The 56,139-nt window shown below is 60.0% G+C and carries 57 protein-coding genes and 1 tRNA gene (3 of these 58 cut by a window edge); 21 read left to right on the top strand and 37 right to left on the bottom strand.

Going from position 1 to position 56,139, the window contains the following annotated elements:
* Both mutY and mutM read right to left on the bottom strand, forming a co-directional pair.
* Window positions 1–103: the beginning of an A/G-specific adenine glycosylase gene (gene mutY / locus GSQ93_RS18930; protein WP_158937182.1), read on the bottom strand. It extends 956 nt beyond the left edge of the window; the window shows 103 of its 1,059 coding nt (coding positions 1–103); its start codon is at window positions 101–103; its stop codon lies beyond the left edge, outside the window.
* Between the two features lie 4 nt (window positions 104–107).
* Window positions 108–938: a bifunctional DNA-formamidopyrimidine glycosylase/DNA-(apurinic or apyrimidinic site) lyase gene (gene mutM, locus GSQ93_RS18925; RefSeq protein ID WP_158937181.1), complete on the bottom strand. Its 831-nt coding sequence runs from the start codon at window positions 936–938 to the stop codon at window positions 108–110.
* An 85-nt stretch (window positions 939–1,023) separates the two neighbouring features.
* Here mutM and GSQ93_RS18920 point away from each other — a divergent pair, with 85 nt between their 5' ends.
* The 8 genes from GSQ93_RS18920 to hisC all read left to right on the top strand — a co-directional run bounded on the left by GSQ93_RS18920 (window position 1,024) and on the right by hisC (window position 8,251).
* Window positions 1,024–2,892: a tetratricopeptide repeat protein gene (locus GSQ93_RS18920; RefSeq protein WP_158937180.1), complete on the top strand. Its 1,869-nt coding sequence runs from the start codon at window positions 1,024–1,026 to the stop codon at window positions 2,890–2,892.
* A 59-nt stretch (window positions 2,893–2,951) separates the two neighbouring features.
* On the top strand, window positions 2,952–3,524 hold the full coding sequence (lolB, locus tag GSQ93_RS18915) for a lipoprotein insertase outer membrane protein LolB (protein ID WP_216857636.1): 573 nt from the start codon (window positions 2,952–2,954) through the stop codon (window positions 3,522–3,524).
* A 16-nt stretch (window positions 3,525–3,540) separates the two neighbouring features.
* Window positions 3,541–4,461, top strand: coding sequence for a 4-(cytidine 5'-diphospho)-2-C-methyl-D-erythritol kinase (ispE, locus tag GSQ93_RS18910; RefSeq protein ID WP_158937178.1), 921 nt, complete (start codon window positions 3,541–3,543; stop codon window positions 4,459–4,461).
* 55 nt (window positions 4,462–4,516) lie between these two features.
* Window positions 4,517–4,593, top strand: a tRNA-Gln gene (locus tag GSQ93_RS18905).
* Between the two features lie 48 nt (window positions 4,594–4,641).
* Window positions 4,642–5,595: a ribose-phosphate pyrophosphokinase gene (locus tag GSQ93_RS18900; protein WP_158937177.1), complete on the top strand. Its 954-nt coding sequence runs from the start codon at window positions 4,642–4,644 to the stop codon at window positions 5,593–5,595.
* Between the two features lie 156 nt (window positions 5,596–5,751).
* On the top strand, window positions 5,752–6,384 hold the full coding sequence (locus tag GSQ93_RS18895; protein WP_158937176.1) for a 50S ribosomal protein L25/general stress protein Ctc: 633 nt from the start codon (window positions 5,752–5,754) through the stop codon (window positions 6,382–6,384).
* 138 nt (window positions 6,385–6,522) lie between these two features.
* Window positions 6,523–7,128 (top strand): aminoacyl-tRNA hydrolase, encoded by a 606-nt coding sequence (pth, locus tag GSQ93_RS18890; RefSeq protein ID WP_158937175.1) that lies wholly within the window; start codon window positions 6,523–6,525, stop codon window positions 7,126–7,128.
* Window positions 7,129–7,186: 58 nt separating this feature from the next.
* A complete protein-coding gene (hisC, locus tag GSQ93_RS18885; RefSeq protein ID WP_158937174.1) occupies window positions 7,187–8,251 on the top strand; it encodes a histidinol-phosphate transaminase in 1,065 nt (354 codons plus the stop codon).
* Between the two features lie 51 nt (window positions 8,252–8,302).
* Here the strand turns inward: hisC and GSQ93_RS18880 are convergent, their stop codons facing one another.
* The 3 genes from GSQ93_RS18880 to rsmD all read right to left on the bottom strand — a co-directional run bounded on the left by GSQ93_RS18880 (window position 8,303) and on the right by rsmD (window position 10,016).
* Complete coding sequence (locus GSQ93_RS18880) at window positions 8,303–8,560, bottom strand: YfhL family 4Fe-4S dicluster ferredoxin (protein WP_089165255.1); 258 nt, start codon at window positions 8,558–8,560, stop codon at window positions 8,303–8,305.
* A 91-nt stretch (window positions 8,561–8,651) separates the two neighbouring features.
* The gene (coaD, locus tag GSQ93_RS18875; RefSeq protein WP_158937173.1) at window positions 8,652–9,155 is read right to left on the bottom strand and encodes a pantetheine-phosphate adenylyltransferase; all 504 of its coding nucleotides are present in this window, start codon (window positions 9,153–9,155) and stop codon (window positions 8,652–8,654) included.
* Window positions 9,156–9,326: 171 nt separating this feature from the next.
* A complete protein-coding gene (gene rsmD / locus GSQ93_RS18870) occupies window positions 9,327–10,016 on the bottom strand; it encodes a 16S rRNA (guanine(966)-N(2))-methyltransferase RsmD (RefSeq protein ID WP_158937172.1) in 690 nt (229 codons plus the stop codon).
* Window positions 10,017–10,636: 620 nt separating this feature from the next.
* Between rsmD and ftsY the strand changes: the two genes are divergently transcribed.
* Window positions 10,637–11,950: a signal recognition particle-docking protein FtsY gene (gene ftsY / locus GSQ93_RS18865; protein ID WP_254073940.1), complete on the top strand. Its 1,314-nt coding sequence runs from the start codon at window positions 10,637–10,639 to the stop codon at window positions 11,948–11,950.
* A 61-nt stretch (window positions 11,951–12,011) separates the two neighbouring features.
* On the opposite strand, the gene GSQ93_RS18860 is transcribed toward ftsY, so the two are convergent.
* From GSQ93_RS18860 to GSQ93_RS18850, 3 genes are read right to left on the bottom strand one after another with little or no spacing between them, the layout of a single operon-like run.
* A complete protein-coding gene (locus GSQ93_RS18860; protein WP_158937171.1) occupies window positions 12,012–12,623 on the bottom strand; it encodes a LysE/ArgO family amino acid transporter in 612 nt (203 codons plus the stop codon).
* A complete protein-coding gene (maiA, locus tag GSQ93_RS18855) occupies window positions 12,620–13,264 on the bottom strand; it encodes a maleylacetoacetate isomerase (RefSeq protein ID WP_158937170.1) in 645 nt (214 codons plus the stop codon). Before maiA ends, GSQ93_RS18860 begins: the two co-directional genes overlap by 4 nt.
* 21 nt (window positions 13,265–13,285) lie before the next feature.
* The gene (locus tag GSQ93_RS18850; RefSeq protein ID WP_158937169.1) at window positions 13,286–13,984 is read right to left on the bottom strand and encodes a fumarylacetoacetate hydrolase family protein; all 699 of its coding nucleotides are present in this window, start codon (window positions 13,982–13,984) and stop codon (window positions 13,286–13,288) included.
* Between the two features lie 364 nt (window positions 13,985–14,348).
* Between GSQ93_RS18850 and ybiB the strand changes: the two genes are divergently transcribed.
* Together ybiB and leuA are read left to right on the top strand one after the other, a co-directional pair.
* Complete coding sequence (ybiB, locus tag GSQ93_RS18845) at window positions 14,349–15,317, top strand: DNA-binding protein YbiB (RefSeq protein ID WP_158937168.1); 969 nt, start codon at window positions 14,349–14,351, stop codon at window positions 15,315–15,317.
* A 456-nt stretch (window positions 15,318–15,773) separates the two neighbouring features.
* Window positions 15,774–17,432 carry a 2-isopropylmalate synthase gene (gene leuA / locus GSQ93_RS18840; protein ID WP_158937286.1) on the top strand — a complete coding sequence of 553 codons (1,659 nt, stop codon included), beginning with the start codon at window positions 15,774–15,776 and terminating at the stop codon, window positions 17,430–17,432.
* 214 nt (window positions 17,433–17,646) lie between these two features.
* Here the strand turns inward: leuA and GSQ93_RS18835 are convergent, their stop codons facing one another.
* Window positions 17,647–18,042 carry a nuclear transport factor 2 family protein gene (locus GSQ93_RS18835; protein ID WP_031357622.1) on the bottom strand — a complete coding sequence of 132 codons (396 nt, stop codon included), beginning with the start codon at window positions 18,040–18,042 and terminating at the stop codon, window positions 17,647–17,649.
* Between the two features lie 46 nt (window positions 18,043–18,088).
* A complete protein-coding gene (locus GSQ93_RS18830) occupies window positions 18,089–18,655 on the bottom strand; it encodes an acyloxyacyl hydrolase (RefSeq protein WP_158937167.1) in 567 nt (188 codons plus the stop codon).
* Between the two features lie 384 nt (window positions 18,656–19,039).
* Between GSQ93_RS18830 and rpoH the strand changes: the two genes are divergently transcribed.
* Complete coding sequence (rpoH, locus tag GSQ93_RS18825; protein ID WP_158937166.1) at window positions 19,040–19,975, top strand: RNA polymerase sigma factor RpoH; 936 nt, start codon at window positions 19,040–19,042, stop codon at window positions 19,973–19,975.
* Between the two features lie 206 nt (window positions 19,976–20,181).
* Here the strand turns inward: rpoH and cyoD are convergent, their stop codons facing one another.
* From cyoD to nagA, 9 genes are all read right to left on the bottom strand, one after another.
* Window positions 20,182–20,514 (bottom strand): cytochrome o ubiquinol oxidase subunit IV, encoded by a 333-nt coding sequence (gene cyoD / locus GSQ93_RS18820; protein WP_158937165.1) that lies wholly within the window; start codon window positions 20,512–20,514, stop codon window positions 20,182–20,184.
* The gene (gene cyoC / locus GSQ93_RS18815; RefSeq protein ID WP_158937164.1) at window positions 20,515–21,123 is read right to left on the bottom strand and encodes a cytochrome o ubiquinol oxidase subunit III; all 609 of its coding nucleotides are present in this window, start codon (window positions 21,121–21,123) and stop codon (window positions 20,515–20,517) included. It abuts the gene before it with no gap.
* A complete protein-coding gene (cyoB, locus tag GSQ93_RS18810) occupies window positions 21,123–23,114 on the bottom strand; it encodes a cytochrome o ubiquinol oxidase subunit I (RefSeq protein WP_158937285.1) in 1,992 nt (663 codons plus the stop codon). Before cyoB ends, cyoC begins: the two co-directional genes overlap by 1 nt.
* 15 nt (window positions 23,115–23,129) lie before the next feature.
* Entirely contained in the window at window positions 23,130–24,020 is an 891-nt protein-coding gene (gene cyoA, locus GSQ93_RS18805) for a ubiquinol oxidase subunit II (protein WP_158937163.1), read from the bottom strand.
* A 301-nt stretch (window positions 24,021–24,321) separates the two neighbouring features.
* The gene (locus GSQ93_RS18800) at window positions 24,322–25,701 is read right to left on the bottom strand and encodes a DUF1996 domain-containing protein (protein ID WP_158937162.1); all 1,380 of its coding nucleotides are present in this window, start codon (window positions 25,699–25,701) and stop codon (window positions 24,322–24,324) included.
* 318 nt (window positions 25,702–26,019) lie between these two features.
* A complete protein-coding gene (nagE, locus tag GSQ93_RS18795) occupies window positions 26,020–27,792 on the bottom strand; it encodes an N-acetylglucosamine-specific PTS transporter subunit IIBC (protein WP_158937161.1) in 1,773 nt (590 codons plus the stop codon).
* A 109-nt stretch (window positions 27,793–27,901) separates the two neighbouring features.
* Window positions 27,902–30,493 (bottom strand): phosphoenolpyruvate--protein phosphotransferase, encoded by a 2,592-nt coding sequence (ptsP, locus tag GSQ93_RS18790; RefSeq protein WP_158937160.1) that lies wholly within the window; start codon window positions 30,491–30,493, stop codon window positions 27,902–27,904.
* Between the two features lie 14 nt (window positions 30,494–30,507).
* On the bottom strand, window positions 30,508–31,515 hold the full coding sequence (locus GSQ93_RS18785) for an SIS domain-containing protein (protein ID WP_158937284.1): 1,008 nt from the start codon (window positions 31,513–31,515) through the stop codon (window positions 30,508–30,510).
* Window positions 31,508–32,611 carry an N-acetylglucosamine-6-phosphate deacetylase gene (gene nagA, locus GSQ93_RS18780; RefSeq protein WP_158937159.1) on the bottom strand — a complete coding sequence of 368 codons (1,104 nt, stop codon included), beginning with the start codon at window positions 32,609–32,611 and terminating at the stop codon, window positions 31,508–31,510. Before nagA ends, GSQ93_RS18785 begins: the two co-directional genes overlap by 8 nt.
* 670 nt (window positions 32,612–33,281) lie before the next feature.
* On the opposite strand from nagA, the gene GSQ93_RS18775 reads away from it, so the two are divergent.
* Both GSQ93_RS18775 and GSQ93_RS18770 read left to right on the top strand, forming a co-directional pair.
* Window positions 33,282–34,193 (top strand): bifunctional helix-turn-helix transcriptional regulator/GNAT family N-acetyltransferase, encoded by a 912-nt coding sequence (locus tag GSQ93_RS18775; protein WP_158937158.1) that lies wholly within the window; start codon window positions 33,282–33,284, stop codon window positions 34,191–34,193.
* 68 nt (window positions 34,194–34,261) lie between these two features.
* A complete protein-coding gene (locus GSQ93_RS18770) occupies window positions 34,262–34,552 on the top strand; it encodes a YciI family protein (RefSeq protein ID WP_158937157.1) in 291 nt (96 codons plus the stop codon).
* 74 nt (window positions 34,553–34,626) lie between these two features.
* On the opposite strand, the gene GSQ93_RS18765 is transcribed toward GSQ93_RS18770, so the two are convergent.
* From GSQ93_RS18765 to GSQ93_RS18745, 5 genes are all read right to left on the bottom strand, one after another.
* The gene (locus GSQ93_RS18765; protein WP_158937156.1) at window positions 34,627–35,226 is read right to left on the bottom strand and encodes an SCO family protein; all 600 of its coding nucleotides are present in this window, start codon (window positions 35,224–35,226) and stop codon (window positions 34,627–34,629) included.
* Window positions 35,223–36,128, bottom strand: a complete 906-nt coding sequence (cyoE, locus tag GSQ93_RS18760; protein ID WP_158937155.1) for a heme o synthase — start codon at window positions 36,126–36,128, stop codon at window positions 35,223–35,225. The genes GSQ93_RS18765 and cyoE overlap by 4 nt, the downstream gene beginning before the upstream one ends.
* Before the next feature lie 6 nt (window positions 36,129–36,134).
* Window positions 36,135–37,280 carry a heme A synthase gene (locus GSQ93_RS18755; protein ID WP_158937154.1) on the bottom strand — a complete coding sequence of 382 codons (1,146 nt, stop codon included), beginning with the start codon at window positions 37,278–37,280 and terminating at the stop codon, window positions 36,135–36,137.
* Window positions 37,281–37,304: 24 nt separating this feature from the next.
* Window positions 37,305–37,961, bottom strand: coding sequence for a cytochrome C oxidase subunit I (locus tag GSQ93_RS18750; RefSeq protein ID WP_158937153.1), 657 nt, complete (start codon window positions 37,959–37,961; stop codon window positions 37,305–37,307).
* 201 nt (window positions 37,962–38,162) lie between these two features.
* Window positions 38,163–38,918, bottom strand: coding sequence for an SURF1 family protein (locus GSQ93_RS18745; protein ID WP_158937152.1), 756 nt, complete (start codon window positions 38,916–38,918; stop codon window positions 38,163–38,165).
* 99 nt (window positions 38,919–39,017) lie between these two features.
* Between GSQ93_RS18745 and GSQ93_RS18740 the strand changes: the two genes are divergently transcribed.
* Complete coding sequence (locus GSQ93_RS18740) at window positions 39,018–39,227, top strand: twin transmembrane helix small protein (RefSeq protein ID WP_047895574.1); 210 nt, start codon at window positions 39,018–39,020, stop codon at window positions 39,225–39,227.
* A gap of 317 nt (window positions 39,228–39,544) precedes the next feature.
* Here the strand turns inward: GSQ93_RS18740 and GSQ93_RS18735 are convergent, their stop codons facing one another.
* The 8 genes from GSQ93_RS18735 to GSQ93_RS18700 all read right to left on the bottom strand — a co-directional run bounded on the left by GSQ93_RS18735 (window position 39,545) and on the right by GSQ93_RS18700 (window position 46,912).
* The gene (locus tag GSQ93_RS18735) at window positions 39,545–40,402 is read right to left on the bottom strand and encodes a cytochrome c oxidase subunit 3 (RefSeq protein WP_158937151.1); all 858 of its coding nucleotides are present in this window, start codon (window positions 40,400–40,402) and stop codon (window positions 39,545–39,547) included.
* 85 nt (window positions 40,403–40,487) lie between these two features.
* Window positions 40,488–40,694: a DUF2970 domain-containing protein gene (locus GSQ93_RS18730; RefSeq protein WP_158937150.1), complete on the bottom strand. Its 207-nt coding sequence runs from the start codon at window positions 40,692–40,694 to the stop codon at window positions 40,488–40,490.
* A gap of 69 nt (window positions 40,695–40,763) precedes the next feature.
* On the bottom strand, window positions 40,764–41,336 hold the full coding sequence (locus tag GSQ93_RS18725; protein ID WP_158937149.1) for a cytochrome c oxidase assembly protein: 573 nt from the start codon (window positions 41,334–41,336) through the stop codon (window positions 40,764–40,766).
* A 5-nt stretch (window positions 41,337–41,341) separates the two neighbouring features.
* Window positions 41,342–41,482, bottom strand: coding sequence for a cytochrome oxidase small assembly protein (locus GSQ93_RS18720; RefSeq protein ID WP_216857635.1), 141 nt, complete (start codon window positions 41,480–41,482; stop codon window positions 41,342–41,344).
* A 116-nt stretch (window positions 41,483–41,598) separates the two neighbouring features.
* Window positions 41,599–43,236, bottom strand: a complete 1,638-nt coding sequence (gene ctaD, locus GSQ93_RS18715; protein ID WP_158937147.1) for a cytochrome c oxidase subunit I — start codon at window positions 43,234–43,236, stop codon at window positions 41,599–41,601.
* A gap of 90 nt (window positions 43,237–43,326) precedes the next feature.
* Entirely contained in the window at window positions 43,327–44,976 is a 1,650-nt protein-coding gene (coxB, locus tag GSQ93_RS18710) for a cytochrome c oxidase subunit II (RefSeq protein WP_158937146.1), read from the bottom strand.
* A 183-nt stretch (window positions 44,977–45,159) separates the two neighbouring features.
* The gene (locus tag GSQ93_RS18705; protein WP_158937145.1) at window positions 45,160–45,636 is read right to left on the bottom strand and encodes a DUF2244 domain-containing protein; all 477 of its coding nucleotides are present in this window, start codon (window positions 45,634–45,636) and stop codon (window positions 45,160–45,162) included.
* A 304-nt stretch (window positions 45,637–45,940) separates the two neighbouring features.
* Window positions 45,941–46,912: a methyltransferase domain-containing protein gene (locus GSQ93_RS18700; protein WP_158937144.1), complete on the bottom strand. Its 972-nt coding sequence runs from the start codon at window positions 46,910–46,912 to the stop codon at window positions 45,941–45,943.
* Between the two features lie 251 nt (window positions 46,913–47,163).
* On the opposite strand from GSQ93_RS18700, the gene GSQ93_RS18695 reads away from it, so the two are divergent.
* Entirely contained in the window at window positions 47,164–47,883 is a 720-nt protein-coding gene (locus tag GSQ93_RS18695) for a ComF family protein (protein ID WP_254073938.1), read from the top strand.
* 20 nt (window positions 47,884–47,903) lie between these two features.
* On the top strand, window positions 47,904–48,374 hold the full coding sequence (trmL, locus tag GSQ93_RS18690; protein WP_158937142.1) for a tRNA (uridine(34)/cytosine(34)/5-carboxymethylaminomethyluridine(34)-2'-O)-methyltransferase TrmL: 471 nt from the start codon (window positions 47,904–47,906) through the stop codon (window positions 48,372–48,374).
* Between the two features lie 43 nt (window positions 48,375–48,417).
* On the opposite strand, the gene GSQ93_RS18685 is transcribed toward trmL, so the two are convergent.
* From GSQ93_RS18685 to GSQ93_RS18670, 4 genes are all read right to left on the bottom strand, one after another.
* The gene (locus GSQ93_RS18685; protein WP_158937141.1) at window positions 48,418–49,416 is read right to left on the bottom strand and encodes an NAD(P)H-dependent glycerol-3-phosphate dehydrogenase; all 999 of its coding nucleotides are present in this window, start codon (window positions 49,414–49,416) and stop codon (window positions 48,418–48,420) included.
* Window positions 49,417–49,440: 24 nt separating this feature from the next.
* Window positions 49,441–49,914 (bottom strand): protein-export chaperone SecB, encoded by a 474-nt coding sequence (gene secB, locus GSQ93_RS18680; RefSeq protein WP_089165294.1) that lies wholly within the window; start codon window positions 49,912–49,914, stop codon window positions 49,441–49,443.
* A 142-nt stretch (window positions 49,915–50,056) separates the two neighbouring features.
* Window positions 50,057–50,317, bottom strand: coding sequence for a glutaredoxin 3 (grxC, locus tag GSQ93_RS18675; protein WP_158937140.1), 261 nt, complete (start codon window positions 50,315–50,317; stop codon window positions 50,057–50,059).
* On the bottom strand, window positions 50,314–50,739 hold the full coding sequence (locus GSQ93_RS18670; protein ID WP_158937139.1) for a rhodanese-like domain-containing protein: 426 nt from the start codon (window positions 50,737–50,739) through the stop codon (window positions 50,314–50,316). The genes grxC and GSQ93_RS18670 overlap by 4 nt, the downstream gene beginning before the upstream one ends.
* 201 nt (window positions 50,740–50,940) lie before the next feature.
* On the opposite strand from GSQ93_RS18670, the gene gpmA reads away from it, so the two are divergent.
* The 4 genes from gpmA to GSQ93_RS18650 form a co-directional block, all read left to right on the top strand.
* The gene (gene gpmA, locus GSQ93_RS18665) at window positions 50,941–51,687 is read left to right on the top strand and encodes a 2,3-diphosphoglycerate-dependent phosphoglycerate mutase (protein ID WP_158937138.1); all 747 of its coding nucleotides are present in this window, start codon (window positions 50,941–50,943) and stop codon (window positions 51,685–51,687) included.
* Between the two features lie 418 nt (window positions 51,688–52,105).
* Window positions 52,106–53,719, top strand: coding sequence for a S41 family peptidase (locus GSQ93_RS18660; RefSeq protein ID WP_158937137.1), 1,614 nt, complete (start codon window positions 52,106–52,108; stop codon window positions 53,717–53,719).
* Window positions 53,720–54,007: 288 nt separating this feature from the next.
* Window positions 54,008–54,766 (top strand): molybdopterin-synthase adenylyltransferase MoeB, encoded by a 759-nt coding sequence (locus GSQ93_RS18655; RefSeq protein ID WP_158937136.1) that lies wholly within the window; start codon window positions 54,008–54,010, stop codon window positions 54,764–54,766.
* A gap of 160 nt (window positions 54,767–54,926) precedes the next feature.
* Window positions 54,927–56,139 carry the 5' portion of an autotransporter strand-loop-strand O-heptosyltransferase gene (locus GSQ93_RS18650; RefSeq protein ID WP_158937135.1) on the top strand. It continues 11 nt past the right edge of the window, so the window shows 1,213 of its 1,224 coding nt (coding positions 1–1,213); it begins with the start codon at window positions 54,927–54,929; its stop codon lies beyond the right edge, outside the window.
* Window positions 56,138–56,139 carry a 2-nt sliver of a phosphoenolpyruvate--protein phosphotransferase gene (ptsP, locus tag GSQ93_RS18645; RefSeq protein ID WP_174254647.1) on the bottom strand. The gene runs 1,759 nt beyond the window's last position, so a 2-nt sliver of its 1,761-nt coding sequence is all that appears in the window; its start codon lies beyond the right edge, outside the window; the stop codon is cut by the window's right edge — 2 of its three bases fall inside, at window positions 56,138–56,139. The two genes, GSQ93_RS18650 and ptsP (GSQ93_RS18645), sit on opposite strands and share 13 nt — an antisense overlap.

Genomic DNA, 56,139 nt, shown 5'->3' with positions numbered 1-56,139 from the left:
AGATCCGGTAGGCATCGCGCGTGTTTTGCCACGGCAGGTCGTGGCGGCCGTGAACACGTTGCCACGCGATCAGGCGCGTGGAGAAGTCGGTAAGCTGGAGCATGGAGCTAGCGCTGGCAGCGCGGGCAGAAGTACGTGGATCGTTGGCCTTGCACGATTTGTTTGATGGCCGTTCCGCAAACATGGCATGGCAATCCGGCGCGATCATAGACGAAATAATCGAGCTGGAAATAGCCTGACTCGCCATTGCTGCCCACGAAATCGCGCAACGTGCTGCCGCCCTTTTCGATGGCCGCGGCAAGCGTCGTACGCACGGCGTCGGCGAGGAGATCGTAGCGCACGAGCGAGACGCGCCCGGCGGCGACCGTCGGCCGGATACCCGCACGAAACAGGCTCTCGGACGCATAGATGTTGCCCACGCCGACCACCATCGTGCCCGCGAGCAAGGCCTGCTTGACGGACACCTTGCGCCCGCGCGTCTGCCGGTACATCAACGCGCCGGAAAATTCGGCAGTGAATGGCTCTACGCCCAGACCCGCCAGCAGCGGATGGTCGAGCACGTCGCCGTCCGCGCGCGCATGCCAGAGCACCGCGCCAAAGCGCCGCGGATCGCGAAAGCGCAAAATGAATTCATCGAAGATCAAGTCGATATGATCATGCTTCGCCGCATCTGGCGGACGTGGCACGTTACGGAGAACGCGCAGCGTCCCTGTCATGCCCAGATGCACAATCAGCCAGCCTTCGGCGGTTTCGAACAACAGGTACTTGCCGCGTCGCTCGACCTTGTCGATTTTCAGCGCTTTCATCGTCTTCGCGAGATGCGGCGGAATCGGCCAGCGCAGCGCCGGCGTACGGACATCGACACGCTCAACCCGGCGTCCGGTAACGAACGGTTCGATCCCGCGTCGGGTTACTTCGACTTCCGGCAACTCTGGCATGTTTTACTGGTCTGTAACTTGCTGTGGGATGTGCGCGTATTGTAGCGAGCGCGTTACAATCGACTGAAACATTGATCGGATTTCCATGAACTTGTCCTTCGTAAAGTTGTTTTCGAAGCAGCGTGCAGCGACCGCTCAAACGAGCGCCGCACGCGGTAAGCCGGTCTACTCAAGCAAGCTCGCGGCCGCAGTGGCGCTCGCGGTGGCCGCGTTTGCGCTTGCGCCTGCCTATGCGCAAAGCCCCGCGCAAGCTCCCTCGCCTGACGACGATCAATCCGCCATCAGTGCCGCGGACCTGATCACCGCGCCGCCCACGGGCAAGGAAGTACAGGACTTGCCGAATGTGGCCGCGTCCAGCCAGATTGTGTTCCAGGTGCTCGCGGCCGAAGTCGCGTTGCAACGCAATCAGGCAGCGCCCGCCTATCAGACGTATCTCGCCCTCGCGCGCGATACGCACGATCCACGCTTCGCGCAGCGTGCGACCGAGATTGCAATTGCCGCACAAAGTCCCAACGACGCGCTGACGGCCGTCCAGCTTTGGCAGCAGTTTTCACCGAATTCGGAACGCGCGGCGCAGTTGAGCGCGTCGCTGCTGATCCTCTCCGGCAAACCTGACGACGCCAAGCCGATCCTCACCACCGAGCTCGCGAAAGTACCGGCGGAGCAGCGTGGCGACGCGATCCTTTCGCTGCAGATCCTGCTCTCTCGCGGACCGAATCGCGTAGGCGGGTTGAATGTGTTGAAGGATCTGGTCAAGAACGATCTGGACCGGCCGGAAACGCAACTGGCGCTTGCCCGGCAGGAAATTGCCGCCGACGACCAGCCGGGCGCGAAGGCATCGCTTGAACAAGCGCTGAAATTGAAGCCCGACTACTTGCCTGCCGCGTTGACGCTTGCGCGCATGGGGCCGAACGAACGCAATGAAGGTATTGCTTCGTTCGAGAAATACCTTGAGAAGGATCCGAAGTCGCACGACGCACGGCTTGCGCTGGCGCAACTGTATTTGTCGGCGGATCGTCTCGACGACGCCCAGAAGCAGTTCGAAATCATGCGCAAGAACGACGCGAAAGATTTGACGCCGCTGATGGCGCTCGCGCTGATCAACATTCAGAAGAAACAGCCGGACAAGGCGCAGGATTACCTGAAACAGTACGCGGCGGCGGCTGAAAGCACGCCGGGCGCTGATCCGGGACAGGCTTATATCTACCTCGCGCAGTTGTCGCTGGAGAAGAAAGACGACGTGGCCGCGAACCAGTGGCTCGACAAGATTCCGCGCGCGAGCCAGCAGTATCTGCCGGCACAGGTCACGCGCGCGCAGATCCTCGCCTCGCACGGCAAGGTCGACGAAGCGCGCCAGTTGCTGGGCAGCCTGCAGACATCGGATCCCCGCGACCTGGCGCTGCTCGCGCGCACGGACGCCGCCATGCTGTTCCAGGCGCAGCGTTATCCGGAGGCGGAAGCGGCGTTAGCGAAGGCATCGGCGGCGTTCCCCGATGACCCGGACATTTCCTACGACTACGCCATGGCAGCCGAGAAGAACGGCCATTACGACACCATGGAAACGCAGTTGCGCAACCTGATGAAAGAGCAGCCGGACAATGCGCAGGCGTATAACGCGCTCGGCTATTCGCTCGTCGATCGCAACGAGCGGCTGGACGAAGCGGAAAAGCTGATCGAGAAGGCGGTGTCGCTTGCGCCAAACGACGCGTTCATCATGGACAGCCTCGGCTGGGCGAAGTATCGGATGGGCAATTCCATGGAAGCGGCCAGCATCCTGAAGAAAGCCTATGACCTGCAGCCGAACGCTGAAATTGGCGCTCATCTTGGCGAAGTGCAGTGGAAGTCAGGGCAGCAGGACCAGGCGCGTAATACATGGCGCCAGGCGCAAAAGCTCGAACCCGGCAACGACACATTGTTGAAAACGCTCAAACGATTCCAGGTGAACGACCTTTGAACTTGATTGCAACGAATTTCCTGACCGGTCAGCGCGCACGTCGCGGCGCACTGGCGCTGATGGCAGCGGGTGTGGTGGTGGTGTCGGGGTGCGCGATCAAACCGCGCGTGCCGACAACCTCAAATGCAGCAACCGCGGTGACCGCACAGACCAGCCGCGCTTATCACGGCCGGTTCGCGGTGCAGTACAACGACCAGAACGGCCAGCAGCGCAACGCGTACGGCAACTTCGACTGGCAGGAAACCGGCGACACCGTCACCCTGCAATTGCGCAATCCGCTTGGGCAAACGCTGGCTATCGTGACGTCGTCGCCGTCTTCGGCCACGCTCGAACTACCGAACCGCGATCCGCAGACCGCCGATAACGTCTCCGACCTCATGGGCACCACGCTCGGCTTCGCGCTGCCTGTGGAAGGCTTGCGGTACTGGCTGCAGCCATCGCCCGCGCCAACGTCGCGAGCACGCACGACCATGGATTCGTCGTCGGAAAACGGCCGCCTGAAGGAAATCAAGCAGGACGGCTGGACCATCGACTACGTGGCCTACGCCGACGCGCCTGCAACCGGCGTGAAACGCCTGAATCTGTCGCGTGCCGAACCTCCGCTCGACATCAAGCTCGTCCTCGACCAGTAACGCTTAGTTCAATCGCATGCAGTCATCTTTATCGCGTTCGTCGCCGGGTCAAGCGGGTCCGCTGGCCGATGTTTCCCTTCGCGACTGTCTCGCGCCGGCCAAGCTCAATCTGTTTTTGCACATCACCGGGCGCCGCCCGGACGGCTATCACGCGTTGCAGACGGTGTTCCAGTTACTCGACTGGGGCGACCGGCTGCACTTCACCCGTCGTGACGACGGCGTGATCGCGCGTAAAACCGATGTTCCGCGCGTGCCGGAAGCGGATGACCTTGTTGTCCGTGCTGCGCGTCTGCTGCAGTCGACAACGGGCAGTCCCCTTGGCGTCGACATAGAAATTGATAAAATACTGCCCATGGGCGCCGGTCTCGGCGGTGGCAGCTCTGACGCCGCGACCACGCTGCTGGCCCTGAATCGATTGTGGGGCGTGGATTTGTCGCGACAAGCGTTGCAGGACCTGGCGTTGAAACTTGGCGCCGATGTGCCGTTTTTCGTCTTTGGGCGCAATGCTTTTGCCGAAGGCGTGGGCGAGGCGCTGCAGGTGGTCGATTTACCGACGCGCTTCTTCCTGGTGGTGACTCCTGCGGTGCATGTTCCAACTGCTGCGATTTTCTCGGAGAAAGCGTTGACAAGGGACTCAAAAGTCCTCACAATTACGGACTTCCTTGCACAACATAGTTCTGACGCAGATTGGCCTGACAGCTTCGGCCGAAATGATATGCAGGCAGTTGTGGTTGAGAAGTACGCGGAAGTAGCTAAGGTGATTGAGTGGTTTTCGAATCTTTCACCTGCGCGAATGACCGGATCTGGAGCGAGCGTGTTTGCCGCTTTTCGTAGCAAAGCCGAAGCTGAGATGGCGCAAGCCAAACTCCCGGCAAGCTGGAAAAGTACAGTGACCGAAAGTCTGGATTCGCATCCTCTCTTTGCTTTCGCGTCGTAAAGTTTTGTTTCGCCGGGTTTGTCCTACACTACCCGGCAGGACTCAAAGTTAGTGTAGGGGAGTCGCCAAGTTGGTTAAGGCACTGGATTTTGATTCCAGCATGCGAAGGTTCGAATCCTTCTTCCCCTGCCATAATTTCTCGCGTTTTTCCTCTCGCCCCAGCCAAGAAACAGGTGCACGATGAGCAGTGACGGCCTGATGGTATTCACTGGCAACGCGAATCCCGCGCTTGCACAGGAAGTCGTCAAAATCCTTGGAATTCCTCTTGGCAAAGCAATGGTCAGCCGTTTTTCCGACGGCGAAATCATGGTCGAGATCCAGGAAAACGTGCGCGGCAAAGACGTGTTCGTGCTGCAGTCAACCTGCGCGCCGACCAACGATACGCTGATGGAACTCATGATCATGGTCGATGCGCTCAAGCGCGCATCTGCTGGCCGGATCACTGCAGCCATCCCGTACTTCGGTTATGCCCGTCAGGATCGCCGGCCACGTTCGGCTCGCGTTGCCATCTCGGCGAAAGTCGTGGCGAACATGCTGGAAATTGCCGGTGTGGACCGTGTCATCACCATGGACCTCCACGCCGACCAGATTCAAGGTTTCTTCGACATCCCGGTCGACAACATCTACGCCACCCCCGTGCTGCTCGGCGATCTGCGCAAGCAGAACTACGAGAACTTGCTGGTGGTGTCGCCGGATGTGGGCGGTGTGATCCGCGCCCGGGCGTTGGCGAAGCAACTGAACACCGATCTCGCGATCATCGACAAGCGTCGCCCGAAGGCGAACGTCGCTGAAGTGATGAACATCATTGGTGAAGTGGAAGGCCGCACGTGCGTGATCATGGACGACATGGTCGACACCGCCGGCACGCTCTGCAAAGCAGCACAGGTTTTGAAGGAACGCGGCGCGACGCGAGTGTTCGCGTATGCCACGCACCCGGTTTTGTCGGGCGGCGCAGGCGAGCGGATCGCAGCGTCGGAACTCGACGAACTCGTCGTGACCGACACCATCCCCCTCTCCGAAGAAGCGCGTGCCTGTACCAAGGTTCGTATTCTGTCGAGCGCGGGATTGCTGGCTGAAACGTTCTCGCGGATCCGTCGCGGCGACTCGGTGATGTCGCTGTTCGCGGAAGGTTAAAAAGTATTTGCGGTTTAGCGGAGGGTCAAAACTCTGCTGAATCGCGTAATCGGTTCAGGCGAACGAAGGCCTGAACCGTTGCTCTGGGGCTGAACGCGAACACGCGGACAGCCCCGTTTTCACTGCCTGGTCGCGGGCAGATTATGGAGTTGAATCATGAAAGTAGTCGCTTTTGAGCGCAATCTGCAAGGTACGGGTGCGAGCCGCCGCCTGCGTAACTCGGGCAAGACCCCGGGTATCGTATATGGCGCAAATGCTGAAGCTCAAGCTGTTGAGCTCGATCACAACGCACTTTGGCACGCGCTGAAGAAAGAAGTGTTCCATTCGTCGATTCTTGACCTGGAAATCGCTGGCAAGTCGCAACAGGTTCTGCTGCGCGACGTGCAATACCATCCGTTCAAGCAAATGGTTCTGCACGTTGACTTCCAACGTGTTGATTCGACGAAGAAGCTGCACACCAAGGTACCGGTGCACTTCTTGAATCAAGAAACGAATCCTGCTGTGAAGATCGGCGGCGCGGTTATCTCGCACGTTCTGAATGAAGTCGAAATCGAATGTCTTCCGGCTGACCTGCCGGAATTCGTCGAACTCGATCTGGCGAAGATTGAAGCCGGTCACACGCTGCACGTGAAGGACATCGTTTTGCCGAAGGGCGTGGCGCTGGTCGCTCACCTCGACGCAGAAAACCCGGTGATCGCTTCGGCGACTATCCCGGCTGCTGTCGTGTCCGACGAAGCTGCTTCGGGTGGCGCTGCTGCTCCGGCTGCAGGCGACAAGCCGGCTGCATAAGTCTGGCTGAAACCTCCGCTTGAGTCCGCCTAGGGTCCGCCCAAAGCGGACGAAGTGACCCGCCGTTGCTCTGCTCCGGCGGGTTTTTTTTGGCCTTTTTCTGGTGCGGTTGACGTTGCTACGCCGCCAAGATTGAACATGATCAAACTGATCGTCGGGCTCGGTAATCCGGGCGCCGAATACACCGCGACCCGCCACAACGCCGGCTTCTGGTTCGTCGATCAACTGGCGCGCGACGCCGGTGCATCGCTGCGTGACGAGCGCCGGTTTCACGGTCACTATGGTCGCGGCCGGCTGAATGGCCAGGAGATTCATCTGCTCGAGCCGCAGACCTTCATGAACCGGTCAGGGCAATCGGTCGTGGCCGTGGCGCAATTCTTCAAGATCCTGCCGGACGAGATTCTTGTTGCACACGATGAACTGGACTTGCCGCCCGGTACCGTGAAGCTGAAGCTTGGCGGCGGCAGTGGTGGGCACAATGGTCTGAAGGACATTTCCGCGCATTTGTCGGTGCAGCACTATTGGCGGTTGAGGATTGGCATCGGGCATCCGCGTGATCTCATTCCCGAAGCCTCGCGTGCCGGTGCGAAACCGGATGTGGCAAATTTTGTGCTGAAACCGCCGCGCCGTGAAGAACAGGACGTGATCGATGCATCGATTGAACGCGCCCTCGCCGTCATGCCGTTCGCGATCAACGACGAGATGGAGCGTGCAATGATGAACCTGCATCGCAACGCGCCATAGAGAACTCGTAGCACCCCGTCCCGAAAGGACAAGTAAGGGACAAATTAAGGAGCGAACCTTGAGCCGTTTCTGGAGCGATATCGTCAATAAGCTGACGCCGTATGTGCCGGGCGAACAACCCGCGCTAGCGCGTCCCGTGAAGCTCAACACGAACGAGAACCCCTATCCGCCCTCACCGCGCGTGATCGAGGCGATCCGGCGCGAACTCGGCGAGGACGGTGACTCGCTCCGCAAATATCCCGATTCCACAGCGCATGCGTTGCGCGCGGCCCTCGCGCAGCATCACGGCCTGCGCGAGAGCCAGGTGTTTGTCGGCAATGGCTCGGACGAGGTTCTCGCACACACGTTCCAGGCGCTCCTCAAGCACGACAAGCCCATCCGTTTTCCGGACGTCACGTACAGCTTTTATCCTGTGTACGCGCAGTTATACGGCGTAGCGGTCGACGTAGTGCCGCTCAACGCGGATTTCGGTATTGATGTGGACGACTATCGCGCGCCCAATGGTGGCGTGCTGCTCCCCAATCCGAACGCGCCGACTGGGCGCGCGCTGCCGCTCGCCGAGATCAAGGTGCTGCTCGCGGCGAATCCTGATTCGGTTGTCGTCATCGACGAGGCGTATGTGGATTTCGGCGCGGAATCGGCGGTGACGCTTATCGATGAAAATCCGAATTTGCTGGTCGTGCAGACGTTATCGAAGGCGCGTTCGCTCGCCGGTATGCGGGTGGGATTTGCGCTCGGACACGAAGCGTTGATCGAGGCACTGACGCGCGTGAAGGACAGTTTCAACTCGTATCCGCTCGACCGGTTGGCGCAAGCCGCAGCGATCGCGGCTGTTGAAGACGACGACTGGTTTCGCGAAACTTGCGCGAAGGTGATCGCCAGCCGCGATCGGCTGACGGCGGACTTGCAGGCGTTAGGATTCGATGTGGTGCCGTCGGCTGCGAACTTCGTATTGGCGCGTCATCCGGAACACGATGCCGCCATGCTGGCCGCGCGCTTGAAGGAGAAAGAAATTTTCGTGCGGCATTTCAAGCTGCCGCGAATCGATCAGCATTTACGCATCACGATCGGCACCGATGCCGACTGCGACACGTTGCTGGCAGGACTGCGCGCGCTGCTCTGAGGGCACGCACGCCAAGGGCGCTGGAGGCTTAACCTGACGCTTGGCGTTAAATCAAGCGCCCTTCGCTTTCATCAACACGTGATATTTCGCCATCAGCTGGATGGCGTTTTCCTCGTGCGCCGGGTCGCGTGGAATGCAATCCACCGGACACACTTGCTGGCATTGCGGTTCGTCGTAGTGGCCGACGCATTCGGTGCACTTATTCGGGTCGATCACGTAGATGTCGACACCCATCGAGATGGCGTCGTTCGGGCACTCGGGCTCGCACACGTCGCAGTTGATGCACTCGTCGGTAATGAACAGGGCCATGCTTTACTCTCTTCGCCCGGCCTCTCAGCCGGCTTTTGCAGTGCCCGCGCGACTCTGAATGAGAGCGCGCGTTAGTGAGCGCCTGGAACGCTCACGGCACCGTTGGGTCTTGCGCGATCGGACCGACCTTGTCCTGCAAGCGCTTTTCCACCGATGGGAAAACAAACTTGCTGACATCGCCGCCGAGTTGCGCGATCTCGCGCACGATCGTGCCCGAGATGAATTGATATTGATCCGATGGCGTCATGAACATCGTTTCGACGTCAGGCAGCAAATAACGGTTCATGCCCGCCATCTGGAATTCGTATTCGAAGTCGGAGACGGCACGCAGGCCCCGCACGATCACGCGAGCGTTGTTCTTGCGCACGAAATCCTTCAGTAGCCCCTTGAAGCTCATCACCTGCACGTTCGGATAATGCCCCAGCACATCGTGTGCAATATCCAGCCGTTCCGCCAAACTGAAGAACGGCTTCTTGTTCCGGCTATCTGCCACTCCGACGACCAGCGTATCGAAAATACTCGATGCACGTCGCACGAGGTCTTCGTGACCGCGCGTGAGCGGGTCGAACGTTCCGGGATAAACGGCTACAACCATGGCGCATCTCCTCTTCTGATACTTCTTCTGGTATGTCTTTCGCTACAGATTGGGCCGCCGTCGGCATCGACAAGACCGGAAAACGTCTCCGATACCTTGCCATCTGCCAAGTCCATCACGCCTCGTCCACGGTCGGCCGAACATCGCCCGGCAGACATTTGGGAACGCGCATTATTCCTCATTTTCGCGCCGCAGCAAATGATAGCGGACCGCGCCAGCCTTGCCTTCGCGGGTAATCGCCCATCCGGACAACGCAGGCGTTTGTGCAATATCGACGGGTTCACCCGATTCGATGTACAGCGCGCCGCCCGCCGACACCAGCGGCACGGCCAGCTCAATGGCGCGCTGGAGCATGGCGGTGTCGCCGAAAGGGGGATCGAGGAACACGACATCGAAAGAATTCGGCGCGAGGCCCGCGACGAGCCGCAGCGCGTCCGCTTCCACGATTTCGATGTTTTTCGCGGCCAGGCGCGTCTGGTTCGCTTTCAGTTGCGCCACTGCGCGACCGCTGCGTTCCACCATGAGCACGCGGAGCGCACCGCGCGACGCCGCTTCGAAGCCTAACGCGCCGCTGCCGGCGAAGAGGTCGAGGCAACGTTTACCATCGAGCGATTGGCCGAGCCAGTTGAACAGCGTCTCACGAACCCGGTCGGGCGTCGGACGCAGGCCGTCCAGGCTCAGAACGGGCAGCGGCGTGCGCTTCCAGTCGCCACCAATAATTCGGATTGAATTTGCCTTGCCGCCGCGCGATGGCGCAGCTTCACGGACTTTCGGAGCGCGTTCCGCGGTGCGCTCGGCGTTGCGTTCGCGATTTCGCTCGGGATTTCGCTCTAATGCGCGGGTGATCGAGGAACGGGACATGGACGTGCGTGGGGCGTAAGTGGAGGCGGCGGGATGACCCGCGCGGGTCGGTTGAGAACGTGATCGGTTTGCGACAATTCGCGTGTCGCCGATGCGGGCACGTTACCACAGCCCCGCCGCGCCCGATGCAGGGGTTCGTCATCGGTCGCCATCGGGCCGGGCGCTACGATCGGTGCCGGCTGATAAAATAGGCTGCTTTCGCTTTTTTCGCACACACGCCCGGCTCTTCCCGCTGTTTCCGGCGGTCTTTCGCGGCATCGTAGCCATCGCCACCTTTGCGTTTGCGCATTGTTTGCGTTCTGCGCTCGTTCGACGCAGGAACGCGGTTGCGACGGCATCGATAGAACGCGCCACCCCCACCACTGCAGACCATGTTCAGCTTTTTCAAACGATTAATAGGCAAATCGACCGACACCGATATTGATGCCGATGCGCCCGAGGAAAACGAAGCCGAAGACGTTGCCGAAGCGCATTCTGATGGCGCTGAAGGGCTCCGGCACGCGACTACACCGGTGACGCCGGCGCAGCCGTTGGAAACCGCGCGGGAAGGCGCTGCGGCGGCGGATCGGGCGTCGGAAACGCAATCACGCGGGCCGGTGTTGGCTGCTGGTGCGCCGCGGATGCCGGATGCACCGGCAAGTGGGACGAGGTTCACGGCTGAAAACGGGGCATCCAGCGCGCCTGTGGAATCGCTTGACCCGTCGGCGCGTCCGGCTAACCTTGGCGGATCGCGTTCGGGATCGGTTTCAGTTTCATCGGCGGATTCGGCTCAGAGCGCGCCTCATGCCTCAGATTCTTCGATCGATAGCGGAGCGTCTGCCGGCACAACCCCGTCCGCATCAAGCGCTTCGCTGCCGCACGCTACGACGCCGGTTACGCCAGCGCAGCCGGCCACGGTTGTCCAGCCAGCCAGCCCCGCCGCATCCACCACGCCAGAAGGCAAACCCTACTGGCAAGGCCGCACGGCGTCGCAATGGAAGGCGCCGGCAGAAACCGTCGAGATCGTGCCGCCGCCGGAACCCGAAGCGGGCGCGAAGCGTACGTGGCTCACGCGCCTGAAAACGGGGCTATCGAAGACCAGTTCGGGCCTGACGGGGATTTTCATCGGCGCGAAGATCGATGAAGATTTGTATGAGGAACTCGAAACCGCATTGCTGATGTCGGATGCGGGTGTCGATGCCACCGAATATCTGCTTGAAGCGTTGCGTGAAAAAGTGCGCAGCGAACGTCTCACCGATTCGATGCAGGTCAAGGCCGCACTACGTTCGCTGCTCGCGGACCTGCTGCGGCCGCTTGAGAAGTCGTTGATGCTCGGCCGCGCCCAACCGCTCGTGATGATGATCGCCGGCGTGAACGGCGCGGGCAAGACTACGAGCATTGGCAAGCTGGCCAAGCATTTGCAGCGCTTCGATCAATCCGTGCTGCTCGCCGCCGGCGATACCTTCCGTGCTGCGGCTCGCGAACAGCTCACGGTTTGGGGGCAACGCAACAACGTGACGGTGGTATCGCAAGAGAGCGGCGATGCTGCCGCCGTGATCTTCGATGCGGTCGGCGCCGCGCGTGCCCGCAAGATCGACGTGATGATGGCCGACACGGCGGGCCGCCTCCCGACCCAGCTTCACCTGATGGAAGAACTGCGCAAGGTGAAGCGCGTGATTGCAAAGGCGCAGCCCGACGCACCGCACGAGGTGCTGCTGGTCATCGATGCAAACACGGGTCAAAACGCGCTCGCCCAAGTGAAGTCTTTCGACGATGCGCTCGGCTTGACGGGTTTGATCGTGACCAAGCTCGATGGCACTGCGAAGGGCGGCATTCTCGCGGCAATCGCGCGGCAACGGCCGATTCCGGTCTACTTCATTGGCGTGGGCGAGAAAGTCGAAGACTTGCAGCCATTCAGCGCCGACGAATTTGCAGACGCATTGCTCGGAAGCTAAACCGGCACCGCGGCCTGGCGCTCAGCCAATAGCCAGACCGCGGTCGCGCCCGTCACACGTCCTACCGGGACACGATCAGCGCCGCAGCAATCCACCACATCACAATCCCCACGATCACATCGAGCACTCTCCACGAGATATCTTTCTCGAACAGCGGCTGGAGCAGGCGAGCACCGAACCCGAGCCCGGTGAACCAGATGATCGACGAACACATTGCCCCTGCGGCAAACCATGCGTTCCCCGGCCACCCGTACCGTGCACCAATGCCGCCGAGCAGCACGACGGTATCGAGATAAACGTGCGGATTCAGCAGCGATAAAGCGAGCACCGTTGTAACCGCGCTCAACGCTGTCTGTGACTCGCCGTTCTCGGTGTGTAAATGCCCCGGCCCCTTCCACGCCGCGTGAAAAGCCCGCAAACCGTAGAGGAACAGGAACACCGCTCCCGCCCATCGAATCACGCCAAGCAGCACCGGCGCTCGCGCAATCAACGCCCCCATCCCGCCAATACCCAAGCCGATCAGCAATACGTCGATCAGCGCGCAGATAAAAACGACCAGGCCCACGTGCCGCCGTTTCAAGCCTTGCCGCAACACAAAAGCGTTTTGAGCACCAATCGCGATAATCAGACTTGCGCCAAGCCCGGCGCCGGATAGAAAAACGGCTGTCGTCATTCCGCGTCCGGTTGTTGCCCAGGCGCGGCACGCGCGAACGCATCGATTTGCCCCGCGTGATCGGCGATACGTTCGATCGTCGGATAACGGCTCATATCGAGATTAAAGCGCCGCGCATTGAACACTTGCGGCACGAGGCACAGATCCGCGAGCGTGGGGGTATCGCCGAAACACAGCTTGCCCACGCGCGAGTCGTTCGCGAGCCGCTTTTCAAGCGACTCGAAACCCGATTCGAGCCAGTGCCGGTACCACGTGTCTTTCGCTTCATCGCCGACCTTCAGCGTGTGCTTCAGATACTTCAGCACACGCAGGTTGTCGACAGGATGGATCTCGCACGCAATCTGAAGCGCAACCGAACGGATGAACGCGCGATCCAGTGGCGTACCCGGCAATAACGGCGGCTCGGGATGCGTCTCTTCCAGATATTCGATGATCGCAAGCGACTGCGTGAGTACGTCGTCACCATCGATAAACGTGGGCACGATGCCGTCCGGGTTCAGCTCCCGATAATCCGGCTTCAGTTGTTGCCCGCCGTCGCGCAGAAGATGGATCGGCGCGTACTCATAGGCAAGCCCTTTGAGATTCAGCGCGATGCGAACGCGATACGCCGCCGAGCTACGAAAATAGCTGTAAAGCTTCATGGATCCCCTCCGCTTTTATAGTCAGACCACGCGCACGGAGAACTCTCCGATTCCGTCGACACCGCCCTTCATCAGGTCGCCCTTTTGAATGGCGCCGACGCCTTCAGGCGTGCCCGTGAAGATCAGGTCGCCGGGGAACAACTCGAATAGCGTGGACAAGTAGGCGATCGTGTCGCCCACGGACCAGATCAGTTGCGAGATGTCGGATCGCTGCTTCTCTTCGCCATTGACGGTGAGCCAGATCGCGCTTTTTTCCAGGTGCCCGACCTTCGCGACGGGATGAATCGGACCGAGCGGCGCTGAGTGATCGAAGCCCTTGGCCGTGTCCCATGGACGGCCTAGCTTCTTCGCTTCGGCTTGCAGGTCGCGGCGCGTCATGTCGAGACCGAGCGCATAGCCGTAGACGTAATCGAGCGCTTTGTCCGCGGGAATGTCCTTGCCTTGCTTGCCGATTGCGGCCACGAGTTCCATCTCGAAGTGGACGTTCTTCGACTGCGACGGATACGGGAATTCGCCGGTCGCACCCGGCGCGACATAGAGCACGGCGTCGGTGGGCTTACTGAAGAAAAACGGCGGTTCACGATCGGGGTCATGCCCCATCTCGCGGGCGTGCGCCTCGTAGTTCCGGCCGACGCAATAAATCCGGCGAACGGGAAACTGGTCGCTGGAACCGACGACAGGCACCGCGACCGCGGGCGCCGGAGCAAATACGTGACTCATTGCGTTCTCTCCTGATTGATAAAGTATTGAAGCATCGACCTGAACCTCAAGTTTAACGTGCGCGGTTGCGCATCGCGATTCGGCCGAACGGCCTATGAGCCCGGGGCATCGCGTGGCAAAGCGCACAGGAGCACGCAGAAGCACGCCGCCCAATCCGCGATTCTCGTGGGTGGTCCCAAGCCCGTGATCATCGGCAAAATGAGCAGGCGAGCGCCCGGAAAACCATCGGCTGAACCGTCCGGCGACTTGCAAGCCCGGCGCAAATGCGGTACTGAATGTGATTCCTGTATTTCCAGAATTGAAGCGGCCGATCGTGTACGAGGCGACTCAGCTGAGTATGCAAACCGCCCGCTCAGACCAATCAATGACCGACACAACCCCTTTCCCGTGCGCCCGTTTCATCAAGGAAATCGGCCGCGGGCCAAACGGCGCGCGAGCGCTGACCCGCGAGGACACGTACGCGCTCTATGAAGCGATGCTCGACAACCGCGTCACCGATCTCGAACTCGGCGCCGTGTTGCTCGCGTATCGGGTGAAAGGCGAGACGGCTGCAGAACTGGCCGCGATGCTGGCGGCCGCACATCGTTCGTTCGAACCGTTGCATATCCAGAACGGCCGCGACCACGCGCGGCCCGTCTCCATCCCCACTTACAACGGCGCGCGCAAGCAGCCGAACCTCACCCCGCTGCTGGCGTTGCTGCTCGCGCGGGAAGGCGTGCCGGTGCTCGTGCATGGCGTAACGACCGATCCTGGCCGCGTCACGAGCGCCGCGATTTTCGCCGAGCTGGGCATTCCGGAATCCACTTCCCACGATGAAATCGAGGACAACCTCGCCTCCCGCAGGCTGGCGTTCGCGCCGATCACCGTGCTCGCGCCCAAGCTCGCGCGCCTGCTCGCGATCCGGCGGATCATGGGCGTGAGAAATTCCACACATACGCTGGTGAAGATCCTGCAGCCGTTCGCGCAGCCCGGTTTGCGGCTGGTGAACTACACCCATCCGGAGTATCGCGAGAGCCTGACGGGACTGTTCACCGAGCATCCCGATGCAGCCGCCGGCGGCGCCTTGCTCGCACGCGGAACAGAGGGTGAAGCGGTCGCGGACACGCGCCGGCAAGTGCAGGTGGACTGGTTCCATGACGGCCACACAGAAACGCTGATATCGGCGGAGCGCTCCTCGCCGGATGCACCCGTGGTGGCGTTGCCCGAGGCTCTGGATGCCGCGACCACGGCCCGGTGGATTGAAACCGTGCTGCGCGGCGAAGCCCCTATTCCGCCCGCACTCGCCCGTCAGGCAGAGTTGATTGCGGACATCGTGAGGCGCGAAGGTATTTGATAAAGCATTCTTCAGTCGAGAAACCGTCTCTGTTGACAAAAGCGCGCGCCCTGCGCTAATGTGCAGAAATGAGCTTTACCCAATTCCCCTCCCTTCGAATTACTCTGGGTCGCCTAGCGCGGCCCCTATCGCTACGTCTAGCGTAAGTCGCTAAACGTGGCGCCGCGCGTTCCGCGCGCGGTCCCTCCCGCAGTCTCGTATTACCCCTTTCGCAGCTCCCTTTTATCACCCGTAGTCGTCTGCTTTCGTCCGTTCATCCACGGCACGAAAACGCGAGGATCACATGCACGCTGCATTTGCATCGTTCACGTTCGTCACCGGCGTCATCCACGCCATGGGACATCGCGAACCTGTCCAGCGCGCATCGGAACGATGCCGGCAAGCCGCCGGCCACACTTCCTCCTCGCAACGACTGCGCTTTCACGCGTACAACGCGTTCAGCCGAGGCCCACGATGATGATGCGCAATCCTTCCGAGAAATACCGCCCTTTCCCCCAGGTCAACCTCAACGGCCGCCGATGGCCCACTCGCACGATCGAGCGCGCGCCCATCTGGATGAGCACCGATCTTCGTGACGGCAACCAGGCGCTGATCGACCCGATGAGCATTGACGCCAAGCTCGAATTCTTCGAGATGCTGGTAGCGGTAGGTTTCAAGGAAATCGAAGTGGGCTTTCCGTCGGCATCGCAGACGGATTTCGACTTCGTGCGCAAGTTGATCGTGGAAAATCGCATTCCCGCCGATGTCACCATTGAAGTGCTCGTGCAGTCGCGTCGCGAACTCATCGAGCGGACGTTTGAAGCAGTGGAAGGTGCCCCCCGGGTGATCGTGCACCTGTACAACGCGATCTCACCGTCATTTCGCAAGATCGTCTTCGCGCAATCCAAGGAAGAAACCAAGGCGCTCGCCGTTGAAGGCACGCGCATCATCAAGGAGTGCGCCGCTGCGCGTCCCGGCACGCACTGGATCTATCAGTATTCGCCGGAAACATTCAGCATGACCGAGCTTTCGTTTGCCCGCGAAGTCTGCGACGCCGTCGCGCAAATGTGGCGCCCCACGCCCGACCACAAGATGATTGTGAATTTGCCGGCCACCGTGGAAGCGGCCATGCCGAATGTCTTCGCCGATCAGATCGAGTGGATGGATCGCAACATGAGTTACCGGGACAGCATCGTGCTCTCCGTGCATCCGCATAACGATCGCGGCACGGCAGTCGCCGCCGCGGAACTCGCGATCCTCGCCGGCGCCGATCGCGTGGAAGGATGCCTCTTTGGCAACGGCGAGCGCACGGGTAACGTGGATCTTGTCACGCTCGCGATGAATTTGTACACGCAGGGTATCGACCCCGGTCTGGATTTTTCGGATATCGACGGCGTGCGCCGCGTGGTCGAGCGCTGCAACCAGATTCCCGTGCACCCGCGCCACCCGTATGCCGGCGATCTCGTGTTCACGGCCTTCTCGGGCTCGCATCAGGACGCCATCCGGAAGGGTTTTGCCCAGCGCAAAGCGGACACGGTATGGGACGTGCCGTATCTCCCCATCGATCCGGCCGATCTCGGCCGCAGCTACGACGCCGTGATCCGCGTGAACAGCCAGTCGGGCAAAGGCGGCGCGACCTATCTGCTCGAACGTGGGCTGGGCTTCACGCCGCCGCGCCGCGTGCAGATCGAATTCAGCCATGCCGTGCAGACAGTCGCCGACGCCTCCGGCGCGGAAGTCTCCGGCGAAGCCATTTGCGCGTTGTTCAAGCGCGAATACTTCGACGCACACGGGCCGGCGTCGCGGGCGGATGCCTCGACCCTGCACTTCGATGGACACCGCGTGAAGCTGCCGGATTCCACGGTTGCCGACGAAGCGCATGCGCAAGCCGTTGCTGCGGCGGTAGCTAGCGCGGCGGGTGTCGCGATTGAGGTGACATCGTTTGAAACCGCGGCTACCGCCAAGGGTGAAACGGCGGTGTTCATCGGCTGCCGGATCGGCGATCAGGCGATGCGGTTTGGCGTCGCGGTGCATGCGAACGCGGTTCAGGCAGTCGCCAATGCCATCGTCAGCGCGGTCAATCGCGTGCGTTGGGCCGGGCGCAAGGAAGTGGAAAGCGAAGCCGTCGCAGCGTAAGCGGCCGCGGCTTTCCAGCAACGAGCAGTAAGTGAGTAGTAGAAACAAGTGACGCGCGTTGATCCAGTTAGCTACCGCTTCCCGGTCAACGTGCAGCAGAAATTTGCGAAGCAGGCGATAAAACACGACCGGTATCGACATGGCGGCCGGCGCTCACAAGGCGCCGAACCGCCGGCCGAACCGCGACGCCCGACCGAACGGCGTCGAACCGGTGCTAATCCAGCGCCACGCGTGTTGCCTGCATCGCGAGCAACTGCCATTGCCCATCGACCTGAATGTGGATGGCCGTGTACGCGATCGGGAACAACAAAGCGCCGTTTTTCGACTCCATCTCGAGCAACGCGCGCCCAAACACGATCCACGTGTCTCGTCCGCCCGGCATCACGTCCTGCGACTGAATCTCGATCTGCCGATACCGCCGGCGCCCCGCCGTGATCGCGTCTATGAACTGACGTTTCGTCTCGCGCTTGCCATTGGTATGGACGTAGCTGGCGTTCTCCGCCAGCAGCGCGTCCAGCAATTCGCCGTCACCGTCGACCATCGCGCGGAAACGGTCCCGCTCGAGTTCACGGATTGCCTCGATGGGCGTATCGATGGGTTGTGCCGGCATCTTTCGATTCCTCTCACGCTTGAGGAACCGATGGACGCGGTCCCCGTCAGAAGTTGTATTGCAAATATATCTGGCTGAAATTTATACCAGGATTAGGGTGTTCGATACCGCCGTTGGATAAATGCTGAAACCGGAAGCCCGCCTGGTAGTTTTGATGCGCGCCGAATTGAGCGCCCACGCCCACGACGTCGGCAAACTGAAAGGCTGAAGAGAAGGTCCGCGTCTCGGTCTCGCGAACGTGCGACAAGAGGCGTACACCTACGCCCGCTTCCACGTAGGGCCGAAACCATCCCGCACTTTTGATGAAACGGAACATCGGCGTGAGGCCGAATTCCCAGATGCCCGGATTCGAGGCCTGACTTTCGCGAATATCCCAGTAGGCCACGTGCGCTTCGCCCACAACCGTAAAGTGGAAACCGCCGATTTCCCACCAGGTCCAGTTGGGGTCCCAGACTACGCCGACATCCGCCTTTCGGACGTCATGGTCGGCAACCCCGCCAGCGATCTGCAAGCCGAACTGATCGGCGTGGGCAGTGGCCGAAGCCAAGACCAGCGCACCGACCAGGGCACCGTAGAAAGAGCGCTTTTGCCAGACACTTTTTTTCTTCTGCATGAATACTCCGGAGCTGGATTCTCACAAGACAGGCTCGCTGCAAACGCAGCAAGTCGCCATTTTAGAGACGGTCTTAAAAAGGTGCTCAGAAGAGTTCTGCTGAATGCCGAAAACGCGGAATTAAGTTTCGTAAAATCCAGATTGACGGGTAAATCATGCGAAATCTTGCAAATTTCTTTCGGTAAGTTTGACGACGAAAGCGTTTCGCGGCGTGCAATACTACGGGAAAGCACTTAGTAGCTATTGGAGCGAAGATTCTAATAGCGTATGGGAACTTGGACACACAAGGCCCCTCTAATCTTTAGCACTCGAAATAGCAGAGTGCTAATATCCTGCTAGACCCGGTTTTTCATCGGGTTTTTTGTTGATAAGGAGCACACCAGCGTGACCAATGCGATGACCCTCCCGAATACTGGACACTCGGCGCCGGCCAAGGCCGCTTCGGCAGGTGCGCTGACGTTTGCGCAGTCGTCCATGTTGACCGGCCAGATCGGCAACATCGACGCCTACATTTCGGCTGTCAACCGGATTCCGATGCTAACGCCGTCGGAAGAACGTCAGTACGCCACCGAATTCCGTGACAACGACAACCTCGATGCCGCGCGTCAGCTCGTGCTGTCGCACCTGCGCCTGGTGGTATCGATTGCCCGCAATTATCTGGGTTATGGGCTGCCCCACGCCGACCTGATTCAGGAAGGCAATATCGGCTTGATGAAAGCCGTGAAACGCTTCGATCCGCAACAGAACGTGCGGCTGGTGTCGTATGCCATGCACTGGATCAAGGCTGAAATTCATGAGTACATCCTGCGCAACTGGCGCACGGTGAAAGTGGCGACCACGAAGGCGCAGCGCAAGCTGTTTTTCAACCTTCGCAGCCACAAGACCGGGCACAACGCATTTACGCCGGACGAGGTCGATAGCCTGGCGAAAGAGCTGAATGTGAAGCGCGAGGAAGTCTCGGAAATGGAAACGCGTCTTTCCGGCGGCGACATCGCGCTGGAAGGTCAGATTGACGACGGCGAAGAGTCTTATGCGCCTATCGCTTATCTGGCGGATTCGCACAATGAGCCGACCAACGTGCTTGCATCGCGTCAGTTCGACAAGCTGCAAAGCGAAGGGTTGTCGACCGCGCTCGAATCGCTCGACGAACGCAGCCGCCGGATCGTTCAGGCGCGCTGGCTCGAAGTGGAAGACGACGGCTCGGGCGGCAAGACGTTGCATGAACTTGCTGACGAATTTGGCGTGTCGGCGGAACGGATTCGCCAGATCGAAGCCAGCGCAATGAAGAAAATGCGCACGGCGCTGCACGAATACGCTTGAGCTTTTAGCTGTGCATGAACGCTGAATGAGCGGCGTGTAGAGAAGACTTCAAAGCCCGCCGTCGAAAGACGGCGGGCTTTTCTTTGCCCGCTTGATTTGCGTGTGCGCGATGTGCCCCGACGCCTACCGACACGCGCCAATAAAAAGCGGCGCCAGAGGTTTCCCTCTGGCGCCGCTCAGCGTCCAGTCGGCAGAACGTCTGCGACCTAGCGCGACATCATGTGTGCACCGACGTTATGGAGTACCCACAACGTTCCGCCGATCAGAATCACCGCCACCAGCACGGCGAATCCAAGCGAAAGCAGGTTCCATCGCTGCGATGAAGACGTGTTCATATGCAGGAAAAACACCAGGTGCACGAGGATTTGAATGAACGCGAGCACCGCGATGGCGATGATCGATTCTGTCGGCCCCAACGCTTGTTGCATGACCAGTCCAAAAGCCGCGGCCGTTAGCACGACCGACAGGACGAAGCCGATGACATACGAGCGCACGCTGCCGTGGCCCGCGCCGGTATCGATTGAATGTGCGTTTGCCATTTATACGACGCTCGTCAGATAAACAAAGGTAAAGACGCAAATCCACAAGATGTCCAGAAAGTGCCAAAAAAGGCTGAGACACGTGAGGCGCGTCAGATCGCGTTGGGTAACTTTCTTGTTGCCGATTACCTGCACCGCCAGGACCGCCATCCAGATCAGGCCAACGGTAACGTGCAAGCCGTGCGTTGCGACCAGCGTGAAGAACGCAGATAAAAACGCGCTTCGATCAGGTCCGTAACCCTGCGCGATCAGCAGGCTGAACTCGTGGATTTCCAGCACGATAAACACCGCGCCCAGCACGAACGTCACGCCGAGCCATGCCAGCAGCGCGGTCGACTTGCCCTTGTGAGCGGCCAGCATGCCGAAGCCGAACGTGATACTGCTCAGCAACAGGATGGCCGTTTCCAGCATGACCCCGGGAAGCTCGAACACGTCCTTGCCGGAAGGGCCGTCGGCGAACTGATGGCCCATGACCGCGAACACTGCGAATAACGACGCAAAAATAATGCAGTCGGTCATCAGGTACACCCAGAACCCCAGCACGGTATTCGACGCGCCGTGGTCATCGTGCGATCCCGGTAGATCGAGTGGGATAGTCTTTTGCAGCATTACAGTGCCTCCTGCAGGTCCCGCGTCCGCGCTGGCGTCGGCGTGCCGTCCAGGCCAGCGACGGTTTCAGCGGAAATGGTGTAGTCGATGTCGTTGTTGTAGCTACGAAGGATCAGCGTGACGACCACGCCCACCAGCCCCGCGATGGCGAGCCACCAGATGTGCCAGACCAGCGCAAAACCGATCGCCAGGCTGAACAAGCCAACGAACAGACCCGCGCTCGTGTTGCGCGGCATGTGGATGTCGCGATAATCCTCAACAGCGTGGCGTGTGCGGCCGCGTTCCTTCATGTGTGCAAACGCGTCGAGTTCATGGACCACCGGCACGACCGCGAAGTTATAGACAGGCGGCGGCGAACTGGTCGCCCATTCGAGGGTTCGGCCGTTCCACGGGTCACCCGTGACGTCTTTGTACGCCGGCGAATTCCGTTTCACGACGCTGACAACAACCTGAGCGATCTGGAACACCACGCCCACGAGAATGATCAACGCGCCAATCAACGCGATAATCATGTACGGCTGCCAGCCCGGCGTGTCGTAGTGATTCATGCGACGCGTCGCGCCCATGAAACCGAGCACGTACAGCGGCATGAACGCTGTCCAGAAACCGACGAACCAGCACCAGAACGCGCACTTGCCGAGCGTTTCGTTCAGCTTGAAACCGAACGCCTTCGGGAACCAGTACGTGAAGCCGGCAAGATATCCGAACACCACGCCGCCGATAATCGCGTTATGGAAGTGAGCGATCAGGAACAAGCTGTTGTGCAGCACGAAGTCCGCGCCCGGCACGGCCAGCAACACGCCCGTCATGCCGCCAACGGTGAACGTGATCATGAAGCCGATTGTCCACAACACCGGCGACGACAACTCTAGCCGCCCCTTATAGATGGTGAACAGCCAGTTGAAGATCTTCACGCCGGTCGGAATGGCGATGATCATCGTCATGATCCCGAAAAACGCATTCACGTTCGCGCCGGAACCCATGGTGAAGAAGTGATGCAGCCAGACGAGCAGCGACAGCACCATGATCGAGCACGTGGCGTAGACCATCGTCTTGTAGCCGAACAACGGCTTTTTCGCGAACGTAGCCACGACTTCCGAGTAGATGCCGAACGCCGGCAGCACCAGGATGTACACCTCCGGGTGTCCCCATGCCCAGATCAGGTTCAGGTAAAGCATGGCGTTGCCGCCACCGTCGTTCGTGAAGAAATGCATGCCGAGGTAACGGTCGAGCGCCAGCAACGCGAGCGTTGCGGTCAGGATCGGGAACGTGGCGAGAATCAGCACGTTCGAGCACAGCGACGTCCAGGTGAACACCGGCATCTTCATGAGCGTCATGCCCGGCGCGCGCATCTTGATGATGGTCACGAAGAAGTTGACGCCAGTCAGCAACGTTCCTATGCCGGACAGCTGCAGACTCCATAAATAGTAGTCGACACCCACCCCCGGACTGAATTGCAGCTCCGACAACGGCGGATATGCGAGCCAGCCGGTTTGCGCGAAGTCCCCGATCACCAGCGAGATATTGATCAGGATGGCGGCAAGCGCGGTCATCCAGAAACTCAGCGAGTTGATGAACGGAAACGCGACATCGCGTGCGCCAATTTGCAGCGGCACGACAATGTTCATCAAGCCGATCATGAACGCCATCGCCATGAAGAAAATCATGATGACGCCGTGCGCCGTGAAGACCTGGTTGTAATGCTCGGGCGGCAGAAATCCCGGCCCGTTATAAGCGAGCGCGAGTTGCGTGCGCATCATGAGCGCATCGACAAAACCGCGCAGCAGCATTAACACCGCCACCACGATATACATCACGCCAATCTTCTTGTGATCGACCGAAGTCAGCCATTCACTCCACAGATAGCCCCACTTCTTGAACCACGTCAGCCCGACGACCACGGCCAGCACAATGAGCGCCATGAACGCTGCCGCGCCCATGATGATCGGCTGATCGAACGGTATGTCCGCTAGCGTTAATTTTCCCAACAGATTTCCAAACATGGCTTATCCCTTCGTGCGGCAGATCGGGTCGGGTATGTTGCGAGCATGCCCGTTGTTATATTTCGCGACGATGCTCTGAAACAGATTCGCGTCGACCTTGGAGAAGTACTGGACCGGATGCTTTTCGGTCGGCAACGCAACCGCCGCGTAGTTCACGCCGTCGAGCTGACTCGGCGATGACTTCACCTTCGCGACCCAGGCCGCAAACTCCTCGGGCGTAGTCGCAACGGCGCGGAATTTCATGTCCGAGAAGCCTTGACCACTGAAATTCGCGGAGATGCCGGCGTAGTCACCCGCCTCGTCGGCGATCAAATGCAGTTTGGTCTGCATGCCGGCCATTGCGTAAATTTGCCCACCCAGTTGCGGGATGAAAAATGAGTTCATCACGGAATCCGACGTGATCTTGAAGTTCACCGGCGTACCGACCGGAAACTCGATCCGGTTTACCGTTGCAATACCCAGATCCGGATAAATGAATAACCATTTCCAGTCGAGCGCGACCACTTCGACATTAATTGGTTTGACGTCTGACACGAGCGGCTTATAAGGATCAAGCGCGTGCGTGCTTTTGTACGTCAATATACCCAGATATAAAATGATCAGACTCGGGACGAGCCAGATCACGATTTCTATCTTGGTAGAGTGAGCCCACTTGGGTAAATATTCAGCCGACGTATTCGATTGCCGATACTTCCACGCAAACAACAGCGTCAGGAAGATCACCGGCACCACCACGATCAGCATGGCGTACGTGGATGTAAGAATGAGATTCTTCTCAGCCAGTCCGATGCTGCCTTTAGGATCGAGAAGATCCATCTGACCACAGCCCGACAGCAGAAGAGCAGGGAAAATTGCTAACGGCTTGCAAAACCCCGACCCGGATTTTTGTTTCATACCTTGCCCGATTTCAACGTTTTTGAGATATTACGTTTAGACTTTTAATCAGTCTCGGGAGAAGGGTAGCGCGATTTCAAGGGTTCACTTAATCCAACTTTCTCGAAAAATGTTTTGTGTGTATTCGATGCGTCCTGTTGCCGCATATTAATAGTTAATTTATCGCTACGATTGATTTCAAATTATCAAGACAATTGGATTTTATCGATAAAAACGAGATGAACAACATTCGGCGGGGATTGGTTCCGACCTGTGATCGAGGTTTTTCTCGCCGCGTGGATCGCGCGGCGAGACCAAGCGATTACTTCAAGTACAGCCCTGGCGTCCACGAACCATCGCGCGACGAGAACTGCACAGTTTTCCCTGTGGCATTGCGAACGCAGATCCCGATTTGCGTGGCCGCCGCCGCTTTTTGTGACGCAACGTACGAGGAGATGTCGTTGTTTCTGACTTGCTGCGCGTTATTAAGATAGATACCGCCAATCTTTTGCGTCGTGCACGATGCCGCGCTCGGCAGCTTCGTCGTATCGTCCCAATCGGTCGATGCCGCGTAGAGATCCAGCGTGATTGTGCTGGTATCGCTCACGTTGCCGGCGAGCGTCTGAAGGTACGAACTGGCGTAGACGTAGTCGTCAAGATTGGCGGGTGTCGGAAATTTAATGAAGATCACGTCGCCGGGATCTGAGACAAGCGTCGCGCCTGTGGCCTCAGTTGATCCGCTGCCGGTCAGTCGAACGTCTGCACTTGCCGCAGAGTAATAGGTTGGAATGTTCTTGCCGCACGTTGAGCCCGGCGTGCTCGGCTTGTTCATGCACGAGTCGACAATAAATTGCATGCTTTCCGCGTGCCACGCGTTGATGAAATCTCCGTGAGCCGTGTACATGCTGCCCCATTGCGGCACCCATTGACCGTTCTGGAATATTGGATCGAGTGACAACTGCGCGGTGGTCAAGTCAGGATCGGCCCCAAGCGGATATGAGATGTTCAACTGAAGCTCAGGAATCTTGACCGGATAACCAGAGGGACATGTGCCATCGGAGTTCCGATACGCCACGTTGAGCTTGCCCTTAGCCGCTTTCATCAACCCCTTCATCCGATTCTCCCGGCCGCTTCCGAGATTCGGCACCAGGTTCACACCATCCCAGCAATCCGGAAAATGCACGGAGATATCCAGTTCCGACGGGTCACCGCCGCTGGCGCTATTGGACGGACAGCTGGTTGGCATTGTCGTGGTGTAATTGCCACTGCCCAGGCACAGGAAATTGACATGGGGATTGGGCCCTTTCCCCATGTGATCTCCGGCCAGCATCTGGAGTCCCAACGGAATAGCGTTGATGGGATAAGAAGCCACATGTTGATCGTCCTTATAGTAGGTCTTCTCATACGTCGCATTGATGACCCCGGACGCTCGTTTCAATTGCGGGGCCCAGTAAGCCGATCGGTCGGCATTCGAATCGCAGGTCGTGGCTTTGTTGCTGTTCAGCGAATCGTAGGTACTGGACGCATTCGTGTTTGTATTACCGAAAAAATCGTGCACCATCGCCTCCCCCGCTTTCCCTGGATAAACAATAGGGTCATCGGGAAGCGTGTGCGAATAATTGCATTGGGTATTGAAATTAGCGGCATGGGCCGCTCCGGCCGCAAGCATGAACATGGTCCAGATGACGATCTTTCTTTTCATGAACGACTCCTGATGGGAAAACGGAAACGTTAGGTGAATTGGTTTCGCTACATTATTTAATTAGTTATCTTTATTAATCGACTGGTAACGATGGTATCGATTGCCAATTTTTCTGCGCGCGATGCTTGATGAAACGGAAACGACTGTAGAACTCGTTGCAAATGAGTAATTAATTAGGTTTACTTATTGTTTGAGATACAAATAATAGACCCGGATCATGACTTTCGTCATGCCGGGTCTTAAAAGTAAATCAAAAGGAAATTTCAAACCGGCGACCGAGCGATCAAAAAACCCGGCCGCGAACTACGCGCTAAGAAGTTACGCCGGCATCGGCGACGCTCCGCCACCCGTAGCCGACAAGCGCGTTGCCAGCGTGCGGGCATAACGATCCGCCGCGTTGCCCACAACAATGTGGAACGTATCGGCCGACACCCAAGCTACGTCAAGCGACGACAACCGTTGACGATCCACCGACGACGGATCGCGAACCACTACGCGCAGGCGCGTCGCTGCGACGGCATCGAGCGATGCCACGTTGGTCGCGCCACCAAACACGGCGAGCCAGCGCACCGGGTCCGGATCGAGCGGGCCTTGCTCACCTGCAGGAACTGCGGCCAGGGGCACAGCAGCAGCCGGAGCGGACGAAGCCCGGGTTGCGCCGCCTGCGGATGTACGTTCGAGTTCGGTGCGGATTTCATCGGAGATGAGATCGGCTTCCGGTCCAATGATGACCTGCACACTCGTCGCACCGCGTTTCAACACGCCGCGTGCGCCAATTGCCTTCAACTCGGGTTCCGACACCTTCGCCGAATCCACCACCGAAAGACGCAGACGGGTCGTGCAAGCATCGACGAGCGTCAGGTTCGACGCACCGCCCAAAGCCGCGATGTAACGCACGGCGCGCGGCACGGTAGCACCGGCTGTCGGGGAAACGAAGCCCGTGTTGTCATACGAGTCGACTTCTGCGTCGGTCGTAGCAGGCTCACGGCCTGGCGTTGCCATGTTGAACTTGCGGATGAAGAAGCGGAACAGCCCGTAATAGACCACGGCGTAGACAATGCCCACCGGAATCGCCAGCCAGCCGCGCTGCGAGAGACCGTAGTTCAGCACATAGTCGATAGCACCAGCCGAGAACGTGAAGCCCAGGTGAATACCCAACGCCGAGCAGATGGCAAGCGACAAGCCCGTCAGCACCGCGTGGATCGCGTACAGCGCCGGTGCGAGGAACATGAAGGTGTATTCGATCGGCTCGGTCACGCCCGTCAGGAACGCGGTCAGGGCCATCGAGAAGAGCAAGCCGCCAACCATGGCGCGGCGTTCCTTCGGTGCTTCATGGAACATGGCCAGACACGCTGCCGGCAAGCCGAACATCATGACCGGGAAGAAACCCGTCATGAAGCCGCCTGCGGTTTTATCGCCGGCAAAGAAGCGATGCAAGTCGCCCGTCACCGCCGCGCCGCCGCCCGGGGGCGTGTACGAACCGAACACGAACCATGCAAGCGAGTTGATGATGTGGTGCAGACCCGTCACGAGCAGGATCCGGTTCAGCACGCCGAACACGAACACGCCCAGTGCGCCTGCGCCGGTCAGCCAGCCGCCGGCTGCATCGATAGCCGCCTGGACCGGTGCCCAGACATAGCCCAGGACAATCCCGATCACCAGACAGGTCACCCCCGTGACAATCGGCACGAAGCGTTTCCCTCCGAAGAACGCGAGGTATTCAGGCAACTTGATGTCTTTGTACTTGTTGTAGAGGAACCCGGCCACGCAACCTGCAACGATCCCCGACAGCACGCCCATGTTGAGCTTGTCGTTGATGTCCTTCATCACTGCGATTTCGATCAGGTAACCGATCGCGCCCGCCAGACCGGCCGTACCGTTATTGTCCTTCGCAAAACCAACCGCCACGCCGATGGCGAACAAGAGTGGCAGGTTTGTAAAGATCGTATCGCCAGCATCGGCGATCATCTTGATGTTGAAGACATCCGGCTGGCCGAGGCGTAATAGCAGCCCGGCCACCGGTAGCACGGCGATCGGCAGCATCAGCGCGCGGCCGAGACGCTGCATTCTCGCAAACAGGTTAGCGTCCATCAGGTTCTCCAGAGATAAGTGTCTTGTCGTTGATCGTGTTGGTGCAACAGGTTGTCGATCGAAGCTTTTTTTACTAATAAACGCGAAGGCTGACTGCCGGACGGACGTGTTAGTCCAGCGGCCAGATTTCGCGGCTTGCTGCTCTTACTGCCTGTGCTGATTCGAGCGCCAAGGCGTCCTCAGCGCGCTGACGGCACAGTGGGTAATCGAGTTTGCGCACGAGCGCCTTGATGCCGGGAACCGAAACCGGATCCACCGACAATTCCGTCACGCCAAGGCCCACGAGCAAGGGCACGGCGACCGGATCGCCGGCCAGCGCACCGCACACGCCGACCCACTTGCCGTGTTTCGCCGCGCCGTCCGTTGCGGCCTTGATCAGGCGCAGCACCGCAGGATGCAAACCGTCGGCCTGGGCCGCGAGATCGGCCTGGCAACGGTCCATCGCGAGCGTGTATTGCGTGAGATCGTTCGTGCCGATAGACAGGAAATCCGCGTGTCGAGCGAGTTGATCGGCCAGCAGCGCCGCCGACGGCACTTCGATCATCACGCCCACTTGAATGGGATCGGTCCGGCCAATTTCCGCCGCGAGTTCGTCGATGCGCTTTCTCAGGCGCACGAGTTCGCCGGAGTCGGTGACCATAGGCAGGAGAATGCGCACCGTACCGAACGGTTTCACCGCGAGCAGACCACGCAACTGGTCGTCGAGGAGATCGGGGCGCACCTGTGCCAGCCGAATGCCGCGCAAGCCCAGCGCCGGGTTCGTTTCAGGCGGCAGCGTGAGGTAATCGACTTCCTTGTCCGCGCCCACGTCGAGCGTGCGGATAATCGCCGTGCGCCCGTTCAACGCGCCCACGATCGATTGATAGCTTTCTTTATGTTCGTCCGCCGTAGGCGCCGTCTGGCGATGAATGAACAACAGTTCCGTGCGCAGGAGGCCGACCGCGTCCGCGCCGTTATCGACGGCAGTCTTTGCGTCTTCAAGTGTCGCGATGTTCGCCGCGACTTCAATCGTGCGGCCGTCGTGTGTCGCTGCCGCTTCCTGTGACGTGCGCCGGTTCACCTCGCGCACACCCGCGAGACGCTGGCGCTCGAGGCGCGCGCGTTCTACATCGAGTGCGGTGGGCGCGTGCTCCAGCCGACCGGCGGATGCATCGACCACGACCTGCGTGCCGTCGGGAATAGCGTGCAGCGCGTCGCCCACCGCGACCAGGGCCGGAATGCCGATCTGGCGCGCGATGATCGCCGCGTGCGACGTCGCGCCGCCGCGTGCCATCACCAGCGCCGTTACGCGCGTGCGGTCGAGAGACGAGAGGTCGGAGGGGGTGAATTCATCGGCGGCGAGCACGGCTTCGTCGGGCAACTCGCGTGCCGCCGTGTTCGTATAACCGAGCGCGCGCAGCACGCGCTTTTCGATATCGCGAAGATCCGATGCACGTTCAGCCAGCAACGTGTCTTCGATAGTCGACAGCACCACGATCTGCGCACGAATCGCTTCACGCCACGCAAACCCGGCGCTCTTGCCGAGGCTGATCAGATCGCGCGCGGCGTCGAGCAGCGTGGGGTCTTCCAGCAATACGCGATGCACCGCGAAAATTCCCGCTTCACCGACCGCACCACGTTGCGAAGCAGTACGGACGGTTTCGTCCAGTTCCGCGTCTATGGTTGCAATGGCTTTGTCCAGCGAGCGGCTCTCAGCGGCCGATGTCCCTGTTGCCTGCTCAGGCGGCGCGATGTCCTGATTGTCCCAGCGCACGAGTTTGCCAACCGCAATTCCCGGCGATGCGCATACGCCCGCAATCGTATTTGGATCAAGTGGCTTGCCGGGCTCACGTGAGACAGCAACCGGCGCGGGCGATTGCGACCGCGCCGGTTTCTCTTCCACTTCACCATGCGCTTCGCGCAGCAGTTCCGCCGCGACCGCTTCTACCGCTGCCGCGGCTTGCGCGCCTACGCCAAGCAATTCGACCGTCGCGCCTTCGCCTGCGCCCAGTCCGAGCAAACCGACCACGCTTTCAATCGGCGCTTTACGACCGTTGAAACGCACTTCCACCTTGGCGTCGAAACCGCGCGCCGCTTCGCGGGCGCGTGCGGCAGGCCGCGCGTGCAAACCGCCGGCATGCGCGAGCGTCACGTTGCGGCGCGCTTCGTCGGTGAAATTCGAGTCGCTGCGAGCCGCGTCCGCTTTCACGCCGCCTTTGCCGCGCAGCACGAGCAACTGGCTTTCGCCCGCTTTCAGCATGCCGCGGCCGGCGCGGTCGACCACCTCGAACGCGTCGCTATTGGCGATCGCGATCACGGAAACGAGGCTTGGCGCGTGCTGCGCGACGTAGTCGGCGTCGAATTCGATCAACACCTGGCCGGCACGCACGCTCGCGCCCTGCTCGACCTTCGGCGTGAAACCTTTTCCCGCTAGCTCGACCGTATCGATACCGATATGCACCAGGATTTCCGCGCCTTGCGGCGTGCGCAAAGTCACAGCGTGATGTGTGCGGGCGAGATGCGTGATGACGCCATCGCAGGGTGAAAGCAGCACACCTGTCAGCGGATCGATGCCAATACCATCGCCGAACATGCCGTCCGCAAACACAGGATCGGGGACATCGGCGAGCGGCACCATCGGGCCGGTGAACGGCGCGAGCAACACGAAATCGTTCGGGTTTTCAGGGGAATGATTCAACAGGGACTCCTCGGCACGACGCATCGGATGACTCTCGATTAACGGGTTTCGGTGACTTTGGCCAGATGGCGCGGCGCGTCGGGATTACGCCCGCGCGCAGCAGCCAGGGCGTCGGCCATCACATAGAAGGACAGGATTGCGGCGATCGGATCGAGCGCGAAATGCGCCGTCTCGACCAGCGGCAACGTGGCTTCGGGAATATCGGCGGGCGCGGCGAGCAACACGCGTGCGCCACGCGCGCGCATATCGCGGGCAAGCTGGATCAAACCGGCCTGTTCCGGACCGCGCGGTGCGAACACCAGCAGCGGATAGTCCGCGCCGATGAGCTCCATCGGGCCATGCCGCACTTCTGCACTAGAGAACGCTTCGGCCTGGATGCCCGATGTTTCCTTCAACTTCAGCGCCGCTTCCTGGGCAATCGCGAGACCGAGTCCACGGCCGATCACGATCATGCGGTCAACGTTTTTCAGTTCATCGACAGCGTGCGACCAGTCGAGCTTGCCCGCTGCGCGCAATGCGTCGGGCAGCGTTTTCAAGGCGCTTAGCAACTCGACGTCTTTCTGCACGTGCGCAATCACGATCGCCGACAGCGACAACATCGCGATATAGCTTTTAGTCGCCGCCACCGACAATTCCGGCCCGGCTAGCAGCGGCAGATTCCATTCACACGCTTCGGCGAGCGGCGAACCGGGCGCGTTGACGGCGGCCACGGTCAGCGCGCCGGCGGCACGCAACGCCTGCATTGTGCCGATCAGGTCAGGACTCTTGCCGGACTGCGAGAACGCGACAGCCAGTTGGCCTTTCACGCGCAAGGGCGCCTGCTGCAAGGTCGCAACCGACATGGGCAACGAAGCGACCGGCACGCCGATACGGCTCATGGTCAGGCCTGCGAAGTAACTGGCGGCGTGATCCGATGAACCGCGTGCAACGGTCAGCGCAACGTGGCGCGGCTCTTCGGCGAGCCGTGCGGCGAGTGCTTCGATATGGGAAGTATCGGCGAGCTGGGCAACCACCACGTCGGCGGAGGCCAGCGCCTCGTCAAGCATATTCGACAATTGATTCACCTTCTACATAAGTAGCCGTCAACGCAAGTTCGCGATCGAAAACAACGAGGTCCGCCCACGCGCCACGCGCGATCCGGCCTCTGTCCTCAAGGCCGAGATAATCGGCGGCGTAGCGTGACAGGCGATTGGAAACGTCCGCCATCGGCAAGCCGATGGAGACAAGATTGCGCAGCGCCTGATCCATGGTCAGCGTGCTGCCGGCGAGCGTGCCGTCGGCAAGACGCACGCCGCCCATGCACTTCGTGACGTGCTGGCTGCCCAGGCGATATTCGCCGTCGGGCATACCGGCCGCCGAGGTGCTGTCGGTCACCACGTACAGGCGCGGAATGGCGCGCAGCGCGGCGCGGATCGCACCGGGATGCACGTGTATAAGATCGGGAATCAGTTCGGCGTACTCGGCATGCGCGAGCGCGGCACCGACCACGCCCGGATCGCGGTGATGCAGCGGCGACATGGCGTTGAACAAGTGCGTGAAACCGCGTGCGCCGTGTTTGAGCGCATTGACTGCGTCGTCGTAAGTCGCGAGCGAATGGCCCACTTGCACACGTACGCCGCGCGCTGCCATTTCCTGGATCACTTCAATATGCCCGGAGATTTCCGGCGCAATCGTGACCACGCGGATGGGCGCGAGCGACAAGTACTTCAGCACTTCGTCCCGGACGGCGACTGCGGCCGCATCGGGCTGCGCGCCAAGCTTGCCGGGATTGATATAAGGACCTTCCAGATGCACGCCCAGCACACGGGCGCCGCCGGGCGCGCGGCGGATGGATTGTTCACCGAGACCCGCGACGACTGCCATGAGTTCGTCGCGTGGAGCGGTCATGGTGGTGGCGAGCATGCTGGTAGTGCCGTGCTTCGCGTGCTCGCGCGAAACGATGCTTGCTGCGTCACCGCCTTCCATGATGTCCGCACCGCCGCCGCCATGCACGTGGCAGTCGACGAAACCCGGCAGGATATACGGCGCGTCATTGGTCTTCGGGTCCACGCGCGCGCCTTCGAGCGCGGTCACCCGTCCGTTCGCAAACTCGACCGTGCCGTATATCCAGCCGTCGGTCGTCAGGATGTTTCCTTTCAGCATGAATCTCTCTCGTGAAACGTACCGCTTGACGTGCGTTAGACGCGTCTGGCGGTGCGCGCTGCGCGCGTGATGAAGCTCAAAGACCGTCGCACCCGCTGCGAGCAGGCCGGAATTCGCTGATGAAACGACTTCAGCGATTCCCCGCGATGGCGCTTTTCGCCCCTGGAGTTGTTTTGCGACGCCTGTTTCGACGTCTCGCCGATCCGATAGTGAACAGACTCTGGCGCGAGGCTTGATGCATGGAACGCAACGACAGGATGGCAGCCGGACACCTTGATTGACACTTTGCGACCAATTTTGACGATCGATTCACAGATCGAATGTGCATAAGAATGGTCGCAAAACCGGTGTCTTTGGCGAGCCCATTATATAACCAAAATAATACCAGTCAATTTCAGAAATCAATTACCGACTATTGAACAAAGTTGTTAATTATCAATAGGTTGAACGCATCTCAAATTTATTTCGCAGATGCTTTCGTATCAGTGATTACCCTTGAATGCAGCCCACTTTGACTCGGCTGGTCTACACACTATAGACGCCCTTGGTCAGCCGCAAGAGGTGCCGCTAACGCTCTTGTGCACGGTCATGCTTTTTATCGGCACAATGGACTCGATCGATTCGCTGGGAGAAACGGTGAACGGCATAAAAACGAGAGAGCGAGGCGGGTATGGACAGTTTCACGAACGACGGCCTGACGGACGCGGTGCGCCGCTTCCAATGGTTTTATGCGTGCCACGTCAGGGCACCCCATGAGTTGGTCGAGCACAGCGCGCTGTCGCTGACTGAAATGCGTGTGCTGTTTGCCGTCATGCATGCCGGCACGTGCGCGGCTGCGGATATCTCGCGCACGTTAGGACTCGATACCGGTTATCTGAGCCGGATGCTGACGCAATTCGAGGGCGCAGGCTTGATCGAGCGACATCCATTTTCCGGCGATGCCCGACGCAACCAGGTTTTATTGACCACGGCCGGAGAGATGGCGCTGGCTGCGGTAACCACGCACGTTCGCGACGACGTATCGGCGACGCTGGACGCAATGACGCCGGACGAACGCGCGCAATTGCTTGCATCGATGGGGTGCGTCCAGCGCCTGCTTGGGCCGAACGACGAAGCGCCGCGCGTTCGGCTACGCGGTCCGCGACCCGGTGATTTCGGCTGGATTGTCGAGCGTGAGGCGCAACTTGCCCCGGGTGGAATGCAAGCGCAACGTGAGCGGGAAACGCGTACAGCGACGGTCGTAGCGGATTATCTGACCGCACCCGATCCGCTGCGCAATGGGTGCTGGATCGCCGAGCAGGACGGCGTCAGCGTGGGTGCGAGCCTGCTGATCGGGGAGTCAGCCGGGAGTGCACGGCTTTCGGCGTTGTTCGCGGAACCCGGTGTAAGGCGGGGTGGCATCGCCCGTCGTTTGATCAACGCGTGCGTGACGTTTGCCACTGAGTCCGGGTATGACCACATCGTCTGCTCGACCGATCTGAATCCGGCCCCGGTTGCTCCTCTACTCGAGCAGCTTGGTTTCGAGGAACTAAGCGGCCAGCGCGAATGGATAAAGCGCTTGAGCGAGCCCCGCGCCTTTTAAAGCCTGCGCACAATGGCTACTGCGTGGGCTTAATATTGAGGCCCGTTCTTCATCGGTTGAAATCGCCCATGTACGTCATCCATCTACGCTACACCGGCGCGCTCGCTGAAATCGACGACGCGCTCGACGCCCATCGCCTCTATCTCGCACGGCAGTTCGACGCAGGCGCGTTTATTATGGCGGGGCCTAAAGTACCGCGCGACGGCGGCGTGATTCTGGCAGCGGCCATGGAACGTGACCGGCTTGACGCGATCATTGCGGAAGACCCGTTCTCGCAGCAGCGGCTCGTGCACTACGACATTATCGAGTTCAACGCCACGCGACTCGCACCGGGACTGAATTTGCCGCAATCGCCGTGAGCGGTCAGCCATGAAAAAGGCCGTTTCAACGTGAGTTGAAACGGCCTTCGTGTTACTGATCACCAAGCGCCCGCTTAATCGAGCAACAGCTTCAGATCGTGTACCCACGTATCCACGCCCTGCCCGTCGCGTGCGAACAACCTGAGCTTACCTTGGGGGTCGAAGACATAGCTCGCGGCCGTGTGATCCATGGTGTATTCGCCGGCCGTCTTGCCGGGAACCTGCGCGTAATACACGCGAAAATCTTTCGTGATCTTGACGAGTTCGGCCGTATCAGCGGGGCGCAAACCGATGAACGTCGGGCTGAACGCCGATACATATTCACCTAGCAACGGCGCTGTGTCGCGCGCGGGATCGACGGTGACCATCAGCACCTGAACGCGCTTGCCGTCATCGCCGAGTTTTTGGAGGGCCTGCGAAAGTTCAGCGAGCGTGGTCGGGCAAACGTCCGGGCAATGTGTATAGCCGAAGAACAGCACGACGGCCTTGCCTTTGAAGTCACCGAGCGTGCGCGGTTTGCCGCTGGTATCGGGCAACGAAAAATCGCTGCCAAACTGCGTATTGCCCGTGATGTCGAGATTCGTGAACGCGGGTTTGCTATCGCATCCTGCGAGCAGCGCGGCCGCTAAAACGAGTCCCAAACCGACAGCGATTCTCCGAACTGAAAACTTCATAAACCGATCACCGTCCGCACGTAATGATCCACGAGCAGCGCGCCGAACAGCAGCGACAAATACACGATGGAGAACCGAAAGGTCTTGCGCGCCAGGTCATCTGAATATTCACGATAAATCTTCCACGCATAACCAAGGAAAACGCCGCCGAGCACAACGGCCGACGCGAGATAAAGCACACCACTCATGCCGGAGATAAACGGCATCATGGTCACGGCAAACAGAATCACCGTGTACAACAGGATGTGCAGGCGCGTGTATTTTTCGCCGTGCGTGTTCGGGAGCATCGGCAAGCCGGCGTTCTCGTAATCTTTCCGCCTGTACAACGCCAGCGCCCAAAAGTGCGGCGGTGTCCATACGAAGATGATCAGGACAAGAATCCACGCGTCGCCGGGTACATGGCCCGTGACGGCTGCCCAGCCAAGCGCCGGCGGCATGGCGCCCGACGCGCCGCCGATCACAATGTTTTGGGGCGTCGCGGGTTTCAGCAAGCACGTATAAATCACCGCATAGCCGACGAACGTCGCGATTGTCAGCCACATGGTCAGCGCATTCGTGAACGTGTAGAGCGTCCACATGCCTGCACCGCCGAGCACCGCTGAAAACAGCAGGATCTGCGCGGGCGTGATCTCGCCGCGTGCGGACGGACGCCACGCGGTGCGGCGCATCATTGCATCGATCTTTTGTTCCATCAGGCAGTTGATGGCGAACGCGGCCCCGGCGAGCAGCCAGATGCCAACCGTTCCGCCGATCAGCACCGTCCACGGCACCATGCCCGGCGTGGCCAGGAACATGCCGATGACCGCGCAGAAAACCGCGAGTTGCGTCACGCGCGGTTTGGTCAACGCGATGTATTGCGAGAGGCGGTTACCGGAAGGGGAAATCAGTGTCGTGCTGTCCATAGAAACTCACGGAGCTTGGCGCGGGAGTGATGCGGGAACGGCGTCGCGCGGGGCGGTGGCAGACGACCCCACAACGTGGCCGGGACGGCTGGAAGAGATTCGAAAGTTTACCATAACGAGCAACAGCAAAAGGATGGCGGCCCCGCCGTTGTGGGCCACGGCGATGGGCAGCGGCCACTGCAGCAGGATGTTCGACAATCCCGTCAGGAACTGCACGACGATCACGATCATGATGCCGTTGGCGGGTTTTCTCAACGACTCAAATCGCCGCAGTTTCGCTGCAAGCCATAACGTGTATAGCACGACGACAATCGCAAAGGTCCTGTGGGTCCAGTGGATCGCGACGAGCGCGTCTTGCGAGATGACATCGCCGTCGCCGGTCATGCCGAGTGCACGCCACAGGTGGAAGCCGTGTTCGAAGTTCATCGGCGGAATCCAGGCGCCGTTGCACAGCGGGAAGTCCGTGCAGGCGAGCACCGCGTAATTGGTGCTGACCCAGCCGCCCAGCGCGATCTGAACCACCAGCAGCAACAATCCGACGAGCGCCGCGGGCAGCCAGCGGGCGGCGGCGGGATCGATAGCCGGAATTGGCGTCTGGCGCGCGGCCAGCCAGCCGAGCGAGCCGAGCAACGCCAGCCCGAGCAACAGATGCGTGGTCACAATCACCGGCTGCAGCTTCATGGTGACCGTCCAGGCGCCAAACGCGCCCTGCACCACGATCAGCATCAGGATCCCGGTCGGCCACCAGGGCGACACGTGCAGCGGCCGACGCTTGAACCGCGCCGTCCAGGCAATCAGAACCTGCGCGATGATCAACACGCCGATCGCCATGGCGAAATAACGGTGGATCATTTCGATCCACGCTTTGCCGATACTCACAGGCCCCGTCGGCATCGCCTGGTTGGCGGCGGCAATGGCTGCGTGCGCAATGAACGGCGATGACGTGCCGTAGCAACCCGGCCAATCGGGACAACCGAGACCCGAATCGGTCAAACGCGTAAAACCACCGAACATCACGAGGTCGAGCGTCAGGAACGTGGTTAGCCAGACGAGCTTGCGGAATTTGTTGTCGTCGGCTTTCACCCACACATATGAAAGCGGCAACAACGCAATGCAGATGCCGATCAACCCGAGCTGTAAAACGTAAGTCATGCGCGTACTGTCCTCAACTCGTCTTCAACCGATCCGCGACCATTTCAGCAGCTTCGCCAGATCCGCCTTGATCTTCTCCGGCGCCGGATTCTTCGGGAACCGCATCATGAGATTGCCATTGGGATCGACCAGAAAGATGTGATCGGTGAGTTGCGAATCCGCGCCCGGCGGCAGCCACGCCGCCACCACCTTGGGGTCGGCGACCAGCATGCGGGTGTCCGGCTGCGGATAAGCCGCGCGGATCACGCTCGACACCGGTTTGTCATCGGTACGAAGCCAGACGTTGACCACGCGATCGCGTTCCGCACCTTGCAACACACGCACCTGCCGCATGAAGAACAGGCGTGTGACGCATTGCTCGTTGCAGTCGCTGCCGTTGACCGTGATCATCAGCCATTTGCCGCTTAGGGCGGTGAGCGGCATGGGTTTGCCTTGCTCGTCTTTGACGACAAGTTGGTCCGGAATCGGGCGTTGCGGCTCGACCAACGCACCATAGCTCGTGGTTCCACCGGTCGGCTTGACCACGTAGTACATAAAGTAGGACGCGAGGACCGGCGCGGCGCACACCGCCGCGAGCAGGATCAGCATCCAGCGCCCCTTGTTCCATGAACCGGGCTTGCGTTCCTGCTGCTGGGCACGCGCCTTGTGAACGGCGGACGCGGACGGTCGGGGAGTTTGCATGGACAAAATGTTGCCTCTATTCGTTTGCGGCATCGCGTAGTTCATTTCGCGCGATGCGATCATTCAAGCTCAAGGTGCCTGCTTCGTGGCCGCTGGCCGGGCCCGGTGTTTGGCTAGCCCGTTCCTTCCGGTTGAGGCCGCCCGACGTGAACACACGGTCGCCCTTCACTGGCCCGACCCGTCGCGCTCAAGCGTATTGGATCAAACCTTCCCATCCAGCGTTTCCGGTGCGCTCCGCCCGTCGCCGTCCTTCTTCCCTTCGTTCTTCGCCGCGCGCCGCGCCGCGTATAGCCCGAACCCGAGCGCGGCGAGCGCCATGCCCCACCACTGCAGCATATAGCCGTAGTTGGTATCCACGCCCATGGTCGGCGCCGGCCAGTCGCGCACCAGCTTGTCACCGCTGTTGTTCAATTGCTGGATCACGAACGGTTGCAGCGGCAAACCCGTTTCGGCGGCGTACGCAGCGACATCGAGATTCTGCCGAATCTTTTGCTGCGCCGCGGAGCCGCCATGTCCAAGTTCGAAAGCCTGCGACGCATTCGCCCGGGCAACGCCTTCAATCTCGACAACGCCTGACGGTGTGTCATACGGCTCAATGCCTGTGCGATCCGCCAGATTCCGCGGCAGCCATCCGCGGTTCACCAGCACGACCCCGCCGCCATCGAGCTTGAGCGGCATCACGACGTAAAACCCTGGCTGGTCGTTATAGGGCCGGTTGTCGAGATAAACGACCTGATGAGGCATGAACGTGCCACGCGCCAGCACGCGATGAAAATTGATGTCCTTCAGCGCAATCGGCGTCGCGCCCACGCGTTGCACGGGCGCGTTTTCAAACGCAACAATCTGCGCGTTCAACGCCTCTTTCTGATGCGCGCGGTCGCGTTGCCAGAAGCCCAGCCGCACGGTAACCGCCATGACAATCAGGATGATCAGCGCTGGCCAGAAACGGATTTTCATACCGCGTTTCCACCGATGAAAACCTGAACGCCCACGCGGCATGTTACCTGCGGTGCGATAATCGAAGCATCGAACTTCTTAGGCCAACTGGCTGTTTTCATGCACATATTCGTTGCCATTGCATTCATTCTCATCATCGCGAGCCTGGGTTCGGCGCTGTACTTCATGATGACCGACAAGGGCAAGACCAAGCGAATGGTGTGGTCACTTGCCATGCGGGTCGGGCTGTCGATCTCGCTGTTCCTCTTCATCCTGTTCGCGCACTGGATGGGCTGGATTCAGTCCACCGGAATTCCGCTCGGACGCTGAGCCATGTCTTGAGTTACGCATGGGTTGGGCCTTCCGGCAGCGCGAAGGTTCGCCCGGGATCGCTGAATACTAGCGGGCCGCTGCGCTCAAGGCGCACCCAACGCGCACTCAGCGCTGCGACAAAACCGCGCAGGAAATTTGTTCCTCAACATTCCGCCAAGCCGGATTCAAAAGCAAAACGCCGCCCGAGTCATGTCGAGGCGGCGCTTTGCAAAGCATCTTTTTCAATCGACTTCCGGCCAATCTGCTTCTTTTTCAATCCACTTCGTTTCAATCCAATTCAGACCGTCCTGCCAGACCGGACGCTATCCGAATAGTTACAGCCAGTAGACGACCACGTACAGTCCAAGCCACACCACGTCCACGAAGTGCCAGTACCACGCGGCCCCTTCAAACGCGAAGTGATGCTCCGCCGTGAAGTGCCCGCGAATCACACGTACCAGAACGACGGTGAGCATCGTGCCACCGAGGAACACGTGGAAACCGTGAAAACCCGTCAGCAAGAAGAACGTGGAACCGTACACGCCAGAAGCCAGCGTCAGGTTCAGCTCGTTGTACGCGTGAAAATATTCGTAGCCTTGGCAAAACAAGAAACACAGACCGAGCAGCACGGTCGCGCCCAGCCAGATGATCGTTTTGTTCCGATGATTCTCGCGCAGCGCATGGTGAGCGACCGTCAGCGTGGCGCCTGAACTCAGCAGCAGCGCGGTGTTGATCGTCGGCAGCGGCCACGGCGTCATGGAGCGGAAATGCGAGACCAGCGCGGCAGGACCGTTGTTCGGCCATACGGCGGTGAAGTCCGGCCAGATCAGCTTGTAATCGAGGCTGCCCAATTCATGCAACGCGATCTGGCGCGCGTAGAACAGCGCACCGAAGAATGCGGCGAAGAACATCACTTCGGAGAAGATGAACCAGCTCATGCTCCACCGGTACGACAGATCTACGTTCTTGCCGTACATCCCGCCTTCGGATTCTCCGATGGAGTCGCCGAACCAGTGCCACAGTGTGTACAGCAGCCAAAGCAGGCCGACGACAAACGTGATCGGCGCCCAAGATTCACCATTGACCCACGACGCCAGCGAAGCCATCGAGATCAGCAGGCCGGTGGCGGCCATGATCGGATGTCTCGACGGCTGCGGGACGAAATAGTATGGGCTTTCGTTTTGACCGCTCATTATTGATTCTCCACTTCGATCCAGTTGCTTGAATTTTTTGCTGCCACTGCCGCCGCTCGATCAATCTGCAGCAACGCCACTGACGTTATTTCACCACCGCCCGCACCACCACCAGCAACACGACTATAAACAGCGCCGCCCCGATCACCCCGGCCGCGATCAAATGCAGCGGGTTCAGCGAAGCATCGCTTTCCAGGTCACTGCGACGGCGCACGCCGAAGAACGACCAGAAAACCGCCTTCAGCAACCGGAGAAAACTGTTCTTCGGCGCCGGCTTTTGTGTTTCAACCATCTCACGTCTCCGCCGCTTGCCGCGGCTTATCTACTACCTCGCCGCGCGTGTCTGCCGGAAGCGCCGTGACTAAGTACCGCTTCGCGACACCGACTCAGGCGCGGTCAATTCAAAGAACGTGTACGACAACGTGATCGTTTTTACATCCTTGGGCAACTTCGGATCCACCACGAACACCACAGGCATGCGCCGGGTCTCGTTCGGTTTCAACGTCTGCTGCGTGAAGCAAAAGCACTCTATCTTCTTGAAGTACTCGGTGGCCTGCATGGGCGCGTAGCTCGGAATGGCTTGCGCCTGAACCGTGCGGGCTTGCTGGTTGGTCACCTCGTACATCACCGTCATCACTTCACCCGGATGAACGTCCAGCGTGTTCTGTTCCGGCTTGAACTGCAACGGGCCGCGCGCGTTTGCATCGAATTCGATGGAAATCTTGCGGCTCGTGTCGACCTGCGTATTCTTCGCTTCCCGTGCGCCCACGTCGCGCTGCACGAGGTTGTTGATGCCGGTAATCGAGCAAATTGCGCGATACATGGGCACGAGCGCAAAACCAAAACCGAACATGGCTGCCGCCACCACAATCAGCTTGACCATCATCGAGCGGTTGAACGCGCGATCTTCCTTGATCTCATCGGGCGTCGACACCTTTCCTAGCCTCTCGATCGCACGTACTGATCGACGACAACCGCCAGGAAAAACACCGCCGCTACCGCCAGCAGGATCAGGCCAAGCCGCTTGTTGCCAGCGCGAACTTGCGCCGGCGTGCGTTGCTTCTGTGAATTCCGGTTCATCCGTTCAGGCTTTATTCCGCTAGTCATTCGCTTCGCTGTCATTGTGCTGCGCGGCGCGCGTCCCGTATTGCCACGTTTGATTCAGTATCAACGCAACGGGACACGCTGCCAGTATTTCATTCGACGTGCGGCGGCTGCTCGAACGTGTGGAACGGAGCCGGGCTCGGCACGGTCCATTCCAGACCTTCGGCGCCGTCCCACGGCTTGTCGCCGGCTTTCTCCAGATCACCACCGCCGCGATACGTCGGCAACGCCACTGCGAACAGGAAGTACACCTGCGCCAGACCGAAACCAAACGCGCCAATTGTCGCAATCTGGTTGAAGTCCGTGAACTGCGCCGGGTAATCCGCATAACGACGCGGCATGCCGGCGAGGCCCAGGAAGTGCATCGGGAAGAAGGTGATGTTGAAGAAAATCATCGACGCCCAGAAGTGGATCTTGCCGCGCGTCTCGTTGTACATCCAGCCGGTCCACTTCGGTGCCCAGTAATACCACCCGGAGAAGAGCGCGAACAGCGACCCCGCGACCAGCACGTAGTGGAAGTGCGCCACCACGTAATAAGTCCCGTGCATCTGGATATCAAGCGGCGCCATGGACAGGATCAGCCCCGTGAAACCGCCCATGGTGAACACGAACAGGAAGCCGATGGCGAACAGCATGGGTGATTCGAAGCTCAACGAACCGCGCCACATGGTGGCGACCCAGTTGAACACCTTAACGCCCGTCGGTACCGCGATCAGCATGGTCGCGTACATGAAGAAGAGCTGCCCCGTCACCGGCATGCCGGTGGCGAACATGTGGTGCGCCCAGACCATGAACGAGAGAATCGCGATGGACGACGTGGCGTACACCATCGAGCTATAGCCGAACAAAGGCTTGCGCGAGAACGCCGGGATCACCTGCGACACAATCCCGAACGCCGGCAAGATCATGATGTACACCTCAGGATGCCCGAAGAACCAGAAGATATGCTGGTACATCACCGGATCGCCGCCACCTGCTGCATTGAAGAACGACGTGCCGAAGTGGCGATCGAACAGCACCATGGTGATCGCGCCTGCCAGCACCGGCATCACGGCAATCAACAGGTAGGCGGTGATCAGCCAGGTCCAGCAGAACATCGGCATCTTCATCAGCGTCATGCCGGGCGCGCGCATGTTCAGAATGGTCACGACGATATTGATACCGCCCATGATCGACGACGCACCCATCAAGTGGATCGCGAAAATGGCGAAGTCCATGCCCGGGCCCATCTGCGTGGAGAGCGGCGCGTACAGCGTCCAGCCGGCAGCGGTCGCGCCGCCGGGAACGAAGAACGACGTGATCAGCAGGATGGCGGCCACCGGCAACAGCCAGAAGCTGAAGTTGTTCATCCGCGCGAAGGCCATGTCCGATGCACCAATCTGCAGCGGAATCTGCCAGTTCGCGAAACCGACGAACGCCGGCATGATCGCGCCGAACACCATGATCAGGCCGTGCATGGTGGTCAACTGGTTGAAGAACTCGGGACGCATGATCTGCAGGCCAGGCTCGAAGAGCTCGGCGCGGATCATCAGCGCCATCACGCCCCCTGACAGGAACATGATGAACGAGAACAACAGGTACAAGGTCCCGATGTCCTTGTGGTTCGTCGCGAACAGCCAGCGACGCCAGCCGTACGGCAGTTCGTGCGCGTGCTCGTCGTGGTCATGACCGTGATCATGAGCGTGGCCATGGTCGTGGCCCGCGGTTACATCGTGTCCGATGCTAGACATGACAATCTCCTAAAACGAATACTGCGGCACTTGGGGCATACGCTACGCCAGCTTCCTTTCAGAAGGAAGCTGACCGAATGGGTACGACCGTCAGGCAGCCGGGCTGATCTCTACACGCCGTGCTTCTCTCGCGTCAGCACCGCCCGTGATCGTTTCCGGCTTCTTCAAAATAATGCGGTCTTCCGCCACGCCAGCGGCCTTCAGCGCGTCGCGAACGGCCTGCGCGCGTGTCTTCGCCAGTTCGGCGTTCTTCGCGGCGGAGCCGGTTGCGTCGGTGAAGCCTGACAGCGTCAGCTTCGCGTCCGGATGCGCTTTCGCGTAGTCGGCTGCAGCCTGAATCGCGCTGGCGGCGTCGGCAGGCAATCCATTCTTGCCCGTCTCGAAATACACGCTCGCCGGCAACGAAGCCGCCGGAGCCGCTGCGTCCGACGCCGCAGATGCCGCCGGAGCCGCACTTGCCGCGTCCGAAGCACCCGCTGCTGCACCCGCCGCACCGCTCGCCGCACCATCCGAAGCGGCCGCAGCGCCTGCGCCCGCCAGATGATCGCCGCCTGCGGGCATCTTGCCGTTGCGCGCGTCGGCAACTTGCATGGGTTGCAGGATGTCGCCGGTGTGGTTGCCCCACGTATTGCGTTCGTACGTGATCACCGAAGCGATCTCGACGTCATTGAGCGTTGCGCCCCAGTTCGGCATCGCGCCCTTGCCCTTCAGCACGATGCTCACGTGGTCCGCGATCGGGCCATTGGCGATCTTGCTGCCATCGAGCGCCGGGAACTGACCCGCACCCTTGCCGGTCGGCTGGTGGCAGACCGCGCAATTCGACGAATAGACCTGCGCGCCGCGCGCCTTCAGTTCGTCCATTGTGTAGGTCTTGTTCGGATCGTCCGCGCTGGCGGCCATTTTCTTCTTCTGGCCATCGACCCACGCCGCGTAGTCGTCAGCCGACAAAACTTCGACCACGACCGGCATGAACGCGTGTTCCTTGCCGCACAACTCGGTGCAGAAGCCACGATACGTGCCGACCTTCTCAGCCTTGAACCACGTGTCGCGCACGAAGCCTGGGATTGCATCCTGTTTCACGCCGAATGCAGGCACGTACCACGAGTGCACGACGTCGTTGGCTGTGGTGATAATGCGGATTTTCTTGTCGACCGGAACCACGAGCGGGTTATCGACTTCCTGCAGATAAAGCTCGCCAATCGGTGTCTGGCCGTTCGTCTGGCTACGCGGCGTGGACAGCGTGGACAGGAAGTTGATGCCTTCGCCCGGTCCCTTCACATAGTCGTAGCCCCACTTCCACTGATAACCGGTCACTTTCACGGTCAGGTCAGCGTTGGTGGTGTCTTTCATCGCGACCACGGTTTTTGTCGCCGGCAGCGCCATCAACACGACGATCACAAACGGGACGATCGTCCAGATGATTTCGACCGTAGTGCTTTCGTGGAAGTTGGATGCCTTGTGTCCCTTCGACTTGCGGTGCATCAGGACCGAATAGAACATCACGCCGAACACGCCGAGGAAAATCACCGTGCAGATGATCAGCATGAACGTATGGAGGCTGTAGAGCTCCTCGGCGATCTTCGTCACCGGAGTCTGGAAGTTGAGTTCATTCACTCCAGGACCGCCGGGAACGTCACTGACCGCCAGGGCTGCGCCGGCGAACAGGAGTCCGCTTAACGCCAGCACGCCCGAGAGGGCTCGCTTGATTGTTTTCATAGCTTCCTTACCCAAAATTTCCATTCAGACCCTCGACCCCCGTAGGCACCCGTCCGACTCATGCATCGCCTCCCCTGGAAACGATCTACTCGGCGGCGCGTGTCAGTGCGTGTGCCGCTTGCTACGTAATTCCATGCTTCTTGCCTTTTTGCCGAGCGCTGCAATCCGGACATTCTGAATGCGCCCAGCCGGCGCATTTTCAGACCGTCAGCCGCAGCGCCTGAGCCACATCCGCAACTCGACGGCGAACTGCTTGCGACGATGCTGAGCCAGATGTATCCCGACCGGCACCGACTCACCTCGCGACACCAGCTTCACCGGATCTCTCGGCGTTGCTCCCGGTTCGACTCTCACCCAGCGCGGATTGAACTCCATCTGCGTGAGCGTTTCTGCATCCATCCGCTGGATCAGCAGCCGGTCGTGAAACAGCAGGATCCGCTCGTAGTCGACAGCATGCCGCGCATAAATGACGAACGCGACACCGACCGCCAACAACTCGACACCCGTAAAAGGCAGCACCAGCCAAGCGCCTGCCCACACCAGCAAACTCGCGATCAGCAACGAAAACAGCGCAAGCGACACGTAGAACGCCACGAATTGCCGCGGCGAGACAGAACAGTTCCGTTTGATCAACCAGTCCTTCACGACCGGTTCGGTGTCAATCGGCAGATCCGTTGCTTGCATCGCCGTCTCCCGCGTCAGATTTCTCTCACCCGTGCCGCGTGTTGCTCACCTTTGCTCGCCGTTACTCGCTTCTTGCTTGCTTCCTGCACACCTATTGCCCACCGCCAATCGCTCGGAATGCACTCAAAATCATGCCAGCCCGGCGACAAACTGACGCATTATAGGCGCGTTGCCCGGCATCCACAAGCAAGGTGGTGCACGCCGCAAAGCCAAGCCGCACAAGCCTCTGCGCCCTTTTGCCGCATCCTTTTGGATGCTTGTCAACGCGCGCAATCGAGGGGTGGGAAAGGCCTTTCTGACTGGTTTACTTGCTCCGTTTTGAGCCTCGTCCTATGTCTTCGAGCCTCACAATACCGTGCCCTTCCGCCGTCATTCGCGGCACCGCCTTCCATGCGTGCCCATAGATCACTTCAAAGGTCAGCGGGATTGTGCCGTCTTCGCGGCGGCGTGCTTCAAGCGCCGCGTGAAGGGCGCCACGCAACGCGCGAGCATGCGTTTGCGGCGCGGCGTCACGCGGATAAGCACCCCAGCGGCGCACGTCCTTCAGCAGCGATTCCGGCGACTTGTACGTGATCGTCAGCACCTCCTGATCCATCACCGGAATCTCGAATCCGCTCTCGACCAGCATGTCGCCGAGATCGTGCATATCGACGAATTCGATGGTGTGGCGCTGCGGCGCCAGGCCCAGTGATTTTTCCGCTTGCGCGTACGCGCCGCTGAGCTCTTTCAATGTGTCGGGACCGAGCGTGCTGAACATCAGAAGGCCGTTCACCTTGAGCACACGCGCCCACTCGGGAAATACGAGGTCGGGCCGCGCGTTCCAGTGCAGCGCGAGATTCGACCAGAGCATCTCGAACGCGCTTGAAACAAATGGGAGGTGAGCGAAGTCGCCCTGCGCCAGTTGCGGGCCGCGCGCCCCGAATGCCTTGCCCAGCGTGGCGGGAAGAAATCGCCGCCACCCAGCGTTGGCTTCGGATTCGGCCGTCTCGGCCTGGTTTGCCCGGGCCAGCATAGCCGCCGACAAGTCCATGCCGAGCACCGATGCATCGGCGAAACGCTCACGCAGGCCCGGCAGGTCGGCGCCCATGCCGCAGCCCGCGTCGAGCACGCGCACAGGCGTTACCTTGATGTAGTCGAGCCGCTCGCGCATGCGCTGCGCGATCTCGCGCGGCAGGAACGCGACGTCATCGAACGTCGCGGCGCGACGGTCGAAGATTCGCTGCAGATGGCGCGAATCGTAGGCCGGACGGCCAGCGTTGGCAGGAGTTGGGGACATGACAACCTACTTTCTAAGAGTGCGAAGTATACTCGGTCGATTCCTGAAACGTTCAGCCAAACCAGACGGTGCAACGGTTCCCGCCGGTTCTGGCCGCGTCTCCTGCGCGGTCGCCCGCTCACTCGGGGCGGATTTTTGCGCTGCCGGGCATTCTTTGGATCGAACGTATGAAGCTGCGTTTTTGTGATGCATCACGCGGTCCAGGCTTGCTACGCGCGGCTTCTGCCACGGCGCTGCAGCGGCTTGGCCAGATGCGCGACATCGCGTTGCCGAGTCAGTGCGCATTGTGTGGCAATTTGTCGCAGAAAGTGTTGTGTGCCGGCTGCGATGAACAGTATTGGAACCAGACACGCACACGATGCCCGGTTTGTGCATTGCCCGTGCCGGTTCTTGCCGCGGCCTCGGCTGCATCCGCTGGCGTTAAAAGTGGCGCGCATTTACCTTGCAGGCGGTGTGTTGCGGAGCCCCCGCATTTCGACGCGACCATCGCGCTGGCCGATTATCACGCGCCGCTCGATACACTCGCGCTCGATCTCAAGTTCCACGCGCGGCTGGCAACGGCCGACGAGTTTGCGCGCCAGTTGCAAGCCGCCTTCGAGGGCACCAACGCGGCAGCGCCGGATGTCGTCGCACCTGTGCCGCTGTCGCCACGGCGCCTGAGGACGCGCGGTTACAACGAGGCGTGGTCGATCGGGAAGCCGCTTGCGCGCCGGCTAGGCTCGTTGGCGGACGCAACGCTGATCGAGCGCACCAGAGATACAGCGCCGCAAGCAAAGCTCGATCTCGATACGCGGCGCAAAAACGTCGGCAACGCGTTCACGGTGCTGCGCGACATACGCGGCCAGCACGTGGCAATCGTCGACGACGTCATGACCTCCGGCGCCACGCTCGACGCGCTGGCCTTTACGTTGAAAGCCGCCGGCGCGCGACGTGTCACCAACTTCGTCGCGCTGCGCACGCCACAAGATTAATTTTTCACGAGTTATCGCTTATGTTCAATGTAGTACTGGTCGAACCTGAAATTCCGCCGAACACCGGCAACGTGATCCGGCTATGCGCAAATACGGGCGCCCGCCTGCATTTGATCGAACCGCTCGGTTTCCCCCTCGACGACGCCAAGATGCGCCGCGCCGGCCTCGATTACCACGAGTACGCGCAGATGCATGTGCACGCGAACTGGGAGGCGTTCCTCGAAAAGGAAACGCCCGACGCAAGCCGCATGTTTGCCTTCACCACGCGCGGCTCCACGCCATTTTTCGGGCATACATTCAAGGCGGGTGACTGGTTCGTCTTCGGCGCGGAAACCCGGGGCTTGTCGGACGCGGTGCTCACGCAGTTCACGAACGACCGGCGCGTGCGTTTGCCCATGCGGCCGGGGAACAGGAGTTTGAATTTATCGAATACGGTGGCGGTCGTGACGTTCGAAGCATGGCGTCAGACAGGTTTCGAAGGCGGCGAATAACCTTCGCACAGTCTCCGCGCCGCTTTCCAGCGCCAGAGAAGCGTCACTCCGCTTTTGCGTCGCGGCTCAACAACGCGTGAACGGCGTCACGCGGGGCGACATTGTCGAATAGCACGCGACACACGGCGTGCGTGATCGGCATGTCGATGCCATGAGACTCCGCCAACGCCAGCACGGCACGCGCGCATCGCACGCCCTCGGCCACATGACCGAGCGCCGCGAGGATGTCGGTGAGCGAACGGCCTGTCGCCAACTGCATGCCGACCGTGCGATTGCGCGACAAATCCCCCGTCGCCGTGAGAATCAGGTCGCCAAGCCCGGTCAGGCCCGTAAAGGTTTCCGCGCGCCCGCCCAAGGCGACACCAAGGCGCGACATCTCGGCCAGTCCGCGCGTAATCAGCGCGGCCCGGGCGTTCAGGCCCAAGCCGAGCCCATCGGCAATGCCGGTTGCAATGGCCAGCACGTTCTTCACCGCGCCACCCACTTCCACGCCAACCACGTCGTCGCCGGTATAAATGCGCATGGCACCGTGATGAAACGCGGCAACGGTGCGCTCGCCGAGCGTTGTCGATGTGCTCGCGACCGTCAGCGCCACCGGCAAACCCTGCGCGACTTCGCGGGCGAAGCTCGGTCCGGAAAGCGTGCCGTTGCTCGCATGCTGCGGTAGTTCGGCCAACACCACTTCGTTCGGCAGGCATTGCGTCTCGGCTTCGAAGCCTTTGCACAACCAGACGATATGCGCCGGAACAATACCCAGTTCACGCATGTTACGGCATAACGCGCGCAAGCCCGCGACCGGCGCTGCGACCACGCATAGAGCGTCTTCGGTCGCGCCGTGGGCCAGCGCCGAAGCAAGATCAGGATCGTACTGAAGCACTGCGGGCAGCGTTATGCCGCGCAGATAGCGCTCGTTTTCATGCGTTTGGGACAGCGACTCGATGAGCGCGCGATCGCGCGCCCAGAGCACCGTAGAGTGGCGAGTGGCCAGATGGCCAGCCAGTGCGGTGCCCCACGCACCGGCGCCGAGAACGGCTACTTGCATGCCCGGCTCCGGAATATGCGGGATTTAGTTCAGCGTCGCGCCGTTGGCCACGCCTTCCTGAGCTGCCGACAACTGCGAAATACGTTGTTCGTACAGCGCCTGGAAGTTGATCTCGGCGAGGTGGATCGGGGGGAAACCGGCGCGAGTGATGGCGTCGGCAATGTTCGAACGCAGGTACGGGAACAGGATGGTTGGGCATGCAATGCCGACCAGCGGATCAATTTGATCGGCGGGAATGTTGCGGATATCGAAAATACCGGCTTGCTTGGCTTCAATCAGGAACGCGACCTTGTCAGTCACCTTCGCCGTCACGGTGCCCGTTACCAGTACTTCGAACACGCTTTCCGCCAGACGCTCGGCCTTCACGTCCACTTCCACTTCCACCGACGGCATTTCCTGCTCGAGGAAGATGCCCGGCGAATTGGGCTGCTCGAGCGACATGTCCTTCAAGTAGATGCGCTGGATGTTGAAGAACGGCTGGTTGTTGTCGTCAGACATGGTTGATTCCCTTGATTATTTAATGTGCTGCCCGCGGCTTTTCCGGTTTTTCCGGCTGAAAACCGCGTGCGGCTTAATTGCGCAGCGAACCCGTTCAGGCCGACGCATCTGGCCTGAGCGGTCCGCTACTTAGTCAGGCTAGTCAGGCGGCCTCAAGCAGCGGCACCAGGCCGCCTTTGCGATCGAGCGCGGACAGATCGTCGTAACCGCCAACATGCGTCTCGCCGATAAACACTTGCGGCACCGTACGGCGCCCCGTACGCGTCATCATTTCTTCACGCCGGGCCGGATCACGGTCGATCAGCACCTTCTCGACGTTTTCCACGCCGCGCGACTTTAGTAGACGTTCGGCCATCTGGCAATACGGGCACACCTGCGTGCTGTACATGATCACTTTATTCACTTTACCGCTCCTTGTTTCACGACCGGCATGCCGGCTTTTTGCCAGGCATCCAGCCCGCCTTGCAACACGTGGACTTCGGCATAGCCGGCATCGCTCACGATCTGGCTCGCCTTCTGGGACTGTTGACCGGTCTGACACACGAGCAAGACCGGATTGCTCTTATTCTTCGCGATCTGGCCAATTTTTGCTTGAAGCTCCGAAATTTCGAAGTTTCGCGCCGCCGGCAAATGCCCTTTTGAATACTCGGCGGCCGGCCGCACGTCGATCACAGAGGCGTTGCGCCGATTGATCAGCTGAATGGCTTCGGGAGCGGAAACACTTCCGCGGCCGCGCCGGACAATCGTCGGCCAAAGCAGCAACCCACCAGAAATGAGGGCGACGGCGATAAGTACAAGGTTGGTGTAATCGGTGAAAAACTTCACGTCGGGACCGCCGGATTGGGAGTGTGAAAAAATGAAAAGGTCGAAAAAGATCGGGACAATCCAGCCATTATAAAATAACCGTCCTCCGTGATGGCCTCGGCCGATCGGCTGAGTTGCGCCAGAACGCGTTGCCGCACAGAATCGATGCCAGTTTCCAGCTTTTTTGCCGCTTCCTAACTAACCGACCTCTCAACGGACATCATGTACAAGCTAGTGCTCATCCGCCACGGCGAATCCACGTGGAACAAGGAAAACCGATTCACAGGCTGGGTCGACGTCGACCTGACAGAACAAGGCAACCATGAGGCCCAGCAAGCCGGCCTGCTGCTGAAGGAAGCCGGCTTCAGCTTTGACCTGGCCTACACTTCGGTGCTCAAGCGCGCGATCCGCACGCTCTGGCATGTGCAGGACCAGATGGACGAAATGTACTTGCCGGTTGTCCATTCGTGGCGGCTCAACGAGCGGCATTATGGTGCGCTTTCCGGTCTGAACAAGGCCGAAACGGCCAAAAAATACGGCGATGAGCAGGTCCTGATCTGGCGCAGAAGCTACGACACGCCGCCGCCTGCACTCGATCCGTCCGACGAACGCACGGCGTTCAACGACCCTCGCTATGCAAAAGTGCCGCGCGAGCAGTTGCCGCTGACCGAATGCCTGAAGGACACGGTCGCCCGCGTCATGCCTATCTGGAACGAATCTATCGCACCGGCTATCAAGTCGGGCAAGCGCGTGCTGATTGCCGCCCACGGCAACTCCATGCGCGCGCTGATCAAGTATCTGGACGGTATCTCGGACGACGACATCGTGGGCCTGAACGTCCCGAACGGCGTGCCGCTCGTGTATGAACTCGACGAAAACCTGAAGCCGATCAAGCACTATTATCTCGGCGACCCGGAAGCAATCGCCAAGGCGCAAGCGGCGGTGGCGAAACAAGGGAAGGCGGGTTAAGGGCTTTTGTTTCGAGATAACCAACGGTTGCGGGTGATCTGATCCGGCACTCGTGACCGTTGGCTTGAAGCAGCGTCCGGTGTTTTCTCGGTTGTGCATGCCGATCTTGGTGCTCACCGGATGCATCGCATAAGACCTTCCATTCCTCGGCTCACCGGCGTTTTATCGTCCGAACGCGAGCCCGAACGCGCGAAAAAATAACCCGTCCGATCTCGCGCTTTGGGAATCGTTTTTAAACCGGGCCCGACATTTGCAAGCGAATAAGGGTTTGAAAACTGCCGCGCACAAAAAAGAACCCGCCCATTCATTTCCCGGCGAAGCCCTTTAAGCTGCGTTTAAGTCGTGGTGCGAGGCTTGCAGTTATACTGCCCAGTCAACCACGACGCAGCCTAATCCGCTTTCGACCGCAACAGACTCTATGCGAAAGAACCTGAAAAATATCGGCCTGATCGCCGCGGGCCTTGCTACCGGCGTATTTGCAACGCTGCAACTCTCCGCATCCGCCCAGCAAGCTGCCACCGCGCCTCTCCCGCTAGATCAATTGCGGTTGTTTGCCGAAGTATTCGGGCAAATCAAGCATGAATACGTCGAGCCGGTCGACGACAAAAAACTTCTCACCGCGGCTATCAAAGGCATGGTGTCGAGCCTCGATCCGCATTCGTCATATCTCGACAAAACCGATTACGAAGAGCTTCAGGAGCAGACCAAGGGTCGCTTCGCGGGCCTCGGTATCGAGATTTCGTCGGAAGATGGCTTGATCAAGGTGATTTCGCCTATTGAAGATACTCCGGCGTTTCACGCCGGCATTCGTCCGGGCGACCTGATCACGCGCATCAACGACAAGCCGGTACGCGGCATGACGCTGGATAACGCCGTCAAGCAAATGCGCGGCGATCCGGGCACGAAGGTCACCCTGACCATCTTCCGCAAGACCGACGACCGGACTTTCCCGGTCACGGTCACGCGCGCAATCATCCGCGTGCAGAGCGTGAAGATGAAGGTTCCGGCGCCGGGTTACGGCTACATCCGGATTACGAGCTTCCAGGAGCGCACCGTGCCGGATCTCGCTGCGAAGCTGCAAGATCTCGCGCGCCAGCAGCCCGACCTGAAGGGCCTCGTGCTTGACCTGCGTAACAACGGCGGCGGTTTGCTGCAGAGCGCGGTCGGCGTAGCCGGTGCGTTCCTGCCGGATAACGCCGTGGTGGTGTCGACGAATGGACAAATTGCGGACGCGAAGCAAACCTTCCGCGATACGTACGACAACTATCGCCTGCCCTCCTTCGACTCCGATCCGCTGAAGAACCTGCCGGAAATCTTCAAGAAGGTGCCCATGGTCGTGCTGACCAATGCGTACTCGGCGTCGGCGTCCGAGATCGTTGCGGGCGCGTTGCAGGATCATCATCGCGCGTTGATTGTCGGCAAGACCACGTTCGGCAAGGGCTCGGTGCAAACCGTCCGGCCAATGACCGCTGACACCGCGCTGCGTCTGACCACCGCGTATTACTACACGCCGAGCGGCAGGTCGATCCAGAACAAGGGCATCCGCCCGGACGTTCCGGTCGATCAATACGCTGAAGGTGATCCGGACGACGCGCTCGTCACGCGCGAAGTGGATTATTCGAACCACTTGGCCAATACGCAGGACCCGAACGAGAAGAAGGAACAGGAAGCGCGCGAAGCGGACCGGCTTGAGCAACTGCGAATTCTTGAAGAGCAGAACGACAAGAAGACGCCGGAGCAACGCCGCAAGGATCGCGAGCGCAAGCCGGTTGAGTTTGGTACGGCCGATGACTTCATGCTCTCGCAAGCGTTGAACAAGCTGGAAGGCAAGCCGGTGCAGGAATCGAAGTCTTATTCCGAACGGAAACTGGCGCAGGATAAGCCGGCTCCGTCGGCTTCGGCGCCTATCGCGGTCAAACCGGCATTGCCGGCGACACCAGGAGCGGACACAACGCCGGCCTCCGGCGTGCCGGGCGCCGACGCCGCACCGGCGCCCGCGTCTGCACCAACGCCCGCTTCGGCTATACAGTAAGTTTTGTCTTGGTCTCAGTCGGCGCGGGCTTGATGTCCGCGCCGACTGACTCAACGGCAAGCAGCAAAGAATTCGCCTTACCGTCTTCCGGCACAGCACAGGTGCCGCGTCAGTTGTTCCCCTCCGCGTCGTGCGTGCATCTTCAGCTTCCTCTGATTGCATCAAGCCGCAGTAAGTCCTCCGCACCAACTCCCCTCGACACGCGATTAAAATGTGGGTTTAACGACCGACGACCGCTTGCCTGTTCCTGCTGCCAGGCGTTCCGGTCGTAGCCTACTTGAGCGCTCGATGAACGACGATCAGCTTCTCCGCTATTCCCGACACATCCTCGTCGATGAAATCGGCATTGAAGCGCAACAACGCTTTCTCGATGCACACGCCATCATCATCGGTGCGGGTGGGCTCGGGTCTCCTGCCGCGATGTATCTGGCGGCGGCGGGCGTTGGCGAGATCACGCTGGTCGATGCCGATTCCGTCGACCTCACCAATCTCCAGCGCCAGATCCTGCATGTGAGCGCATCGGTGGGTGAACCGAAGGTGGAGTCGGCCCGCGCTACGCTCGCCGCCCTGAACCCAGGGGTGAAGGTGAACACAGCCGCCGTTCGCGCCGATGCAACCTGGCTCGACGCCCACGTCCCACACGCTACCGTCGTCCTCGATTGCACCGATAACTTCGCCACCCGCCACGCGATCAACGCGGCCTGTTTTGCCCACGGCATCCCACTTGTCTCCGGCGCGGCGCTGCGCTTCGACGGCCAGATCAGCACCTTCGACTTCCGCTCCGCCGAATCGCCCTGCTACGCATGCGTGTTCCCGCCGGACGAAACGTTCGAGGAAGTCGCATGCTCGACCATGGGTGTTTTCTCGCCGACGGTTGGCATTATCGGAACGATGCAGGCAGCCGAGGCGTTACGCGTGATTGGCGGATTCGGTACGACGCTGCAAGGGCGCCTCATGATGCTCGACTCGTTGCGCATGGAATGGAACACGATGCGCATCGCACGACAGGCCGACTGCCCGGTTTGCGGAACGCACGCACGGAAATAGTCTGTTCAAGGGCGATGACCGCGCCATGCCAAAGCCCTATCAACTTGCCACGCGAACGTCGATTCACGTCGCTGTCTCAAATTTAAGAGTTCTCCAATTTTCCTAAGCGCCGGGCCGGCCTATCTTGGCCACTACGCTTTTGACGCCATTGGAGAAACACATGAACGAGACCGAAACCCGGCACACGCAACGCGGCAGGACCGAAACCGAATTTGCTAAACCCGGCGTCCCGGTGCTGGCAGGACCCGAAGGCATCCTCTACGATTTCAATTACGGTTGCCGAGTGCTAGTGTCTGTAGACGGCTGGCGCGTCCGGATGACCGACCTGGACACATTCAATGTCCTGCTGGACGAAACCGTCGAAGCCAACGCGGTGATCACCAGCAGGCGCAAGTATTTTGTGCGTTTCCTGCTGGAAGTCTTTGATGGCCCGCGGCTCGTGTTCTCCCACGCTTTCGACGCCACGAACCGAAAAATTCGATTGCGCATGAGCCCCTTGGCGCTGGGTGATTCGCTTGCATGGCTGCCGATCATTGATGCATTCCGCGAACAACATCAATGCAAGTTGTATATGCCGCTAGGCGAGCATTTGCAGCCGCTTTTTCGCGACGGTTATCCGCATTTGCATATCGCAACAGACGCCGAACTCGATAACCGGAATGACGCGTACTACGCCACGTATTATCTCGGCCTGCTAAAGCCATTCTCGGAACGCGATCATCAGCCCACCGATCCGCGCGTGAGCAACATGCAGGACATGATGGCGTATCTGCTGGGCGTGCCGTGTGAGGAGCGCAGGCCGAATGTGGTTATCGCGGATAAAACCCGCACGATTGCCGAACGTTATGTATGCATCGCGACCCAATCCACTGCGCAATGCAAGTACTGGAACAATCCGCGCGGGTGGCCAACGCTGATCGAGTATCTGAAAACGCTGGGTTATAGAGTGTTATGCATTGACCGCGACAAACAGTATGGGAACGCGGACCACATGAACACCATGCCGGAAGGCGCCGAGGACTTCACCGGCAACCGGCCGTTGCAGGAACGCATGAGCCTGCTGCATCACGCGGATTTTTTTATCGGATTGGGAAGTGGACTGTCGTGGCTTGCATGGGCGGCCGGCACGCCCGTGGTCATGATCAGCGGCTTCTCGCATCCGTCGACCGAGTTCCGCACGCCGTATCGCGTGATCAATTTTCACGGCTGCAATAGCTGCTTCAACGACACAACCACCGAGTTCGATGCCCAGAATTTCGGCTGGTGTCCCCGCCGCGCCGACAAGCCGCAACCGTTTCAATGTACGGCGGTCATCACCCCGGAGTTCGTGATGCGCGTCGTCGATAAACTCATCGCCGAGCGCGGCCTCGCTC

Source organism: Burkholderia sp. S171, from assembly GCF_009766085.1.
In the GTDB taxonomy this organism is placed as follows: Bacteria; Pseudomonadota; Gammaproteobacteria; order Burkholderiales; family Burkholderiaceae; genus Caballeronia.
The sequence above is the reverse complement of the archived record's forward strand: the minus strand, read 5'-3'. Positions and strand labels throughout refer to the sequence as shown.

Coding starts and splice junctions, on each gene's coding strand:
- secB (WP_089165294.1), bottom strand. CDS start 49,914: ATGTCTGACGACAACAACCAGCCGTTCTTCAACATCCAGCGCATCTAC.
- ispE (WP_158937178.1), top strand. CDS start 3,541: ATGCAGTCATCTTTATCGCGTTCGTCGCCGGGTCAAGCGGGTCCGCTG.
- ftsY (WP_254073940.1), top strand. CDS start 10,637: ATGCCGGATGCACCGGCAAGTGGGACGAGGTTCACGGCTGAAAACGGG.
- cyoE (WP_158937155.1), bottom strand. CDS start 36,128: ATGGACAGCACGACACTGATTTCCCCTTCCGGTAACCGCCTCTCGCAA.
- GSQ93_RS18880 (WP_089165255.1), bottom strand. CDS start 8,560: ATGGCCCTGTTCATTACCGACGAGTGCATCAACTGCGACGTGTGCGAG.
- trmL (WP_158937142.1), top strand. CDS start 47,904: ATGTTCAATGTAGTACTGGTCGAACCTGAAATTCCGCCGAACACCGGC.
- GSQ93_RS18850 (WP_158937169.1), bottom strand. CDS start 13,984: ATGAGTCACGTATTTGCTCCGGCGCCCGCGGTCGCGGTGCCTGTCGTC.
- GSQ93_RS18770 (WP_158937157.1), top strand. CDS start 34,262: ATGTACGTCATCCATCTACGCTACACCGGCGCGCTCGCTGAAATCGAC.
- GSQ93_RS18765 (WP_158937156.1), bottom strand. CDS start 35,226: ATGAAGTTTTCAGTTCGGAGAATCGCTGTCGGTTTGGGACTCGTTTTA.
- coxB (WP_158937146.1), bottom strand. CDS start 44,976: ATGGAAATTTTGGGTAAGGAAGCTATGAAAACAATCAAGCGAGCCCTC.
- cyoA (WP_158937163.1), bottom strand. CDS start 24,020: ATGAAACAAAAATCCGGGTCGGGGTTTTGCAAGCCGTTAGCAATTTTC.
- nagE (WP_158937161.1), bottom strand. CDS start 27,792: ATGGACGCTAACCTGTTTGCGAGAATGCAGCGTCTCGGCCGCGCGCTG.
- GSQ93_RS18755 (WP_158937154.1), bottom strand. CDS start 37,280: ATGACTTACGTTTTACAGCTCGGGTTGATCGGCATCTGCATTGCGTTG.
- pth (WP_158937175.1), top strand. CDS start 6,523: ATGATCAAACTGATCGTCGGGCTCGGTAATCCGGGCGCCGAATACACC.
- GSQ93_RS18830 (WP_158937167.1), bottom strand. CDS start 18,655: ATGCAGAAGAAAAAAAGTGTCTGGCAAAAGCGCTCTTTCTACGGTGCC.
- GSQ93_RS18735 (WP_158937151.1), bottom strand. CDS start 40,402: ATGAGCGGTCAAAACGAAAGCCCATACTATTTCGTCCCGCAGCCGTCG.
- coaD (WP_158937173.1), bottom strand. CDS start 9,155: ATGGTTGTAGCCGTTTATCCCGGAACGTTCGACCCGCTCACGCGCGGT.
- GSQ93_RS18785 (WP_158937284.1), bottom strand. CDS start 31,515: ATGCTTGACGAGGCGCTGGCCTCCGCCGACGTGGTGGTTGCCCAGCTC.
- GSQ93_RS18655 (WP_158937136.1), top strand. CDS start 54,008: ATGAACGACGATCAGCTTCTCCGCTATTCCCGACACATCCTCGTCGAT.
- GSQ93_RS18860 (WP_158937171.1), bottom strand. CDS start 12,623: ATGACGACAGCCGTTTTTCTATCCGGCGCCGGGCTTGGCGCAAGTCTG.
- ptsP (WP_158937160.1), bottom strand. CDS start 30,493: ATGCGTCGTGCCGAGGAGTCCCTGTTGAATCATTCCCCTGAAAACCCG.
- GSQ93_RS18730 (WP_158937150.1), bottom strand. CDS start 40,694: ATGGTTGAAACACAAAAGCCGGCGCCGAAGAACAGTTTTCTCCGGTTG.
- mutM (WP_158937181.1), bottom strand. CDS start 938: ATGCCAGAGTTGCCGGAAGTCGAAGTAACCCGACGCGGGATCGAACCG.
- cyoC (WP_158937164.1), bottom strand. CDS start 21,123: ATGCTGCAAAAGACTATCCCACTCGATCTACCGGGATCGCACGATGAC.
- GSQ93_RS18920 (WP_158937180.1), top strand. CDS start 1,024: ATGAACTTGTCCTTCGTAAAGTTGTTTTCGAAGCAGCGTGCAGCGACC.
- GSQ93_RS18695 (WP_254073938.1), top strand. CDS start 47,164: ATGCGCGACATCGCGTTGCCGAGTCAGTGCGCATTGTGTGGCAATTTG.
- GSQ93_RS18775 (WP_158937158.1), top strand. CDS start 33,282: ATGGACAGTTTCACGAACGACGGCCTGACGGACGCGGTGCGCCGCTTC.
- lolB (WP_216857636.1), top strand. CDS start 2,952: ATGGCAGCGGGTGTGGTGGTGGTGTCGGGGTGCGCGATCAAACCGCGC.
- GSQ93_RS18700 (WP_158937144.1), bottom strand. CDS start 46,912: ATGTCCCCAACTCCTGCCAACGCTGGCCGTCCGGCCTACGATTCGCGC.
- rsmD (WP_158937172.1), bottom strand. CDS start 10,016: ATGTCCCGTTCCTCGATCACCCGCGCATTAGAGCGAAATCCCGAGCGA.
- maiA (WP_158937170.1), bottom strand. CDS start 13,264: ATGAAGCTTTACAGCTATTTTCGTAGCTCGGCGGCGTATCGCGTTCGC.
- ctaD (WP_158937147.1), bottom strand. CDS start 43,236: ATGTCTAGCATCGGACACGATGTAACCGCGGGCCACGACCATGGCCAC.
- GSQ93_RS18745 (WP_158937152.1), bottom strand. CDS start 38,918: ATGAAAATCCGTTTCTGGCCAGCGCTGATCATCCTGATTGTCATGGCG.
- GSQ93_RS18685 (WP_158937141.1), bottom strand. CDS start 49,416: ATGCAAGTAGCCGTTCTCGGCGCCGGTGCGTGGGGCACCGCACTGGCT.
- GSQ93_RS18900 (WP_158937177.1), top strand. CDS start 4,642: ATGAGCAGTGACGGCCTGATGGTATTCACTGGCAACGCGAATCCCGCG.
- gpmA (WP_158937138.1), top strand. CDS start 50,941: ATGTACAAGCTAGTGCTCATCCGCCACGGCGAATCCACGTGGAACAAG.
- GSQ93_RS18660 (WP_158937137.1), top strand. CDS start 52,106: ATGCGAAAGAACCTGAAAAATATCGGCCTGATCGCCGCGGGCCTTGCT.
- leuA (WP_158937286.1), top strand. CDS start 15,774: ATGATGCGCAATCCTTCCGAGAAATACCGCCCTTTCCCCCAGGTCAAC.
- ybiB (WP_158937168.1), top strand. CDS start 14,349: ATGACCGACACAACCCCTTTCCCGTGCGCCCGTTTCATCAAGGAAATC.
- GSQ93_RS18835 (WP_031357622.1), bottom strand. CDS start 18,042: ATGCCGGCACAACCCATCGATACGCCCATCGAGGCAATCCGTGAACTC.
- GSQ93_RS18705 (WP_158937145.1), bottom strand. CDS start 45,636: ATGCAAGCAACGGATCTGCCGATTGACACCGAACCGGTCGTGAAGGAC.
- GSQ93_RS18895 (WP_158937176.1), top strand. CDS start 5,752: ATGAAAGTAGTCGCTTTTGAGCGCAATCTGCAAGGTACGGGTGCGAGC.
- GSQ93_RS18800 (WP_158937162.1), bottom strand. CDS start 25,701: ATGAAAAGAAAGATCGTCATCTGGACCATGTTCATGCTTGCGGCCGGA.
- nagA (WP_158937159.1), bottom strand. CDS start 32,611: ATGCTGAAAGGAAACATCCTGACGACCGACGGCTGGATATACGGCACG.
- GSQ93_RS18750 (WP_158937153.1), bottom strand. CDS start 37,961: ATGCAAACTCCCCGACCGTCCGCGTCCGCCGTTCACAAGGCGCGTGCC.
- cyoD (WP_158937165.1), bottom strand. CDS start 20,514: ATGGCAAACGCACATTCAATCGATACCGGCGCGGGCCACGGCAGCGTG.
- GSQ93_RS18720 (WP_216857635.1), bottom strand. CDS start 41,482: ATGAACCGGAATTCACAGAAGCAACGCACGCCGGCGCAAGTTCGCGCT.
- GSQ93_RS18740 (WP_047895574.1), top strand. CDS start 39,018: ATGCACATATTCGTTGCCATTGCATTCATTCTCATCATCGCGAGCCTG.